Origin of the sequence: Modicisalibacter tunisiensis (assembly GCF_020148005.1) — a bacterium.
Taxonomy (GTDB): Bacteria; Pseudomonadota; Gammaproteobacteria; order Pseudomonadales; family Halomonadaceae; genus Modicisalibacter; species Modicisalibacter tunisiensis.
On record NZ_JAGXFD010000001.1, the window covers coordinates 3148036 to 3203023 of the forward strand.

General features: G+C 69.0%; 56 protein-coding genes, 5 tRNA genes and 1 pseudogene (2 of these 62 running past the window's edge). 42 read left to right on the plus strand and 20 right to left on the minus strand.

Annotated features, from left to right (window positions below; genetic code table 11):
* A protein-coding gene (locus KGQ91_RS14730) for a bifunctional protein-serine/threonine kinase/phosphatase (RefSeq protein ID WP_163649099.1) crosses the window boundary here: on the minus strand, positions 1-602 show its 5' portion. Its footprint begins 1114 nt before the window's first position; only the first 602 of its 1716 coding nucleotides appear in the window; it begins with the start codon at positions 600-602; its stop codon lies beyond the left edge, outside the window.
* 167 nt (positions 603-769) lie between these two features.
* Here KGQ91_RS14730 and ppa point away from each other — a divergent pair, with 167 nt between their 5' ends.
* Positions 770-1300, plus strand: a complete 531-nt coding sequence (gene ppa / locus KGQ91_RS14735; RefSeq protein ID WP_163649100.1) for an inorganic diphosphatase — start codon at positions 770-772, stop codon at positions 1298-1300.
* 87 nt (positions 1301-1387) lie between these two features.
* Here the strand turns inward: ppa and KGQ91_RS14740 are convergent, their stop codons facing one another.
* Positions 1388-2569, minus strand: coding sequence for a DUF2333 family protein (locus tag KGQ91_RS14740; RefSeq protein WP_224421326.1), 1182 nt, complete (start codon positions 2567-2569; stop codon positions 1388-1390).
* A 139-nt stretch (positions 2570-2708) separates the two neighbouring features.
* Here KGQ91_RS14740 and dsbD point away from each other — a divergent pair, with 139 nt between their 5' ends.
* The 8 genes from dsbD (at position 2709) to purH (ending at position 10907) form a co-directional block, all read left to right on the plus strand.
* On the plus strand, positions 2709-4634 hold the full coding sequence (gene dsbD / locus KGQ91_RS14745; protein WP_224421327.1) for a protein-disulfide reductase DsbD: 1926 nt from the start codon (positions 2709-2711) through the stop codon (positions 4632-4634).
* A gap of 156 nt (positions 4635-4790) precedes the next feature.
* Positions 4791-5003: a hypothetical protein gene (locus KGQ91_RS14750; RefSeq protein ID WP_163649102.1), complete on the plus strand. Its 213-nt coding sequence runs from the start codon at positions 4791-4793 to the stop codon at positions 5001-5003.
* Positions 5004-5052: 49 nt separating this feature from the next.
* On the plus strand, positions 5053-5508 hold the full coding sequence (gene accB, locus KGQ91_RS14755) for an acetyl-CoA carboxylase biotin carboxyl carrier protein (RefSeq protein ID WP_163649103.1): 456 nt from the start codon (positions 5053-5055) through the stop codon (positions 5506-5508).
* A 28-nt stretch (positions 5509-5536) separates the two neighbouring features.
* Complete coding sequence (gene accC / locus KGQ91_RS14760; RefSeq protein ID WP_224421328.1) at positions 5537-6877, plus strand: acetyl-CoA carboxylase biotin carboxylase subunit; 1341 nt, start codon at positions 5537-5539, stop codon at positions 6875-6877.
* Between the two features lie 24 nt (positions 6878-6901).
* Positions 6902-7807, plus strand: a complete 906-nt coding sequence (gene prmA, locus KGQ91_RS14765) for a 50S ribosomal protein L11 methyltransferase (protein WP_224421329.1) — start codon at positions 6902-6904, stop codon at positions 7805-7807.
* A 105-nt stretch (positions 7808-7912) separates the two neighbouring features.
* Positions 7913-8935, plus strand: coding sequence for a tRNA dihydrouridine synthase DusB (gene dusB, locus KGQ91_RS14770; protein WP_377172568.1), 1023 nt, complete (start codon positions 7913-7915; stop codon positions 8933-8935).
* Positions 8932-9231, plus strand: coding sequence for a DNA-binding transcriptional regulator Fis (gene fis, locus KGQ91_RS14775; RefSeq protein WP_163649106.1), 300 nt, complete (start codon positions 8932-8934; stop codon positions 9229-9231). Before dusB ends, fis begins: the two co-directional genes overlap by 4 nt.
* 83 nt (positions 9232-9314) lie before the next feature.
* Positions 9315-10907, plus strand: coding sequence for a bifunctional phosphoribosylaminoimidazolecarboxamide formyltransferase/IMP cyclohydrolase (gene purH / locus KGQ91_RS14780; protein ID WP_163649107.1), 1593 nt, complete (start codon positions 9315-9317; stop codon positions 10905-10907).
* A gap of 218 nt (positions 10908-11125) precedes the next feature.
* Here purH and KGQ91_RS14785 read toward each other — a convergent pair whose 3' ends face one another.
* The 4 genes from KGQ91_RS14785 to KGQ91_RS14800 all read right to left on the minus strand — a co-directional run bounded on the left by KGQ91_RS14785 (position 11126) and on the right by KGQ91_RS14800 (position 14957).
* The gene (locus tag KGQ91_RS14785; protein WP_163649108.1) at positions 11126-12583 is read right to left on the minus strand and encodes an NAD-dependent succinate-semialdehyde dehydrogenase; all 1458 of its coding nucleotides are present in this window, start codon (positions 12581-12583) and stop codon (positions 11126-11128) included.
* 10 nt (positions 12584-12593) lie between these two features.
* Complete coding sequence (locus KGQ91_RS14790) at positions 12594-13151, minus strand: DUF4190 domain-containing protein (RefSeq protein WP_163649109.1); 558 nt, start codon at positions 13149-13151, stop codon at positions 12594-12596.
* 82 nt (positions 13152-13233) lie between these two features.
* Positions 13234-14217 (minus strand): serine/threonine protein kinase, encoded by a 984-nt coding sequence (locus KGQ91_RS14795; RefSeq protein ID WP_224421330.1) that lies wholly within the window; start codon positions 14215-14217, stop codon positions 13234-13236.
* 56 nt (positions 14218-14273) lie between these two features.
* Complete coding sequence (locus KGQ91_RS14800) at positions 14274-14957, minus strand: ComF family protein (protein WP_224421331.1); 684 nt, start codon at positions 14955-14957, stop codon at positions 14274-14276.
* Positions 14958-15067: 110 nt separating this feature from the next.
* On the opposite strand from KGQ91_RS14800, the gene bioB reads away from it, so the two are divergent.
* From bioB to KGQ91_RS14835, 7 genes are all read left to right on the plus strand, one after another.
* Complete coding sequence (bioB, locus tag KGQ91_RS14805) at positions 15068-16123, plus strand: biotin synthase BioB (RefSeq protein ID WP_224421332.1); 1056 nt, start codon at positions 15068-15070, stop codon at positions 16121-16123.
* Position 16124: 1 nt separating this feature from the next.
* The gene (locus tag KGQ91_RS14810) at positions 16125-17291 is read left to right on the plus strand and encodes an aminotransferase class I/II-fold pyridoxal phosphate-dependent enzyme (protein WP_224421333.1); all 1167 of its coding nucleotides are present in this window, start codon (positions 16125-16127) and stop codon (positions 17289-17291) included.
* The gene (locus tag KGQ91_RS14815) at positions 17288-18010 is read left to right on the plus strand and encodes an alpha/beta fold hydrolase (protein ID WP_224421334.1); all 723 of its coding nucleotides are present in this window, start codon (positions 17288-17290) and stop codon (positions 18008-18010) included. Before KGQ91_RS14810 ends, KGQ91_RS14815 begins: the two co-directional genes overlap by 4 nt.
* Positions 18007-18819, plus strand: coding sequence for a methyltransferase domain-containing protein (locus KGQ91_RS14820; protein WP_224421335.1), 813 nt, complete (start codon positions 18007-18009; stop codon positions 18817-18819). Before KGQ91_RS14815 ends, KGQ91_RS14820 begins: the two co-directional genes overlap by 4 nt.
* Positions 18816-19505 (plus strand): dethiobiotin synthase, encoded by a 690-nt coding sequence (gene bioD, locus KGQ91_RS14825; RefSeq protein WP_224421336.1) that lies wholly within the window; start codon positions 18816-18818, stop codon positions 19503-19505. Before KGQ91_RS14820 ends, bioD begins: the two co-directional genes overlap by 4 nt.
* A 42-nt stretch (positions 19506-19547) precedes the next feature.
* Positions 19548-19632 (plus strand) — tRNA-Leu (locus KGQ91_RS14830).
* Between the two features lie 661 nt (positions 19633-20293).
* Complete coding sequence (locus KGQ91_RS14835; RefSeq protein ID WP_163649116.1) at positions 20294-21061, plus strand: Crp/Fnr family transcriptional regulator; 768 nt, start codon at positions 20294-20296, stop codon at positions 21059-21061.
* A gap of 1004 nt (positions 21062-22065) precedes the next feature.
* On the opposite strand, the gene KGQ91_RS14840 is transcribed toward KGQ91_RS14835, so the two are convergent.
* Both KGQ91_RS14840 and KGQ91_RS14845 read right to left on the minus strand, forming a co-directional pair.
* Complete coding sequence (locus KGQ91_RS14840; protein WP_163649117.1) at positions 22066-22323, minus strand: hypothetical protein; 258 nt, start codon at positions 22321-22323, stop codon at positions 22066-22068.
* Positions 22324-22558: 235 nt separating this feature from the next.
* Positions 22559-22634 (minus strand) — tRNA-Ala (locus KGQ91_RS14845).
* Positions 22635-22835: 201 nt separating this feature from the next.
* Here KGQ91_RS14845 and uvrY point away from each other — a divergent pair.
* From uvrY to nadB, 8 genes are all read left to right on the plus strand, one after another.
* Positions 22836-23483, plus strand: coding sequence for a UvrY/SirA/GacA family response regulator transcription factor (gene uvrY / locus KGQ91_RS14850; RefSeq protein WP_163649118.1), 648 nt, complete (start codon positions 22836-22838; stop codon positions 23481-23483).
* Between the two features lie 63 nt (positions 23484-23546).
* Complete coding sequence (gene uvrC, locus KGQ91_RS14855) at positions 23547-25361, plus strand: excinuclease ABC subunit UvrC (RefSeq protein WP_224421337.1); 1815 nt, start codon at positions 23547-23549, stop codon at positions 25359-25361.
* A gap of 61 nt (positions 25362-25422) precedes the next feature.
* Positions 25423-25971, plus strand: coding sequence for a CDP-diacylglycerol--glycerol-3-phosphate 3-phosphatidyltransferase (gene pgsA, locus KGQ91_RS14860; protein WP_163649120.1), 549 nt, complete (start codon positions 25423-25425; stop codon positions 25969-25971).
* A 57-nt stretch (positions 25972-26028) separates the two neighbouring features.
* Positions 26029-26103: transfer RNA gene (locus KGQ91_RS14865), tRNA-Gly, on the plus strand.
* 116 nt (positions 26104-26219) lie between these two features.
* Positions 26220-26293 (plus strand) — tRNA-Cys (locus tag KGQ91_RS14870).
* Between the two features lie 42 nt (positions 26294-26335).
* Positions 26336-26422: transfer RNA gene (locus tag KGQ91_RS14875), tRNA-Leu, on the plus strand.
* 125 nt (positions 26423-26547) lie between these two features.
* Positions 26548-27714: an FUSC family protein gene (locus KGQ91_RS14880; RefSeq protein ID WP_224414538.1), complete on the plus strand. Its 1167-nt coding sequence runs from the start codon at positions 26548-26550 to the stop codon at positions 27712-27714.
* Complete coding sequence (gene nadB, locus KGQ91_RS14885; RefSeq protein ID WP_224414537.1) at positions 27701-29278, plus strand: L-aspartate oxidase; 1578 nt, start codon at positions 27701-27703, stop codon at positions 29276-29278. Before KGQ91_RS14880 ends, nadB begins: the two co-directional genes overlap by 14 nt.
* On the opposite strand, the gene KGQ91_RS14890 is transcribed toward nadB, so the two are convergent.
* Positions 29255-29650, minus strand: coding sequence for a hypothetical protein (locus tag KGQ91_RS14890; RefSeq protein ID WP_224414536.1), 396 nt, complete (start codon positions 29648-29650; stop codon positions 29255-29257). The two genes, nadB and KGQ91_RS14890, sit on opposite strands and share 24 nt — an antisense overlap.
* Positions 29610-29837, minus strand: a complete 228-nt coding sequence (locus KGQ91_RS14895) for an FAD assembly factor SdhE (RefSeq protein WP_263479120.1) — start codon at positions 29835-29837, stop codon at positions 29610-29612. The genes KGQ91_RS14890 and KGQ91_RS14895 overlap by 41 nt, the downstream gene beginning before the upstream one ends.
* 230 nt (positions 29838-30067) lie before the next feature.
* Between KGQ91_RS14895 and KGQ91_RS14900 the strand changes: the two genes are divergently transcribed.
* The 3 genes from KGQ91_RS14900 to lapB are packed head-to-tail and all read left to right on the plus strand — an operon-like array spanning position 30068 to position 31907.
* Positions 30068-30379, plus strand: coding sequence for an integration host factor subunit beta (locus tag KGQ91_RS14900; RefSeq protein WP_318010291.1), 312 nt, complete (start codon positions 30068-30070; stop codon positions 30377-30379).
* Between the two features lie 37 nt (positions 30380-30416).
* Positions 30417-30722 (plus strand): lipopolysaccharide assembly protein LapA domain-containing protein, encoded by a 306-nt coding sequence (locus KGQ91_RS14905; protein WP_163649126.1) that lies wholly within the window; start codon positions 30417-30419, stop codon positions 30720-30722.
* Positions 30723-31907: a lipopolysaccharide assembly protein LapB gene (lapB, locus tag KGQ91_RS14910; protein ID WP_224414533.1), complete on the plus strand. Its 1185-nt coding sequence runs from the start codon at positions 30723-30725 to the stop codon at positions 31905-31907. It begins immediately after the preceding gene.
* Positions 31908-31910: 3 nt separating this feature from the next.
* On the opposite strand, the gene pyrF is transcribed toward lapB, so the two are convergent.
* Positions 31911-32615 carry an orotidine-5'-phosphate decarboxylase gene (gene pyrF, locus KGQ91_RS14915; protein ID WP_224414532.1) on the minus strand — a complete coding sequence of 235 codons (705 nt, stop codon included), beginning with the start codon at positions 32613-32615 and terminating at the stop codon, positions 31911-31913.
* Positions 32616-32830: 215 nt separating this feature from the next.
* On the opposite strand from pyrF, the gene KGQ91_RS14920 reads away from it, so the two are divergent.
* On the plus strand, positions 32831-33100 hold the full coding sequence (locus KGQ91_RS14920; RefSeq protein ID WP_224414531.1) for a ComEA family DNA-binding protein: 270 nt from the start codon (positions 32831-32833) through the stop codon (positions 33098-33100).
* A gap of 121 nt (positions 33101-33221) precedes the next feature.
* Here the strand turns inward: KGQ91_RS14920 and KGQ91_RS14925 are convergent, their stop codons facing one another.
* Positions 33222-33983 carry an SDR family oxidoreductase gene (locus KGQ91_RS14925; RefSeq protein WP_224421338.1) on the minus strand — a complete coding sequence of 254 codons (762 nt, stop codon included), beginning with the start codon at positions 33981-33983 and terminating at the stop codon, positions 33222-33224.
* Between the two features lie 171 nt (positions 33984-34154).
* Between KGQ91_RS14925 and KGQ91_RS14930 the strand changes: the two genes are divergently transcribed.
* The 3 genes from KGQ91_RS14930 (at position 34155) to groL (ending at position 36857) form a co-directional block, all read left to right on the plus strand.
* Positions 34155-34670 (plus strand): FxsA family protein, encoded by a 516-nt coding sequence (locus KGQ91_RS14930; protein WP_224421339.1) that lies wholly within the window; start codon positions 34155-34157, stop codon positions 34668-34670.
* Positions 34671-34853: 183 nt separating this feature from the next.
* A complete protein-coding gene (locus KGQ91_RS14935; protein WP_163649132.1) occupies positions 34854-35147 on the plus strand; it encodes a co-chaperone GroES in 294 nt (97 codons plus the stop codon).
* A gap of 69 nt (positions 35148-35216) precedes the next feature.
* Positions 35217-36857: a chaperonin GroEL gene (gene groL / locus KGQ91_RS14940; protein WP_224421340.1), complete on the plus strand. Its 1641-nt coding sequence runs from the start codon at positions 35217-35219 to the stop codon at positions 36855-36857.
* Positions 36858-36990: 133 nt separating this feature from the next.
* Here the strand turns inward: groL and dusA are convergent, their stop codons facing one another.
* The 4 genes from dusA to KGQ91_RS14960 form a co-directional block, all read right to left on the minus strand.
* Entirely contained in the window at positions 36991-38013 is a 1023-nt protein-coding gene (gene dusA / locus KGQ91_RS14945; protein WP_224421341.1) for a tRNA dihydrouridine(20/20a) synthase DusA, read from the minus strand.
* A gap of 88 nt (positions 38014-38101) precedes the next feature.
* Positions 38102-39142, minus strand: a complete 1041-nt coding sequence (locus KGQ91_RS14950; protein WP_224414526.1) for a succinylglutamate desuccinylase/aspartoacylase family protein — start codon at positions 39140-39142, stop codon at positions 38102-38104.
* A gap of 109 nt (positions 39143-39251) precedes the next feature.
* Positions 39252-39866: a YceI family protein gene (locus KGQ91_RS14955; RefSeq protein ID WP_224414525.1), complete on the minus strand. Its 615-nt coding sequence runs from the start codon at positions 39864-39866 to the stop codon at positions 39252-39254.
* A complete protein-coding gene (locus tag KGQ91_RS14960) occupies positions 39866-40636 on the minus strand; it encodes a CDP-alcohol phosphatidyltransferase family protein (protein WP_224414524.1) in 771 nt (256 codons plus the stop codon). The genes KGQ91_RS14955 and KGQ91_RS14960 overlap by 1 nt, the downstream gene beginning before the upstream one ends.
* Before the next feature lie 226 nt (positions 40637-40862).
* On the opposite strand from KGQ91_RS14960, the gene KGQ91_RS14965 reads away from it, so the two are divergent.
* From KGQ91_RS14965 to KGQ91_RS14985, 5 genes and pseudogenes are all read left to right on the plus strand, one after another.
* On the plus strand, positions 40863-41837 hold the full coding sequence (locus KGQ91_RS14965; protein WP_224421342.1) for a zinc-dependent alcohol dehydrogenase: 975 nt from the start codon (positions 40863-40865) through the stop codon (positions 41835-41837).
* A gap of 34 nt (positions 41838-41871) precedes the next feature.
* Positions 41872-42270, plus strand: a complete 399-nt coding sequence (locus tag KGQ91_RS14970; RefSeq protein ID WP_224421343.1) for a 6-pyruvoyl trahydropterin synthase family protein — start codon at positions 41872-41874, stop codon at positions 42268-42270.
* Positions 42267-43331, plus strand: coding sequence for a glycosyltransferase family 4 protein (locus KGQ91_RS14975; protein WP_224421344.1), 1065 nt, complete (start codon positions 42267-42269; stop codon positions 43329-43331). Before KGQ91_RS14970 ends, KGQ91_RS14975 begins: the two co-directional genes overlap by 4 nt.
* 1 nt (position 43332) lies before the next feature.
* Entirely contained in the window at positions 43333-44235 is a 903-nt protein-coding gene (locus KGQ91_RS14980; protein WP_224421345.1) for a hypothetical protein, read from the plus strand.
* Positions 44232-45101: pseudogene (locus tag KGQ91_RS14985) on the plus strand (lysylphosphatidylglycerol synthase transmembrane domain-containing protein); the annotation flags it as partial. The gene KGQ91_RS14980 and the pseudogene KGQ91_RS14985, both read left to right, overlap by 4 nt.
* Here the strand turns inward: KGQ91_RS14985 and KGQ91_RS14990 are convergent.
* Positions 44991-46073 carry a RibD family protein gene (locus tag KGQ91_RS14990; protein WP_318010299.1) on the minus strand — a complete coding sequence of 361 codons (1083 nt, stop codon included), beginning with the start codon at positions 46071-46073 and terminating at the stop codon, positions 44991-44993. The pseudogene KGQ91_RS14985 and the gene KGQ91_RS14990 sit on opposite strands and share 111 nt — an antisense overlap.
* Between KGQ91_RS14990 and KGQ91_RS14995 the strand changes: the two genes are divergently transcribed.
* The gene (locus KGQ91_RS14995; RefSeq protein ID WP_224421346.1) at positions 46068-47183 is read left to right on the plus strand and encodes a GTP cyclohydrolase II; all 1116 of its coding nucleotides are present in this window, start codon (positions 46068-46070) and stop codon (positions 47181-47183) included. The genes KGQ91_RS14990 and KGQ91_RS14995 overlap by 6 nt on opposite strands.
* Here KGQ91_RS14995 and KGQ91_RS15000 read toward each other — a convergent pair.
* The gene (locus tag KGQ91_RS15000) at positions 47159-47974 is read right to left on the minus strand and encodes a creatininase family protein (RefSeq protein WP_224421347.1); all 816 of its coding nucleotides are present in this window, start codon (positions 47972-47974) and stop codon (positions 47159-47161) included. The genes KGQ91_RS14995 and KGQ91_RS15000 overlap by 25 nt on opposite strands.
* Positions 47975-48093: 119 nt before the next feature.
* On the opposite strand from KGQ91_RS15000, the gene KGQ91_RS15005 reads away from it, so the two are divergent.
* The 4 genes from KGQ91_RS15005 (at position 48094) to KGQ91_RS15020 (ending at position 53222) form a co-directional block, all read left to right on the plus strand.
* Positions 48094-49650, plus strand: a complete 1557-nt coding sequence (locus tag KGQ91_RS15005; protein ID WP_224414517.1) for a cation:proton antiporter family protein — start codon at positions 48094-48096, stop codon at positions 49648-49650.
* Positions 49651-49728: 78 nt separating this feature from the next.
* The gene (locus tag KGQ91_RS15010) at positions 49729-50724 is read left to right on the plus strand and encodes an amidoligase family protein (RefSeq protein WP_224421348.1); all 996 of its coding nucleotides are present in this window, start codon (positions 49729-49731) and stop codon (positions 50722-50724) included.
* Positions 50721-51425 carry a gamma-glutamyl-gamma-aminobutyrate hydrolase family protein gene (locus KGQ91_RS15015; protein WP_224421349.1) on the plus strand — a complete coding sequence of 235 codons (705 nt, stop codon included), beginning with the start codon at positions 50721-50723 and terminating at the stop codon, positions 51423-51425. Before KGQ91_RS15010 ends, KGQ91_RS15015 begins: the two co-directional genes overlap by 4 nt.
* Positions 51426-51548: 123 nt before the next feature.
* A complete protein-coding gene (locus tag KGQ91_RS15020) occupies positions 51549-53222 on the plus strand; it encodes a GMC family oxidoreductase (protein ID WP_224421350.1) in 1674 nt (557 codons plus the stop codon).
* Between the two features lie 111 nt (positions 53223-53333).
* Here KGQ91_RS15020 and KGQ91_RS15025 read toward each other — a convergent pair whose 3' ends face one another.
* Positions 53334-53762, minus strand: coding sequence for an OsmC family protein (locus KGQ91_RS15025; RefSeq protein WP_224421351.1), 429 nt, complete (start codon positions 53760-53762; stop codon positions 53334-53336).
* Positions 53763-53854: 92 nt separating this feature from the next.
* Entirely contained in the window at positions 53855-54430 is a 576-nt protein-coding gene (locus tag KGQ91_RS15030; RefSeq protein WP_224421352.1) for a DUF1415 domain-containing protein, read from the minus strand.
* A 101-nt stretch (positions 54431-54531) separates the two neighbouring features.
* Here KGQ91_RS15030 and KGQ91_RS15035 point away from each other — a divergent pair, with 101 nt between their 5' ends.
* Positions 54532-54988, plus strand: the 5' portion of a protein-coding gene (locus KGQ91_RS15035; RefSeq protein ID WP_224421353.1) for an aldo/keto reductase. It continues 434 nt past the right edge of the window; the window shows 457 of its 891 coding nt (coding positions 1-457); it begins with the start codon at positions 54532-54534; the stop codon falls past the right edge of the window.

The window sequence follows — 54988 nt, forward strand, 5'->3', positions numbered from 1 at the left end:
ATCAGCTGCACGTAGTCGGAAGGCATCAGGGTGCCCCGCACCGCGCGGGTGGTGAACAGGAAGAGGTCGCCCTGCTTCAGGGGCAGCCGGTCATAGTCGATGTCCAGGTTGCCGTCGAGCCCCAGCGCGCGGGACGGGTAGCGGTAACCGCCCAGGTCGGTGACGTGGTCGCGCGAGAGCTGCTCGAACTCAGCCCCGCGCAGGCGAAAGACCAGGGTGTCGCCCATGTGGAAGAGGTGCGCCTCCGCGCCACGGAAGACGATGGCCGACATCGAGCTGACGTAGCTGCCTCCCTCGATGTAGCGGCTCTGGCTATGGCTCCAGCTGTTGAGCGCCCGCAGCACCCGCGTGGCCGAGTCCTTGACCTCCCAGTGGGCCGGGGTCGAGTAGTAGTCGGTCAGGAAGCCCCGCACGCTGAGGTCGCCGGCCTGCTTGGCGATCGCGTTGCGCCAGATGGAATCGCTGATCAGCGCACAGACCCCCTTGGCCCCCAGAGCCGCGGCATCCTCGGGCACCAGCACCGACATCGAGCTGCGATGCCGGCGCCGCTCGGGCGCCACGAAGGCCTGGCCATAACTCAAAGACAGCGCTTGTTCCGCCAACCGGGTCTCCTTGCTCGTCACGCGGCGTGACTATCATACACGCTCGCACGGCATCGGCCATGACGGCGACGGCCCCTCGGGCGGCATGGCAATCGCCGGATACAGTTCGTATAATCCGGCCAGTCTTTCTGTCATCCAGCCCAACAGCCCAACGCAAGGATTCGACGATGAGCTTCAACCAGATTCCCGCCGGCAAGGATCTCCCCAACGACGTCTACGTGGCGATCGAGATTCCGGCCAACCATGCGCCGATCAAGTACGAGATCGACAAGGATATGGATGCGCTGGTCGTCGACCGCTTCATGGCCACGCCGATGTTCTACCCGGCCAACTACGGCTTCATCCCCAATACCCTGGCCGACGACGGCGACCCGCTCGACGCCCTGGTGGTGACGCCGCATCCGGTCCAGCCCGGCAGCGTGATCCGCGCCCGTCCGGTCGGCGTGCTGAACATGACCGACGAGGCCGGCGAGGACGCCAAGCTGGTCTGTGTGCCGCACAGCAAGCTCACCTCCCTCTACGACGAGGTCGAGGAGGTCACCGACCTGCCCGAACTGCTGCGCCAGCAGATCGCCCACTTCTTCGAGAACTACAAGGATCTCGAGAAGGGCAAGTGGGTCAAGGTCGAGTCCTGGGACAATGCCGAAGCCGCGCGCAAGGCCATCGAGAAGGCCGTCGCCGCCTACACCAAGCAGTAAGGCCGACTCGCCATCCCTGACGCCGACGGGCCGCATTCAGCGGCCCGTCGGCGTTTTCAGGCTCCGGCAGGGAGCCGGAGCCGGCGGTCAGTGCGCGCCGGTCTTGCCGGTCGCCTCCGGCGTGGCAGCCTCTGGACCGGCAGCGTCCGGGGCGGCGGAGGACGGCGCCGGAGCCTCGCCGTTCTGCGCTTTCGCCGCGTCGGGCGTGTCCGGCCCCTTCACCGCCTGGCCGGCCGCCGGCTGGTCGGTCGTCTGCTGATCGGCCGCCTTGGCAGGGGACGGCTCGGGCCGGGAGACCGTGACATCCTGCACCCGAGCGGCCAGCGAGCGAGCCAGCTCGGCGACGGCCTGGGTATGATTGGCCAGCACCAAGGAGTGATTGGCGAAGAGCCCGAACCCGCTGCCGTTGAGAATCACCGGACTCCAGACACGCCGCTGGGCCAGTTCCAGCTCGGCAATCAGCCGTTCCCAGAGTTCGCCGGCGTCGGCCGAGGCGATGAGGTCGGCATAGTCGCGCCGCGTGGCACGCAGCAGCTGCGTGAACGCCCAGGCCTCGCCGCGGGCCGTGTAGAAGACATTGTCGATGCGGAACCAGGGCGTGGCCTCGGGCAGTTCCGCGTCACTCACGCCCAGCTCGCGCAGGGCGTCGGGATCGTCCACGTTGGCCAGCAGATGCTGGGTCTGGCGCTGGAAGTGGCGGGCCGAAGCGTTCAGCCACGCCGCCAGCGGCTTGCCATCGCCGACGAAGCCGGACACCGTCGACTGGGCCAGGGCATCCTGATAGCCCTGCAGCGCGCCGACCGCCTTGGCATAGCGTCGTTCGGCGCCGGGGTACAGCCAGTCGCCGCGATCGGCGTTCAGTGCGGCCTGGGCGTCCTCCAGCGCGGCCGGCGTCTGGCCGCTCAGGTCGGGCAGTGCCGCCGCCATCACCCGCGCCTGATCCAGCACGCCGCCTTCCCAGCTCGGCATGTTGTCCAGCCAGAGGCCGGGCGGGAAGACGTCATTGCTCAACAGGCCGCCGGGCTTGTCGAGCAGGGTCTCGACCACGCCCTCGAGCGCGGTCACCGTCGCCAGCCCCCGCACCGGCGAGGGAGTATCGGCCGCGTCGGCCGTGACGATGTCGCCGGGGCGCTGGCTCCACCAGATGCCCAGCCCGAGGCAGACCACCAGATAGACGATGACCAGCGTCAGCAGCGGTTTCCAGATCCATCCATACTCGGGGCGCTCGAGTACCTCGGCGCGACGCTTGCGGTTGCGAGATAGAGCCATGTCCACGACGTCCTTGGGCGTGACGAATGAGAATTGGGTCAATGAGAAGGGTATCCTATCATGCGATGCTCGGCGCCCCACGCCGGGCCCTCAACGCCGCACTCGCGGTCGCCGCCGCCCCAACCGAGGACGACTCATCATGCGTCATGCGTCATTCGCCGCCCGGCTGCTGCTGATCGCGGCCCTGTTTTTCCTCCAGTCCGCCCATGCCGGCTGGCTGGCGGACAATCAGGCCGACGGCAGCGACTTCCTGCCGGTTGACGAAGCCTTCCGGGTCAGCGCCTGGCGCGACGCTGACACCCTCTACGTCGGCTTCACGCCGGCCGAGGGCTACTACCTCTACCGACAGCGCTTCGCCGCGACCGGGAACACCCCGGGGGCGTCGCTGGGCGCACCGCAGCTGCCCCCGGGCACCTTCAAGAGCGACCCCTACCTGGGCGACGTGCACGTCTTCCACGACCCGGTGGTGATGCGCGTGCCCATCAAGGGCGACGTGGCGGACGACCAGCCCCTGTCGGCCCGAATCACCTTCCAGGGCTGTGCCGAGGCCGGGCTGTGCTATCCCCCCGAAACGCTCTCGTTGACCGCCCGCCCCGGCTCGCCACCGGAGCGCTTCGCGACGGCCGACGGCCTGGCGGACACGTCATCGAATGCCCCCCGCGCGGCGTCCACGGACTCGGTGGGCGATCCGTCGACCACCCCGGCTCTCCCGGCCTCCGCCAAGGCGTCGATTCCCGCCGCCGACGCCCCGGACAGCGCTTTCAGCGCCCTGCTCGACAACGATGTCCCGGCCTGGCTGGTCCTGACCGGCTTCTTCCTGGCCGGGCTGGGCCTGACGTTCACGCCCTGCGTGCTGCCGATGATGCCGATTCTCGCCGCGATCATCGTCGGCCAGCGCTCCGGCCACCGGCGGGCACTGCTGCTGTCGGGCAGCTACGTCGCCGGCATGGCGGCGACCTATGCCATCGTGGGCGTGCTGATGGGACTGTTCGGCGCCGGGCTCAACCTCCAGGCCCGCCTGCAGTCCCCCTGGGTGCTGATTCCCTTTGCGCTGCTGTTCACGCTGTTCGCCCTGGCGATGCTCGATACCGTCAACCTGAGCCTGCCCTCGCGTCTCGGCCAGCGCGTGTCGGCCTGGCAGACTCGCCTGCAACGCAGCGGACCGGCGGGGCTCGCCCTGGCCGGCGCCCTGTCGGTCGTGGTGGTGTCGCCCTGTGTCTCGGCCCCGCTCGCCGGCGCCCTGGTCTACATCGCGGCGACCGGCGAGGCGCTCTGGGGTGGTGCTGCGCTGCTGGCCCTGGCACTGGGCATGGGCGTGCCGCTGCTGCTGGTGGGGACCTTCGGCGGCGCCCTGCTGCCCCGGGCCGGTGCCTGGATGAACGGTATCAAGAGCGCCTTCGGCGTGCTGATGCTGGGCATCGCCATCTGGCTGGTGGAGCGCCTGCTGCCCGGCCCGGTGACACTGCTGCTGTGGGCCGCGCTGGCCATGGGCACGGCACTGATGCTCGGTGCGCTGTCGCCGGGCCTGGGTGCCGGCTGGCCGCGCCTGCGCCAGACGCTGGGGCTGTTGCTGCTGGGCTGGGGGCTGGCCCTGGTCCTCGGTGCCGCCCAGGGCGGTAATGACCCGCTACGCCCGCTGCGCCTCGGCTCGACGGATGACACCCGCGCCGCGGCGCCCACCTTCACCACCGTGACGACACTCGAAGGCCTGCAGCGCGAGCTCGCCCGGGCCGCACGGCGCGGCCAACCGGCCTTCGTCGACATCAGCGCCGAGTGGTGCATCGCCTGCCGGATCATGGAGCACGAGGTGTTTCCGGCCCCCGCCGTCGCCCGGCGCCTGGCCGACTTCCACCGCATCCGCGCCGATGTCACCGACACCGACGCGACCAGCCGCGCCCTGCTGGATCACTTCGGCCTGTTCGGCCCGCCCGGCCTGCTGTTCTTCGCCGGCAACCGCGAACTGAAGGTGTCCCGGCTGCTGGGCGAGGTCGATGCCGAGACCCTGGCCAGGCACCTTGATGACGTGCTGAACCAGGTCGACGCCGCCCCCGCCACGAGTCGCTGAAAACGCTGTTCGCGGCGCGGCTGGACAAGCCCCCGGTTTTTCGGCAAACTCCGCCAGCACTGCGTTATTGATGTTCAGGGACGGCATCTTGCGGCAACCTGCCGTGATCTGAACGAATCCGGAACAGGTTAACAGCGCCATTTCAAGGACACGGTCATGGTCCGACCCCCCCTACACCACGACCCTTTCGTCGCCCGGACGCCCTTGCGGCCGGCGGCAGTTCCGTCCCGCGCGCTGGCAAGCGGCCACCCACCGCCCGCTTTCTTTCCCGAGCTCGAGCACCCGCTGTCGCTGGTCACCACGCAACGCTTTTCCGCGGCGGCCGCGGGCCCGGCCCGGGCCACCGGCACGTCACGCCCTGCCGGCTGACGCTGCCAGCACGACACGCCCCATTCATCCATTCGAGAGACGCCGACACATGGACATTCGCAAGGTCAAGAAACTCATCGAGCTGCTCGAGGAATCCAACATCAGCGAGATCGAGATTCAGGAAGGTGAAGAGTCGGTTCGCATCAGCCGCCACCCGAACGGCGCCGCGGCGCAGCCCATGGCGCCCGCGCCGCAGTGGAGTCACGCACCCGCCGCGGCACCGAGCGCCGAGCCCGCGGTACCGGCCGATCCGGCCCCGGCCCAGCCCAGCGGTCATGCCGTGACCTCGCCGATGGTGGGCACCTTCTACCGTTCACCGGCCCCGGGCGCCAAGGCGTTCGTCGAAGTCGGCCAGAGCGTCAAGAAGGGCGAGACCGTGTGCATCGTCGAGGCCATGAAGATGATGAACCAGATCGAAGCCGACCAGGACGGCGTGGTCGAGGCGATCCTGGTCGAGGACGGCGAGCCGGTCGAGTTCGACCAGCCGATGCTGATCATCTCCTGATTCACGCGACAACCTGGCGGATCACATCATGTTGGAAAAGGTACTCATCGCCAACCGCGGCGAGATCGCCCTGCGCATACTGCGTGCCTGCAAGGAGCTGGGCATTCGCACCGTCGCGGTGCATTCCAAGGCCGACCGTGACCTGATGCACGTGCGCCTGGCCGACGAGGCGGTCTGCATCGGTCCGGCCTCCTCGGCCCAGTCCTACCTGAACATCCCGGCGCTGATCAGCGCCGCCGAGGTCACCGACGCCGACGCCATCCACCCCGGCTACGGCTTCCTCTCGGAGAATGCCAACTTCGCCGAGCAGGTCGAGCGCTCCGGCTTCGTCTTCGTCGGCCCGCGCGCCGAGACCATTCGCCTGATGGGCGACAAGGTCAGCGCCATCGAGGCCATGAAGCAGGCCGGTGTACCCACCGTGCCCGGCTCCGACGGCCCGCTGCCGGATGACGACGACGCCGTGCTGGCCACCGCCCGGCGCATCGGCTATCCGGTGATCATCAAGGCCGCCGCCGGCGGCGGCGGACGCGGCATGCGCGTGGTGCACACCGAGGCCCACCTGCTCTCCTCGGTCAGCGTGACCAAGACCGAGGCCAGCAGCGCCTTCGGCGACGGCACGGTGTACATGGAGAAGTTCCTCGAGGAGCCGCGCCACGTCGAGGTCCAGGTGCTGGCCGACGGCCAGGGCAACGCCATTCACCTGTACGATCGCGACTGCTCGCTGCAGCGCCGCCACCAGAAGGTGCTCGAGGAGGCGCCCGCGCCGCACATCGATCCCGAGGCCCGCGCCCGGGTGCTCAAGGCCTGTACCGATGCCTGCCTGGAGATCGGCTATCGCGGTGCCGGCACCTTCGAGTTCCTCTACGAGAAGGGCGAGTTCTTCTTCATCGAGATGAACACCCGCGTGCAGGTCGAACACCCGGTCACCGAGATGGTCACCGGCGTCGACATCGTCAAGCAGCAGCTGCTGATCGCCTCCGGCCAGCCGCTGTCGATCCGGCAGGCCGATGTCGAGGTCAAGGGCCACGCCTTCGAGTGCCGGATCAACGCCGAGGACGCGCGCACCTTCATGCCCTCCCCCGGCAAGGTGGACCTCTACCACGCTCCCGGCGGGCTCGGCGTGCGCATGGACTCGCACCTGTACACCGGCTACAGCGTGCCGCCCCATTACGACTCGCTGATCGGCAAGCTGATCACCTGGGGCGCGGATCGCACCAATGCCCTGACGCGCATGCGCAACGCCCTCGACGAGCTGCTGGTGGAAGGCATCAAGACCAACATCGACCTGCAGAAGGATCTGGTCCGCGACGGCGCCTTCCAGCAGGGTGGCGTCAACATCCATTACCTGGAGAAGAAGCTCGGCGAGTGAGCCGGGCTTGCCGAGGAGACCGTCATGCCCTGGCTGCAACTCAAGGCCCGCATCGCGCCGGACCAGGCCGAGACCCTCGAGGACCTGCTGCTCGCCGAGGGCGCCCAGGCCATCACCCTGCAGGACGCCCACGACGACCCGGTCTTCGAGCCGGAGCGCGGCAGCACGCCACTGTGGCAGGAGACCGTGCTGACCGGCCTCTACGATGACCTTGAAGGCGTCGAGGCGATGCTCGAGCGGGTCCGTCAGGGCTGGGCGGCGGCGATGGGCGACGAGCCCTGCCCGGCCATCGAGTACGAGCTGCTCGCCGACCGTGACTGGGAGCGCGAGTGGATGGACGGCTTCGAGCCCCTGCGCATGGGGCAGCGGCTGTGGATCGTGCCCAGCTGGCATGACGCGCCGGATGCCGAGGCCGTCAACCTGCGCCTCGACCCGGGCCTGGCCTTCGGCACCGGCACCCATCCCACCACCGCGCTGTGCCTGGGCTGGCTCGACGGGCTCAGCGTCGATGGCCTCCTCGACGGCCAACGGGTGCTCGACGTCGGCTGCGGTTCCGGCATCCTGGCGCTCGCCGCCCTCAAGCTGGGCGCAAGCGCCGCGACGGGCACCGACATCGACCCCCAGGCGCTGCTGGCGACACGTGACAACGCCGAGCGCAACGCCATCGCCGCGGACCGGCTGCTCCTCCACCAGCCCGAGACGCTGCCCGCGGAACGTTTCGCGGTCGTGCTCGCCAACATCCTCGCCGGGCCGCTCGTCGAACTCGCGCCGACCATCGCCGGCCACGTCGCCCCCGGCGGCCGCCTGGCGCTGTCGGGCATTCTCGCCCACCAGGCCGAGGACGTGCTCGCCGCCTACCGCGATCAGGGACTGGCCATGGACGAGCCGGTCGAGCGTGACGGCTGGGTGCTGCTGACCGGTCGCGCCTGAACGTCCGGCCGCGGTCGTGCCATCAGCGAGCGGGGTCGCGGCCTTCAATCTGGGCGGGCAGGTGAGTATCATAGGCGGCCCCTTGAGCCGAGACCCCCGATGACGATGTCAGCCACTGCCAGCATCGCCCCCCCCGCCATTGGCCCCTACCAGCTGCCCAACCGGGTCATCCTGGCGCCCATGGCCGGTGTCACCGACCGCCCCTTTCGCCAGCTCTGCCGGCGTCTCGGCGCGGGCCTGGTGGTGGGCGAGATGGTCACCTCGGACCCCAGCCTGTGGCACACCCGCAAGTCGCGGCTGCGCATGGATCACAGCGGCGAGCCGGGCCCGCGCAGCGTGCAGATCGCCGGCGGCGATGCCGAGATGCTCGCCGAGGCCGCCCGACTCAATGTCGAGCGCGGCGCCCAGATCATCGACATCAACATGGGCTGCCCGGCCAAGAAGGTCTGCAACAAGGCCGCCGGTTCGGCCCTGCTGCGTGACGAGCGCCTGGTGGCCGAGATCCTCCACGCCGTGGTCGCCGCCGTGGACGTGCCGGTGACCCTGAAGATCCGCACCGGCTGGTGCGAGCGCAGCCGCAACGGCGTGCGCGTGGCGCGCCTCGCCGAGGACGCCGGCATCCGGGCCCTGGCCGTGCACGGCCGGACCCGCGACCAGCGCTACTCGGGCCAGGCCGAATACGACACCATCGCCGCCATCAAGGCCAGCGTGTCGCTGCCGGTCTTCGCCAACGGCGATATCGACTCCCCCGCCAGGGCGGCCGAGGTTCTCGACTATACTGGGGCGGATGCCGTCATGGTCGGTCGCGGCGCCCAGGGCAACCCCTGGATCTTCCGCGAGATCGACCACTTCCTGCGCACCGGAGAGACCCCGAGCGCACCGTCCCGCGCCGAGCAGCACGCCGTCATGCACGACCATCTCGAGGCCCTGCATGCCTTCTACGGCGAGGTCATGGGCGTGCGCATCGCGCGCAAGCACATCGGCTGGTATCTGAGCACGCGGGACGACGCTCCGGCGCAGCGCAAGCGCTTCAACGCGCTCGAGACGCCGGACGCGCAGCAGCGTTTCGTGGATGAACTGTTCTGCCGGACCGGGTGTCCGGCAACCGATGGAATCAGCGCAGCATGACCAGCAGTCAACCCCTATCCCCCGAAGCCGCGACGGAGGAAGAGCCGCTCGCAACGGCCCTGCCCCGCGGACAGACCCTGCGCCAGGCCGTGGATGACGCCATGCGCCGCTACTTCGCCCACCTCGAGGGCGAGACGGTCACCGACCTCTATGCCATGGTCATGGCCGAGGTCGAGGCGCCCCTGCTCGGCGCCGTGCTCGAGTACGCCGGCGGCAATCAGACCCGTGCCGCCGACATGCTGGGGCTGAATCGAGGCACGCTGCGCAAGAAGCTCAAGCAGTACGACCTGATCTGATCCCGGCGGCACCGGCGGTCCAGCCCCCGGTGCCGCCACCGTCGCTGCAATCCCCGTGAAACCGCCACCCCAAGAGTGACACCATGGCCGAACAATCTTCGCAGACCCGTCCCCAGCCCGTACGGCGCGCCCTGATCAGCGTGTCGGACAAGGCCGGCATCGTCGACTTCGCCCGCGCGCTCGCCGAGCGCGGCGTCGAGCTGCTCTCCACCGGCGGCACCTACCGCCTGCTCCAGGAGAACGGTGTCGCCGTCACCGAAGTCTCCGAGCACACCGGCTTTCCCGAGATCATGGACGGCCGGGTCAAGACCCTGCACCCGAAGATCCACGGCGGCATCCTCGGGCGCCGCGGCCAGGACGATGCCGTGATGGCCGACAACGACATCGCGCCCATCGACATGGTGGTGGTCAACCTCTACCCCTTCGCCGCTACCGTCGCCCGGCCCGACTGCACGCTGGATGAGGCCATCGAGAACATCGACATCGGCGGCCCGACCATGGTGCGCGCCTGCGCCAAGAACCACGCCCACACCAGCATCGTCGTCGACAGCGACGACTACGCCCGGGTACTCGATGACATGCAGGCCCACGACGGCGCCGTCAGCGATACCCTGCGCTTCGACCTGGCGGTCAAGGCCTTCGAGCACACCGCCGGCTATGACGCGGCCATCGCCGACTACCTGGGCCAGCGCGTCGAGGGCGGCGAGCCCGGCTTCCCGCGCACCTACAACCTGCAGTTCCACAAGAAGCAGTCGATGCGCTACGGCGAGAACCCGCACCAGAGTGCCGCCTTCTATGTCGAGGCCGATGCCGGCGAGGCCAGCGTGGCCACCGCCGTGCAGCGCCAGGGCAAGGCGCTCTCCTACAACAACGTCGCCGATACCGACGCCGCCTTCGAGTGCGTCAAGGCCTTCACCGACACCGCCTGCGTGATCGTCAAGCACGCCAACCCCTGCGGCGTGGCCCTCGGCGAGACCCTGCTGGCCGCCTATGAAAAGGCCTTCGCCACCGACCCGACCAGCGCCTTCGGCGGCATCATCGCCTTCAACCGGCCGCTGGACGCCGAGACGGCCCGCGCGATCATCGATCGCCAGTTCGTCGAGGTGATCATCGTGCCGGGCGTCAGCGACGAGGCCGCCGCCGTCGTCGCCGAGAAGAAGAACGTGCGCCTGCTCGACGTCGGCGCCCACTGGCCCGGCGAGCGTCGCCCGGCGCACGACCTCAAGCGGGTCACCGGCGGCCTGCTGGTCCAGGATCGCGACCTGGGCATGGTCGGTCGCGACGAACTGCAGGTGGTCACCGAACGTGCGCCCAGCGAGCAGGAGCTTCGCGACCTGGCCTTCGCCTGGAAGGTCGCCAAGTACGTCAAGTCCAACGCCATTGTCTACGCCAAGGGCGGCCAGACCATCGGCGTCGGCGCCGGCCAGATGAGCCGGGTCTACTCGGCGCGGATCGCCGGCATCAAGGCCGCCGACGAAGACCTCTCGGTGCCCGGCTCGGTGATGGCCTCGGATGCCTTCTTCCCCTTCCGCGACGGCATCGACGCCGCCGCCGAGGCGGGCATTACCGCGGTCATCCAGCCCGGCGGCTCGATGCGCGATCAGGAAGTGATCGACGCCGCCAACGAGGCGGGCATCGCCATGGTGTTCACCGGGATGCGCCACTTCCGCCACTAGGGCGCGGAAAACGCCGAGTCTCGGCCATGCGTCGTTGAAAGTCGGCTCAAGATGCTCATTTGCAACAGCAAACTCCGCTCTTTCGCCGACTTTCGCCTAGCCTGGCCGTCGCTCAGCTGTTTTCTTGGGCTTTTTAAACGAAACACCCCGCCAATCGCTCAGCGGGGTGTTTTGCTTCTAGCCTTCAGGAGTACCTGACTCTTCCGGCTTGCGGCGGTTCAGCCCAGGTCGATGCACAGGTACTTGGTCTCCAGGAACTCGTCGAGCCCCTGATGACCGCCCTCGCGACCCAGGCCGGACTCCTTGACCCCGCCGAACGGCGCGGCGGGGTTGGAGATCAGCCCGGTGTTGACGCCGACGATGCCGTATTCCAGCGCCTCGCCGACCCGCCATACCTGACTCAGGTCCCGCGAATAGAAGTAGGCGGCCAGACCGAACGGGGTATCGTTGGCCATGGCCACGGCGTCTTCCTCGTCGTCGAAGGGGAACACCGCCGCCAGCGGACCGAAGGTTTCCTCGGAGGCGACCAGCATGTCGCTGCTGGCCTGATTGACCAGCGTCGGGGTGAAGAAGTTGCCGCCCAGCGGATGGGGATGGCCGCCCAGCAGCAGCTCGGCGCCCTTGTCGACGGCATCACGGATATGCCGGTTGACCTTCTCGACCGCATTCTGGTCGATCAACGGCCCGATGTTGACCCCGTCCTTGGTGCCGTCACCGACATGCAGCTCGCTGTTCATGGCCGCGGCCAGCTTCTCGCAGAAGGCGTTGACCACGCTCGACTGCACCAGGAAGCGGTTGACGCACACGCAGGTCTGGCCGCCGTTGCGGAACTTGGAGGCCATGGCCCCTTCCACGGCGGCGTCCAGGTCGGCGTCCTCGAAGACCAGGAACGGCGCGTTGCCGCCCAGTTCCAGGGAAATCTTCTGGATGTGCTGCGAGGCCTGCGCCATCAGCTTGCGGCCCACTTCGGTGGAACCGGTGAAGGTGATCTTGCGCACCAGCGGCGACTCGGTCAGCGCACCGGCGATCTCGCTGGCCTGACCGGAAACCACGTTGAACACGCCGCGCGGCACGCCCGCGCGCTCGGCCAGCAGCGCCAGCGCGGTGGCCGAGAACGGCGTCTGGCTGGCGGGCTTGACCACCGTGGTACAACCGGCGGCCAGTGCCGCGCCGACCTTGCGGGTAATCATCGCCGCCGGGAAGTTCCAGGGGGTGATGGCGCCCACCACACCCACCGGCTGCTTGGTCACCAGGATGCGCTGATTGGACTTGGCGGCGGGTACCGTCTCCCCGTAGATCCGGCGCGCCTCCTCGGCGAACCAGCGCAGGAAGCTGGCCGCATAGACGATCTCGCCCGCCGCCTCCTTGAGCGGCTTGCCCTGCTCGAGGGTCATGATGGCGGCGAGCTCGTCCTGATGCTCGAGCATCAGGTCGTACCATTTCATCAGAATGTCGGCCCGCTCCTGGGCGGTGTGCGCCCGCCAGCTCGGCAGCGCCGCATCGGCGGCCTCGATGGCGCGCTGCGTCTCGGCGCGCCCCATGCGCGGCATCCTGCCGATGGTCTCGCCCGTCGCCGGATTGTCGACCTCGATCTGTTCGCCGCTGTCGGCGGCGACCCAGCCGCCGTCGATATAGGCGAAGGGACGAAACAGCGAACTGTCCTGCAACGACTCCATGATGCTCTCCTTATCCTTGCGACGACCGGGAAGCGATCGCCGATGACTGCCGCCCGGCCGTGTCGCCGGGCATGACGTTGACATGGGCACTGGCGGGGGGCGCCGGTGCGGTCGCGAGCAGCCCGGAGAGCAGCGTCACCACCGCCGCCAGGCCGATGGCCACCCAGCAGAAGAGCCGCCCCCTGTAGCGCTCGGGGGAGCGACGAATCTGATACAGGCCGAACAGGGCGAACAGGACCGCGACGGCGCCGAACAGCGGCGCCAGCACATCGAAAAACAGGCCCAGCAGGGCCACCACCACGGCGGCGATGGCGGCATTGGCATGACGGGGGGTCTCGGCGCCGGAACGGGCCGCCGGGGGGCACGGCCGGGCTCGGCGCTGGGGTTCGGGACGGTTGAGGACCTGGCGCGCACGCTGGCCCCGGGGATCGAAACGCACGGCAGTGCCCGGGCCGGGAAGTCCGCGTCCGCGCCAGTCCGCCAGGCCGAAGTCATAACGCTGGCCATCCGGCGTCTCGATGGTCCCTTCCTGTGCTGCATCGTCGAACGCGATGATCTCGCCGTCCAAGGCCTTCTCCCTTACGCTGGGGCGTCCTTCATGCTAAGCGCTTTGCCGGCCGGACACCAATAGCCAAAGGTCGCCGCCCGGCTCAGGCCAGCCAGCGCCCGCCCTCCAGGGCCAGACGCTGCTGCTCCAGCGTGCGAATGTGCTGGTCCCAGTAATCCTCGCTGGCCACCCAGGGAAAGGCACGCGGGAAGGCCGGATCCGCCCAGCGCGCCACCAGCCAGGCGCTGTGGCGCATCAGACGCAGGGTGCGCAGCGTTTCGATCCACTCGAGCTCGCGCCGGTCGAAGTCGTGGTATTGCTCGTAGCCCTCGAGCAGTTCCGACAGCTGGGCCCGCCATTCCGGGTCGCTCTGAGCGGTCAGCATCATCCACAGATCCTGCACCGCCGGTGCCATGCCGCAGTCGTCGAAGTCGACCAGGGTGAACTCGGCGTCGCGGCCCAGGATATTGCCCAGATGGCAGTCGCCGTGCACGCGGATCAGCGAGCGGGCCGGCCAGGCGTGCGCGACGAGCAGCGGCTCCAGCGCCTCGCTGATGCGCAGGTAGGCCTGGCGCTGGCGCCGGTTCAACCAGGCGCCGGCCAGCACCTGCTCGCGACTGTGGGCCACGCGCTCGGCCGGGTTCAGCGTCGGCCGCTCGACGAAGGGCCGCCGGCTCGACACCGCATGCAGCCGGCCGATCAACTCGCCCAGCGCGAACAGGTGCTCGGGATTCTCGAGCTCCGGCGCCTGCCCGGCCACCTGCGGAAACAGCGTGAAACGAAAGCCGGCGTGGGTGTGCAGGGTCTCGCCGGCCTCATCCCGCCACGGTGCCGCCACGGGCACCGCCGCCTCCGCCAGTTCCTGCAGGAAGGCATGCTCCTCGCGAATCTGGGCGTCGCTCCAGCGCTGCGGTCGGTAGAACTTGGCCACCCAGCGCCGCCCCTCGTCGTCCCGGAACTGAAACACGCGGTTCTCGTAGCTGTTCAGCGCGAACGGCTCGCCGGGCAGCATCAGGCCCAGCGATTCCACGGCCGAGACGATGCGCTGGGGGGACAGGGTGTCGAAGGGGTGCAGATTGGCAGTCATGTGCGCATCCTTGGCCGTTTGATGAAGGGCATGCTAGCAGACCGCACGCCGCCCCGTTAGCGCCCCGCCGCCAGCGGCGTGCGCGCCGCCGCCCAGGCCTCCACGTGCAGGGCCCCCGCCTCGCGGCAGGCCTCGGCCAGGGCCCCCAGCGAGGCGCCGGTGGTCATCACGTCATCGACCAGCGCCACCCGGACCGGCAGCTCGCGACCGACGACGAAGGCATCGCGCAGGTTGCGCCGCCGCGCGCGGCGATCGAGCCCGCGCTGGGTCGGCGTGTCGCGCCGCCGCTGCGGGACGGTCCACGGCAGGCCCAGGCTCCGGGCCAGGCGCGCGGTCAGCCACGGCCCGGTATCCAACCCCGCCTCGCGGGCCCGCCGCCGGTGCCGCGGCAGGGCAATCAGCAACTCGGGGCGCTCGGCCGCGTCCAGCGACGCCAGCTCCCGGGCCATCAGCGTCACCAGCAGGGTGCCGGCCCGCGGGTCGGCGGCGAACTTGAAGCGCTGCAGCAGGGCGGCGACCTCCGCCTCGTAGCGCAGCCCTACCCGCGCCCCGTCGAAGGCCGGCGGCGAGCTCAGGCAGCGCCCGCACCAGTCCGGCGCAGCGGGCGGCAGCGGCTCGGCACAGCGCCGGCAGGCGGGTCGATTCCACGGCAGCGCCGCCAGGCAGGCCTCGCACCAGGGCGCCTGCGGCGGGCAGGGCCCCAGGCAGAAGGCGCAGCCGCCGGGCAGGGTCGTGCGCAACCCTTGGTCAACCCTTGATGAAACCAAGGTTGACAGTCGCCGCGCTCGCCCTATCATCACAGTCAACTTATTTTCAGAAATCATGTTAACAACAGGAAGCCGAACCTGACATGAGCGTATCGCCCTCCCCGACCCCGCGTCACGACTGGCGGCTCGACGAGATCGAGGCCCTGTTCGCCCGGCCCTTCAACGACCTGCTGTTCCACGCCCAGCAGGTGCACCGGGCCCATTTCGATGCCAACGCCGTGCAGGTCTCGACGCTGCTGTCGATCAAGACCGGCGCCTGCCCCGAGGACTGCAAGTACTGTCCGCAATCCGGCCACTACAACACCGGGCTCGACAAGGAAAGGCTGCTCGAGATCGAGAAGGTGGTGGAGCAGGCCAAGGCCGCCCGCGACGCCGGGGCCAGCCGCTTCTGCATGGGCGCAGCCTGGCGCAGCCCCCGGGAGCGCGACCTGGACGTGGTGCTGGAGATGGTCCGTCAGGTCAAGGCGCTGGGGCTCGAGACCTGCATGACGCTGGGCATGCTCGACGACGCCCAGGCCACCCGGCTGGCCGAGGCCGGGCTCGACTACTACAACCACAACCTCGATACCTCGCCGGACTACTACGGCGAGATCATCACTACCCGCAGCTACGCCGACCGCCTCGACACCCTGGCCCATGTGCGCGACGCCGGCATGAAGATCTGCAGCGGCGGCATCCTCGGCATGGGGGAAGCCGCCCGCGATCGCGCCAGCCTGCTCCAGCAGCTCGCCAACCTCGACCCGCACCCTGAATCGGTGCCCATCAACCAGCTGGTCAAGGTGCCCGGAACGCCGCTGGAAGATGCCGACGACCTGGACCCGTTCGACTTCGTGCGTGCCATCGCGGTCGCGCGCATCCTGATGCCGCAGAGCCATGTGCGGCTGTCCGCGGGCCGCGAGCAGATGGACGATGCCACCCAGGCCCTGGCCTTCCTGGCGGGCGCCAACTCGATCTTCTACGGCGACCGGCTGCTGACCACCGAGAACCCGGAGGCCGACCGCGACCACCGGCTGTTCGAGCGTCTGGGCCTGCACCCGGAAACCCGTGACATCACCGACGATGCCGACCACGGCGCCGTGGCCGCCGCGCGGCCGGTACCGTCCGCGCTCTACTACGACGCGGCGGTCCGGAGCGCCTGAGATGTGGCGCGAGACCCTCGCCCATCGCCTCGAGACGCGGCGCGCCAAGTCGCTGTGGCGCGATCGGGCACTGTACCGCCCCGCGGGTGACGCCGGCCTGATCGGGAGCGGGCGCCGCCTGCACGACTTCGCCGGCAACGACTACCTCGGCCTGGCCCGCGACCCGCGCCTCGCCGAGGCCCAGGCCGAGGGCGCGCACCGCCACGGCAGCGGCGGCCGCGCCTCGCACCTGGTATGCGGCCACCTGTCACCCCATCATGCCCTCGAGGAACGCCTCGCCGCGCTGACCGGCCGCCCCCGGGCGCTGCTGTTCTCGACCGGCTACATGGCCAACCTGGCCGTGCTGCAGGTGCTCGGCGACGGGGCCCGCGTCTTCCAAGACCGCCTCAACCACGCCTCGCTGCTGGACGGCGCGGCCCTCGCCGGAGCGCGCTCGCGGCGCTTCCATCATGCGGACCTCGCCGATCTGGAACGCCTCCTGACGCGCGCACCGGCCGACACCGCCCGTCTGGTCGTCAGCGACGGAGTCTTCAGCATGGACGGCGACGTGGCCGATGTCGGTGGACTCGCCGATGTCGCCCGTCGCCACGCAGCCGCGCTGGTGATCGACGACGCCCATGGCATCGGCGTGCTCGGCGAGCATGGCGACGGCAGCGCGGGTTTCCGACACCCTGTCGATGCGGTGCCGGTGCTGGTCGGCACCCTGGGCAAGGCGCTGGGCAGTGCCGGCGCCTTCGTGGCCGGCGACGACCTGCTGATCGACGCCCTGACCCAGCTCGCCCGCCCCTACATCTATACCACCGCCCAGCCCCCGGGCGTGGCCTGCGCCACCCTGCGGGCCCTGGACATCCTCGCGGCGGAGCCCGAGCGGCGCCGACACCTGCAGGCCCTGATCACTCACTGGCGAACCCGGGGCGCCGCACTCGGCCTGCCGCTGCTGCCCTCGGCCACGCCCATTCAGCCGGTACTGCTCGGCGACAGCACGCGCACCCTGAGCTGGGCCCGGCGACTGCATGAACAGGGCTTTCTGGTCGGCGCGATCCGTCCGCCCACCGTGCCGCGCGGTCGGGCCCGGCTGCGCGTCACCCTCAGCGCCGCCCATGACCGCGCCACCCTGGATGAGCTGCTCGACCGCCTGGCCGCGCTCGCCGCCGAGGAGGCGTCATGAAGCTGGTGCTGCTTTCCGGCTGGGGAATCGATGCGCGCATCTGGCAGCCGCTGGCCCCGTACTGGCCCGACGGGGTCGAGGTCATCACGCCGGACTGGCCCGGCTACCGCGCCAGCCCGGGGCTCGAGCGGGCGAATGACCTCGCGGCGCTGGCCGAGGCGATGCGCGGGACGCGGCCGGCGGAGGCCGTCTGGATCGGCTGGTCGCTCGGCGCCCTGCTCGCCGCCGCCCTGCTCGACCACCTGCCGACCCCGCGCGGGCTGATTCGGCTGGGCATGGCCGAGCGTTTCACCGACGCCCCCGGCTGCCGGGTGTCCTTCGCCGAGCTGCGCGCCTTCCGGCGTGCCTTCCGGCGCGATCCCGAGGCCATCCGGCAACGCTTTCTCGCGCGCCAGCTGGGTGGCGAGGCGCAACCCGACCAGGCGCTCCAGGCCCTGACGCGACTGATCGGCCCCCGCCCCCCGGCGGACACCGCGACCCTCGACGCCGGCCTTGCCTGGCTGGCCACCCTGGAGACGACGGGGCCGCTCGCACGCAGCGGCTGCCCAAACGCTACGCTGATCGGCGAGCACGATCCGCTGTTCGATGCCGCGGCCCTGAGCGAGGCCGAGGTGCTGCCCGGTACCGGCCACTGCCCGCAGCTCGCCATGCCCGAGCGCCTGGCCCGCACGCTCGTCGCCACCGCCCGCGCCCTGCTTGCCACGGGGGCCACCGCATGACCGCCGCACTCACCGACACGCCGAACACCGCGCATGACCGGGACTGGCGGCGACGCGTCGCCCGTGCCTTCGGCCGTGCCGCCCCCCACTATACCCGCCGTGCCCTTGCCCAGGCCCAGCTCGGCGAGCATCTCTGGCAGCGCCTGCCGAGCACAGCCTCGCGCATCGTCGATCTCGGTTGCGGCCCCGGCGACTGGACGCAGCGCCTGACGGCCCGTTACGGCCGCCCGGCACTGGGCATCGACCTGGCCTTCGGCATGCTCGCCGAGGCTCGCCACCGTCATGCCCGCGACGCGCACTGGCTGTGCGCCGATGCCACCCGCCTGCCGCTGGCCGATGGTGCCCTCGACCTGGTGTTCTCCAACCTGGCCATCCAGTGGTGCCGGAACCTCCCGGCCCTGTTCGCCGAGCTGCATCGCGTGCTGGCCCCGGGCGGCGTGGCGCTGATCAACACCCTGGGGCCGGGCACGCTGGCGGAGGTTGCCGATGCCTGGTCGCACCCCGACCGCCGCGCCGCCGTGGAGCCCTTCATTTCCGCCGCCTGCTACCGGGCGCTGATCCGCCGTGCCGGCCTGCACGGTCATCTCACACCCAGGGTGGCGCGCTTTCACTACCCGGACCTGGACGCGGTCATGGCCTCGATCAAGGGCGTCGGCGCCCAGGTGGACCGTCCCGGCGCGCGCCTCGGCCGCGCCGACCTGGTCCGCGCCCGGGCCCGCTTCGAGCGTCACCGCGAGGCCGCCGGGCTGCCGGTGACCTACCACTGCCTCACCCTCGAACTCACCCAGCCGCCACGGAACACCCCATGAGCCTGTATTTCGTCACCGGAACCGACACCGACACCGGCAAGACCCTGGTCAGCGCCGGCCTGCTGGCCCGCGCCCGTGCGCAGGGGCTGACCACCCGCGGCATCAAGCCCGTGGCCTCGGGCAGCGTGCGCACGGCTCAGGGGTTGCGCAATCGCGACGCCCTGTGGCTGCAACGCTACAGCGCACCCGCCGTCGACTACAGCGAGGTCAACCCGATCGCCCTGGAGCCGGCCGTGGCGCCGCACCTGGCCGCCCGCGAGGCGGGCATGACGCTGGAGGCATCCCGCCTGATCGCCCACATCCGGCAATTGCAGGCATCACCGCGCCAGTTCGGCCTGGTCGAGGGCGCCGGCGGCTGGCGGGTGCCGCTCAACCGGCAGGAAGACCTCGGCGAGATCGCCCGAGTGCTCGCGTTGCCGGTGATCCTGGTCGTCGGCCTGCGCCTGGGCTGCATCAACCATGCGCGCCTGAGCGCCGAGGCGATTCGTGCCGACGGCCTGCGCCTGGCCGGCTGGGTGGGCAACCACATCGATCCCGAGTACGCGGAAACCGAGGACACCCTGGCGATGCTCGCCCATCACCTGGACGCCCCCTGCCTGGGGCACGTGCCCTGGATCGACGCCGCCGAGGAGCACGGGCCGGAGGTTGCCGCCCGCTACCTGCGCCTGCCCGGCGAGGCACATTGACTCGACGTCGGACATCCGTACAATACGGGCGTCTTTCCCCCTGCGGATGTGGTGGAATTGGTAGACACGCTAGATTTAGGTTCTAGTGCCGAGAGGCGTGGGAGTTCGAGTCTCCCCATCCGCACCACTGATCTAACTGCAGGCCGCATTCCCAGGCCATTCGCTTCCGCAGATCCTGTAAACTTCAGTCCCCGTCGAGTCCCCGCGTTTTGCTCGAACACGCGAGAATGCTCGCGTGACGCGGACGCATTCACACGATGGGGGGGTCGGTGGTCCCGAGTCCCAGGCCAAACCGAGGCCCCGGGCCCATCCGGCGCCGCTTCAGCGTCTTCCTCGAGCGCATCGTTCTCGAACTACAGGGCATCTCGGCGCCGTGCGCACCGCACGCCGAGGTGGACGGCACGAGGGGATGAACTGCTGGTGACAAAGGCTCGCCAGCCCCTCAGAGAGAAGGCCCGCCCTCTTCCAGGCACGGGCCTTCAATCGCTGCGTTTCCTTGCTAGCTCACCACGAGCTTCCTGCTCGTGCCTCCCTGGCGATTCGGGCTTCCTCTTCCCATTCTTCCCTGTCAGGCATCCATGCCTGAAGCCGCGTTACGCGCCTTTTTCTCCGCGCAAAGACAACATGGGTTATCAGTAGCGGGGAATAGGCAATTTGGGTTGATGGGTTTGCCTTTGACTCATTTGGGGTTCAAGGTAAGGAAACAGTTTCACTACCTGGCATCGCGACTCAAAGCCTCTGCCCCTTCACTATCCCGCACACCGTGGCCCCACGGAATGGAGGCCCACATGGCAACAGCTCCCCAAGAGGTCTGTGTCACAGACAACCTCATGCACTTCCTCGAGCTATCCGAGACCGACAAGCGCCTGCTGGCCACTTTGGAGCAGACACCCCAGCCGGTTGCCAAGGGCCAACAACTCTGGAAAGCCTCGGAGCGACCTGACACCCTGTACACCCTGCGCCGCGGCTGGGCCTACAGCATGCACCGGTCCGAGAGTGGCGAGGAGCAAGTGCTGGATATCTTCCTCCCCGGCGACTTGATGGGGATTCGCGAACTCACCTTCCCAGCACACTCGACCGACGTCGTCATGCTGACCTCTGGTGTCGTCTGCCCCTTCCCCGCCGAGCGCTTGCTCGACATCTACCAGCGCTCCCCTTCACTGACCCTGGCCATCCATGCCGCTGCCGCCCGGCAGCAGGTCATCATCAGCAAACGGCTGGTCAACATTCTCCGCCACGATGCCAGGGCAAAAATCGCTCACTTCGTACTCGAGCTGTACTATCGCCTTAAGCGCGTGGACGAATCTGTTCACAGGAACTTCGCCGTGCCGCTACTTCAGAGTGACTTTGGCAAGCTACTTGGCATGACCAAGGTGCATGTCAGTCGGACCCTGAGCGAAATGGAAAACCAGGGCCTGTTGCGCAAGACCCGAAAGGACATTCAGATCCTGGATCTCGACCGGCTGCTGGAGATCTCCGCCTTCGACCCAATGAAGCTGACCGACCAGCTTAACCCCACCCTGACGGCTGCCCTCCCCAGTCCGGGGCCGTCCTGATCGATCACCGGGCAAAACAAAGCCCGGCCAAGAGGCCGGGCCAATAGTTTACGTTCCTGGACAACTTCCACCAGCACCCTCGCCAGTGCTTCCCCTGGTCAATGCTCCCTGGATGTCCCATCCCTGGATGCCATGCCTAATACAAGACTAGCCGGGAAATGGCACGAGCACATTGACCCGATTTAACGCTCGTTGGGCAAGACTGAGGGAAAGAGCATGCTTGAATGAAAAACCCCCTCCTCAAGGGAGGGGGGATCCCAGCGGGACAAGGGGATGAGCCTCCTCAAGATAGCGGGAGACAAAGCGCATGAGGTTACAAAACGCTTTCCAGCAGTGTTGCTTTGTTACCCATCCCTTCAGCCCCTCCACTACGCAGCTTCAACGGCGACACGTCGTCATCGACAGGGCCCCATGGCCCAGGTGGCATCAGTCGGGCTGCAAGTAGACAAAGCCCCACGGAGGACGTGGGGCGAAAAAAGGAGAAACGGGCTGGAATAACCACATCGTTCAGGTTGACCCTTGGACGGGCAGGGCAAAGTAGCCGTGACGATGTCCATCATGTAAATGCTCACCAACATAAGCATTAGCGTCTTACGCCGGATTGATCAGTCCTTCGCCCTCGTTCTTCGGCGAACCGACGCGCTTGCTCACCGCCCAACTGGTCAATGCATCGACGGGCAGGTGATGGACGATATGACGGATCGACTCGCGGTCGGGTCAGCTCGCGCTCGCTCAGCGGCACACCGAGACCCCGGGCGAGCCTGGAAGGGGAGCTGTAGAGCGCGAAGCGACCGCACATGAGAGCAGGCCTCAACCGTCGTCAATGGCACGGGGGCGTTCCTATCCCCAATATCGTGCGCCTTGCGCATGAATACCAAGTCCATGTCACCCCGGGCGGCAGCCCGCGAGGGTGACATGGCGGTCGGCTTTCGTTCGATGCGAAGGCGAGGCCGCCACGCCCCTCCCGACAGCGGCGCCGGAAAGGCCGTGGCCGGCCAGATCGATCAGGCGCTCAGGCGCCGTTCGGGCTCGGTGAGCACTTCCTTGAGATGAGCAAGATCCTCCGCCGTGCTGGCTTCGGTGAACCGGGCCAGCACACGTTCCGCCTCCTGATGGATGGCGTCACGGATATAGTCGTCGTAGAGGGTGACGAAACCGTCACAGCCGCGACAGTACAATTCGTCCGTCGGGCCGGGATTCCCCTTCCAGAAATTGGTTTCACTGCAATGGGGACATGTGACTTGGCGACTGCGATTGAACATATGGCCTCCTGCCAGATGACACCTTCGGCCCCGTCGAGGGCTGAAGGGCGAATGACGATCGATTCCGTTGATCGTCTACTCTCACAGGATAGTGATTTTTCGCTCTCATACAAGAGTGGTACAAGGGGCAACCGGCCCGCTTCCCGACCGGCCCGGCTGCGCCAAGCAGAGGGAGGGCCTAGACAGAAAAGCCGCCCGCTCCAGGCAAGGATCGGGCGGCTTTTCGTAAATTCGTTGGTGGAGCCTAGCGGGATCGAACCGCTGACCTCAACACTGCCAGTGTTGCGCTCTCCCAGCTGAGCTAAGGCCCCATCGTTGTTGCGCTTCGGGTGCTTCAACCTGCACCGCCAGTGCGACAACGAGGCGTATCTTACGAACATCGAGCGATGCCGTCAAGCGATTTCACGGACTCGAATCGCTAGCATCCAAACATTAGTTCCCAGTAAACTGAGAGCCACGCAATGGCGACGCCAAGCTCGCCCCGTCCTTGCCGAGGGATGTCAGGAGCACACTTGATCAGGGTTCTAGTTGCAGACGACCATCACCTGGTTCGCACCAGTATCGCCCACATGCTCGATGCCGAAGACGGCCTGAGTGTCATCGGCGAAGCCGCGGATGGCGAGGACGCCATCAGCCAGGCGCGCCGGCTGCGCCCGGACATCGTGCTGATGGACATCCGCATGCCGGGCATCGGCGGCCTGGAGGCCACCCGGAAGATCGCCCGCGGCATGTCCGACATCAAGGTGATCGTGTTGACCGCCTACCTCGAGGACACCTTCGCCCAGCGACTGCTGGAGGCCGGCGCCAGCGGCTTCATCAGCAAGGGCACGGAACTCGAGGAAATGGTGCGCGCGATTCACGGCGTGCAGGCCGGGCAGCGTTACATCAGTTCGGAAATCGCCCAGCGCCTGGTGCTCGCCCGGCTCGACAATCAGGAGAACCCCTTCGACCAGCTGTCGAGCCGCGAGCTGCAGGTGGCCATGATGATCGTCAACTGCCACAAGGTCAGCGACATTTCCGACAGCCTCTTCCTGAGCCCCAAGACGGTCAACACCTACCGCTATCGGATCTTCGAGAAGCTCGGCGTGCACTCCGATGTGGAGCTGACCCACCTGGGCCTGCGCTTCGGCCTGATCGACGGTTACCAGCTGCCCGACTGATCCTCCGGCTCGGGCCGAGTCTGTTATCCTCGAGGCTTTCCGTCATCGGTGAAGCGAGCCGGCATGAGTTTCGACGCCAAGCACTTTCTGAAGACCGTCAGTGAATCGCCGGGGATCTACCGCATGCTCGACGCGGAGCGCAACGTGCTCTACGTCGGCAAGGCCAAGCGGCTCAAGGCGCGTCTAGCGAGCTACTTTCGCGGCGCACTCAACGCCAAGACCCAGGCCCTGGTGGCACGCATCGCCGACATTCAGGTCACCATCACCCGCAGCGAGACCGAGGCCCTGCTGCTCGAGCAGACGCTGATCAAGGAGCTGCGCCCGCCCTACAACATCCTGCTGCGCGACGACAAGTCCTACCCCTACGTCTTCGCCAGCGATCGCCACCCCTTCCCGGCGCTGGAGTTCAAGCGGGCACGCCAGAAGCGCAACGATGGCCGCTACCTGGGGCCCTTCCCCAGCTCGACGGCGGTGCGCGAGAGCCTGGCGCTGATGCAGAAGATCTTCCGCATCCGCAACTGCGAGGACAGCGTCTTCGCCCACCGCGACCGCCCCTGCCTGCAGTACCAGATTCATCGCTGCAGTGCGCCCTGCGTCGACTACATCAGCGAAAGCGGCTATCGCCGCGACCTGGAAAACGCCATCCTGTGCCTCGAGGGCAAGAGCGAGCAGGTCACGCAGCAGCTGACCCAGGACATGGAAGACGCCAGCCGCGCGCTGGACTTCGAGGAAGCGGCCCGCCTGCGCGACCAGATCCAGCAGCTGCGACGCCTGCAGGAACGCCAGATCGTCGACACCGGCAGCGGCGACGCCGATATCTTCGCCCTCGCCCAGCGCCCGGGGGGACTGTGCATCAGCGTCCTCACGGTGCGCCAGGGGCGGGTGCTCGGCGCCCGCCACCATGCGCCGGACAACGGCCTGGATCTCGCCGAGGAAGCCCTGCTCGGCGAATTCGTCAGCCAGTACTATCTCGGCCAGGGCCGCGACCTGCCACGGGAGGTGCTCACCAGCCACCCGCTGCCGGATGCCGAACTGCTGCAGTCGGCGCTCGCCCGGCAGGCCGGCCGGCAGGTCCGCCTCGCCCATCAGGTCCGCGGCCATCGCGCCCAGTGGCTGCAGCTGGCCCGCACCAATGCCGAACAGCACCTGGCCACCGAACTGGCCAACCGCACCCAGCTCACCCGTCGCTTCGAGTCCCTGCAGGACGCCCTGGCGATGGATGCCCTCCCCGAGCGCATCGAGTGCTTCGACATCAGCCACAGCCACGGCGAGGCCACCGTGGCGTCCTGCGTGGTGTTCGATCGCGACGGCCCGGTCAAGTCGGATTACCGGCGCTTCAACATCGAGGGCGTGGCCGCCGGCGACGATTACGCGGCCATGCGCCAGGCGCTGGAGCGCCGCTTCAAGCGGCTGCGCAAGGGAGAAGGCAAGTCACCCGACATCCTGCTGGTGGATGGCGGCAAGGGGCAGCTCAACATGGCTCGCGAGGTGTTCGAGACCCTCGGAGTAGTCGGGGTACGCCTGATCGGCGTCGCCAAGGGCACCACCCGCAAGCCGGGGCTCGAGACCCTGTTCCTGGAAACCGTCGATCACACCCTGACACTGGAAGGCAACGCCCCGGCGCTGCATCTGATCCAGCACGTCCGCGACGAGGCGCACCGCTTCGCCATCACCGGCCACCGCCAGCGTCGCGACAAGGCGCGCCGCACCTCGACCCTGCAGGACATTCCCGGCGTCGGCCCCAAGCGCCGCCGTGAACTGCTGCGCTTCTTCGGCGGCCTGCAGGGGGTGCGCCAGGCGACCCGCGAGGAGCTCGCCCGGGTCCCGGGCATCAGCGCGCAGCTGGCCACGGCGATTCATCAGGCGCTGCATGGATGAAGCCACGGCCGACGGTTACAATGAAGCCCTCCAGTTACCGGCAAGGGATCTCGGCGTAGCGATGAACATACCCAATCTTCTCACCCTGGCGCGAATCGTGTTCATCCCCCTGCTGGTGATCCTGTTCTACCTGCCCTTCGCCTGGAGCTACACGGTCACCGCCGCGCTCTTCGCCCTGGCGGCGGTGACCGACTGGCTGGACGGTTTTCTCGCCCGGCGCTGGGACCAGAGCACGCCGTTCGGCGCCTTCCTGGACCCGGTGGCGGACAAGGTCATGGTGGCCGTGGCCCTGGCGCTGCTGATCGAGCGCTTCGACAGCGTCCTGCTGACCCTGCCCGCCCTGGTGATCATCGGCCGCGAGATCGTCATCTCCGCGCTGCGGGAATGGATGGCCGAGATGGGCAAGCGGGCCAGCGTGGCCGTCTCCTGGATCGGCAAGATCAAGACCACCCTGCAGATGGTCGCGCTGCTGCTGCTGCTGGCCACGCCTCCCGGCACCGGGATCGCCGATATCGGCACGGTCACGCTGTACCTGGCCGCCCTGCTCACGCTGTGGTCGATGCTGCAATACCTGCGCGCCGCCTGGCCGGAACTCACTCGTTCACTGTAGCGGGCAATAATCGTTTGACAGTCACGCACTTATCCGTATAATTCGCTCTCGAGTCAAGCGGGAATAGCTCAGTGGTAGAGCATCGCCTTGCCAAGGCGAGGGTCGCGAGTTCGAATCTCGTTTCCCGCTCCAGATTCCCACCCCGGTGGGAGAGTGGAATGACGCAGGTCGCGAGCCGGAACGCCGGCCCGATCGATCTCGTTTCCCGCTCCATTTCTTGCTTCGGCAAGAGACGACACGACTCATGAGGCTGGATGGCAGAGTGGTTATGCAGCGGACTGCAACTCCGTGTACGCCGGTTCGATTCCGACTCCAGCCTCCATTTCCCCCTTCCCATCACCGGCAATTCGAATCCGCTTGTCACGCCCGGATGGCGAAATTGGTAGACGCAAGGGACTTAAAATCCCTCGGTGGCAACACCGTGCCGGTTCGAGCCCGGCTCCGGGCACCAGGCCTGTCAGTGACCGACTTGCCCGAGGCGCCCCGCTCCTGCAAGCCGTCGATCTCCGGCTCGACCTCAGACCTGTCCCGCATCGCCCTTGGCCCGTCGAGCACGCTTCACCCAGGGAGTGAGCCATGATGGCGCTGCGCCTTCGCGACCCCTACTTCAACTATCATCATCGCCATCGCCTGCACGTGCTGCGCACCAGCCTGGCGCTGGTCGTCACCTATGCGCTCATCGAGGGCCTGCAACTGCCCCACGGCAGCTGGGCGCTGGTCAGCGCCCTGATGGTCATGGGCAACCTGCCGCATATCGGCGGCGTGCTGGACAAGGGATTGCAGCGCCTGCTCGGCACCCTGCTCGGCGCCGTCTGGGGCATCACGCTCATCCTGATCCCCGACCCGCCGCCGGGCGTGATTCCCGCCTGGACCCTGATCGGCATCGCCATCGCCACCCACGCCACCTTCGCCACCCGCTACGGCTACAGCGCCCTGATGTTCGGCATCACCCTGCTGCTGGTGGTCGGCAACGGCGAGCACGAGCTGAGCGTGGGCCTGTGGCGGGCGGCCAATGTCCTGCTGGGCACGCTGATCGGCATCGGCGTCACCCTGACGGTACTGCCTCAGAAGGCCACCGACGTCTTCCGCTTCCTGCTGGCCGACAACCTCGACAAGCTGGCACGCCTCTACCATGCCCACACCGCCAGCGCCGCCGCCATCGATGTCGACACCCGCGAGCTGCTCAAGACCACCACGGCACAACTGGTCAAGCAGCGCGGCCTGGTCGATGCCATTCATCGCGAAGGCCGGTTGCGCCGCGACGCCCTGGAGGCGATTCTGGCGCTGGAGCGCCGCGTGCTCTCCACGGCCGAGCTGCTGCTGGAAACCCACTGGACCACGCGGGAAGGGCACGAGCGTATCGACGCCATGCACGGACTGCGCGAGGAACAGCACCACCTGGCCCGCACGATGGGCACCCTGGCCTTCCAGATCCGTACCGGGCAGCCCATCGAGCTGCAGGTGCCCCGCTTCGACCTGGATCGCTACGCCCCCCAGGCGATCGCCGCGCGCGGCGTCGACGGGCGCATGCTCTTCAGCCCCAGCGGCTACCTGTGGCTCAATCGCGAGCTGGCCCGGCTCACGCAGGAACTCAGCCATCACCTCGCCGGCCTGCCGCGGCTGCCCAGCCAGCGTCTGCGGCGTCGCGCCAGTCATCACACCCTGATCAGCGATGCACGCCGCCTGGCCACCGGCTCGGATCTCGACACTGGAAAAAGGAAGGAGCCCCATGACGCGCAGTGAGCATGACGTCCTCGTCATCGGCGGTGGCGCCGCCGGCCTGACCCTGGCCCTCGAACTGGCCGGCCACCGGCACGTCACGCTGCTGCGCCCGGCCGGCGACGACATCGGCGCCAGCCGCTGGGCCCAGGGCGGCATCGCCGCCGTGCTCGACCCCCGCGACGCCGTGGACGACCATGTCCGCGACACCCTGATCGCCGGTGACGGCCTGTGCGACGAGCGCGCCGTGCGCTTCACGGTGACCCACAGCACGGCGGCCATCGAGTGGCTGGTGGCGATGGGCGTGCCCTTCACGCCGGACACCTCGCCGCAGGCCCCCTACCCCTTCCACCTGACCCGCGAGGGCGGGCACGGCACACGACGCATCATCCATGCCGCCGATGCCACCGGCCGGGCACTGGTGCAGACACTGCTGGCGCGAGTCACCGACGACCCGCGCATTCGCCTGCTCGACGACCGTCAGGCCCTGGAACTGGTCGCCGACGACCGCGGGGCCTGCCGGGGCGCCCTGTGCCTGACCGCCGAGGGTGGCCACGAGCTGCTCGTCGCCCGCGACGTCGTGCTGGCCACCGGCGGCGCCAGCGGCCTGTTCCGGCATACCACCAGCCCGACGCCGACCTGCGGCGAAGGCATGGCCATGGCCGCCCGGCTCGGCGCGACCCTCGCCAACCTGGAATTCCAGCAGTTCCACCCCACCTGCCTGTACGACCCCGAGGGCGAGGCCTTCCTGATCAGCGAGGCGGTACGCGGCGAGGGCGGACGCCTGCGCGACATCCACGGCCGAGCCTTCATGGCGGACTACGACGCACGCGCCGAACTCGCGCCCCGCGATATCGTCGCCCGGGCCATCCACGCGGAGATGCAGCGCACCCGCGCCACGCATGTGCTGCTCGATATCACCCACCTGCCCGCGGAACGCATCGCCCACCATTTCCCGACGATCCTGGCACACTGTCGCGCCCGGGGGCTGGACATCACCCGCGAGCCGATTCCCGTGGTGCCAGCCGCCCATTACAGCTGCGGCGGGATCGCCACCGATCTCGACGGCGCCAGCGACGTACCCCACCTCTACGCGATCGGCGAGGTCGCCTGCACCGGGCTGCATGGCGCCAACCGCATGGCCAGCAACTCGCTGCTGGAGTGCCTGGTCTTCGCCCGCGCGACCGCCGCCGCCCTGCGCCGGACCGACGACACGGCGCGACGGGAGCCGCTCGTGCCGAGCTGGCAGGACACCTCGCCCATGCCGGACCAGCAGGCCGACAAGGGGCTCATGGCCCTGCGCGAGATCATGAGCGAGGCCGCCGGCATCGTGCGCAGCGACGCCGGGCTTGCAGCGGGCAGCGCCGCTGTCGCCGCGCTGGAAGAGACCTACGCGCCACTGCGGCAGGACCGCCCACCCAGCGTCGCCGCCACCCGGCTGCAGCAGGCCCTGAGCCTCGCCGCGCTGATGCTGGAGGCGGCCCGCCAGCGGCGCGAATCCCGCGGGCTGCACTTCAACCGGGACTGTCCGGCACACCTGCCGGGGCCGGCCCGGCCCTCCCGCTCACGCCTGATCCGGCGCCCATAGCAGCAGGCGCCGCAGCTGCCAGCGCTGGCGCGCGTCGGTACTGTCGGGCCAGACCCAGCAGCGGCGCCCGCCGACGCGCACCCCCAGCAGCCAGGGCCCGAGATAGAAGCTCGTCACCCGCACGGTTTCCCAGCGTCCGGCCCGGTATTGCTGCCAGCCACGCCCCGGGCCCGGCACCCAGCGCAACTGCCAGGTGTCCGCCCGGCGCCACTCGCGCCACAGACCCGCAGCCAGGGCCGGTGTCGCCAGCAGCGCCAGCCAGAGCGGCCCGTAGCGGGCCGCCAGCGCCACCACACCGCCGGCCAGCACGGCCGCCAGCAGTCGCGACAGTCTAGAGGGTGCGATACTGATCGTTACCGGTTGTTTCCGCATACTCGACGATCATCTTGACGACCCGCCGCAGTGCCGGCTCCTCGGGCCATTCCCGTCGCATCAGCCACACGAACAGGTCCTGGTCCTCGCACTCGATCAGGGCCTGGTAGGCCTGCTGGTCCGCCGCCTCCAGCGCGGGGTAGCGATGCTCGAGAAACGGCAGCAGCAGCAGGTCCAGCTCCCACATGCCGCGCCGTGAATGCCAGTAGAGACGTTTCAGCGTGGACGCTTCACTCACCGGGAAAACCTCGCTTTGACTGGGTGGAATGTCCGGGCAGTATACCCGAGGCGGTGTACGGACGACATGCGCCGGGGCCGCCGGCACGGTGCGGTCTGACATGGCTAGTGCGTTGTTTTCTCACGACTTGCCGAGTATGCTGACAAAAACAAAAAGACACGCCCGCAGGCGGGTCAGCCGTGTGGAGACGACCGATGACCAAATCAGAATTGATCGAGCAGATCGCCATGCGACAGCCGGAGCTGTCGATCAAGGAAGTCGAAGCCGCCGTACGGATCATCCTCGACGACATCACCAATGCCCTGGCCGATGGCGGACGGGTCGAGATCCGCGGCTTCGGCAGCTTCTCGCTTCACTACCGTGAACCCCGCATCGGCCGCAATCCCAAGACCGGCGACCCGGTCGATTTGGATGGCAAGTTCGTGCCACACTTCAAGCCGGGCAAGGAGCTGCGCGAGCAGGTCGACGCCAGTCGAGCCCTGGGCTACTAGCCGCTCTGCCCGAGAGATCGTCACAAAGGAAACCACTATGCGTTGGCTAAAAGGCCTGCTGCTCGCAATCATACTGCTGGTCGTTCTGCTTCTCGGCATCCTCTTCGCCGTCAACAACCAACAGGCGGTCCCCCTGAACCTCATCTGGGTCGAACTCCCGGCCGCGTCCCTCTCGCTGTGGCTGCTGGTCGCCCTGGCCTGCGGCGTGATTCTCGGCATGCTGGCCATGACCGGCGTCTACCTGCGCCTGCGCACCCTGCTGACGCGTGCCCAGCGCCACAACCAGCAACAACGCAAGGAACTCGATCGCCTGCGCATCCAGGAGTTCAAGGAAATTCCCTAAATGCCCGATCTGATGCTGCTGGCCTTGTTGTTGGCGGCAATTGCCATCGGCTGGTGGCTGGGACGTCGCGAGCAGGGACGCTCGACATCCGCCTCGCCTCCGACGAATCGCCTGTCGCGGGACTATTTCGTGGGGCTCAACTACCTGCTCAACGAGCAGCCCGATCAGGCCATCGAAACCTTCGTCCAGGCGCTGGAAGTCAACAGCGACACCATCGAGACGCATATCGCCCTCGGCAACCTGTTTCGCCTGCGCGGGGAAGCCGACCGGGCGGTCAAGATCCATCAGAATCTGCTGGCCCGCCCCGCCCTGACGGCCGGACAGAGCGATCAGGTGCAGCTCGAGCTGGCCCGTGACTTCCTCCACCTGGGCGTGCTCGATCGCGCCGAGCGGCTGCTGCAGCCCCTGGCGCGGGAATGTCCCGACGAGACTCGCCGCCAGACCGCCAAGCGCCTGCTGGTCGACCTCTACGAACGCGAGCGGGAATGGCACAAGGCCCTGGAGACCGCTCACCCCCAGCTGACCCGCCAGGACGCGGCAACGCGCCGGGCCGCCGCCCACTGGCTGTGCGAACTGGCCGAGCTGGACATGCACTCCGCCAGCCCGGCGCTGGCGCGCAAGAAGCTGCGCCAGGCCCTGAGCATCGACGACCACTGCGTGCGCGCCAACTGGCTGCTGGCCACCCTGGAGCGCGACACCGGCCACTACAAGCAGCAGATCCGCCTGCTGCAGCGGCTCGCCGAACAGGATCGCGACTTCATCCCCATCATTCTCGAACCGGCGCGCGATGCCTACCTGAAGCTGGAGGACGAGGACGGCCTGGAGCGCTGCCTGACGCAGTGGATCGAGCGGGCACCGCACATCAGCACCATCATCATGCTGGCCCGCCAGATCGAGCAGCATGACGGCCTCGAGGCCGCCGCGCGCTACGTCAGCGAACAGCTGGCACGGACCCCCAGCCTGCGGGGGCTGGACTACCTGATGAGTCTCTACCTCGACACCCCCGATCCCGACCAGCGTCAGCCCGTCACCCTGCTCAAGCAGCACACCGCCAAGCTGCTCGAGGCCCGGCCGCGCTTTCGCTGCCACCGCTGCGGCTTCGCCGGCGGCCAGCTGCACTGGCAGTGTCCGCGCTGCCGCCAGTGGGGCACCACCAAGCCGATCACCGGCCTGGAGGGCGAGTGACGCTCAGCTGCCGGCCAGCTCGTCCTCGATAGCCGCCAACGCCTCCATCGGCTCATGCGCCTGAGTGACCGGACGTCCTACCACCAGATGCGTGCTGCCCGACGCCATGGCCCGAGCCGGAGTCAGCACGCGCCGCTGATCGTCGGCGGCCGAGGAGGCCGGGCGGATGCCGGGGGTCACCTTCAGGAACTCCGCGCCGCAACTCGCGCTGATCGCCGCCGCCTCCCGGGCCGAGCAGACCACGCCGTCCATGCCGCTGTCCCGGGACAGCCGGGCCAGGCGCTCGACCTGCTCCGCCGGCTCGCTATCGACCCCCACCTCGGCCAGATCCTGGCGCTCCATGCTGGTCAGCACCGTTACCGCGATCAGATGGGTCGACAGGCCATGCGCATCGAGACGTTCGCGGGCCGCCGTCATCATCCGCCGCCCGCCCGAGGCATGCAGGTTGACCATCCAGACGCCCTGCTCGGCCGCGGCCTGCACGGCACCGGCCACGGTATTGGGAATGTCGTGGAACTTGAGATCCAGAAACACCTCGAACCCCCGGCCATGCAACGCCTCCACCACGGCCGGACCGCTGCGCGTGAACAACTCCTTGCCCACCTTGAGCCGGCAGCGACGGGGGTCGAGCTGATCGGCCATGCACAGGGCCGCATCCAGCGAGGCGTAATCCAGGGCGATGATCAACGGAGAATGAGTGGCGGCCATGATGACTCCAGCGAGGATGGGGGAAATGTCGCGCAGTATACCAGTCCGGTCGCACCGATCGGACCCTCGCCGAGTCGGCATGCGCTGACGCTTATATAAGCGATAGCTTACAAAAAAGGCAGCGATATCGACTGACGCCGCCGCCGGCTTTTCCTTAGCGTTGAAACGACGGGTACGCACCATGCCCGCTTACCCGCCGACCACAAGGAGGCCCCATGAAACGCTACCTGACACCCCTGCTGCTCGCCCTTGCCTTGGGCATCGGTGCCGGCGCATCCCAGGCCCAGGAACCCGCCAGGATCGATATCAACAGTGCCACGGCCGAGCAGCTGGCCACCCTGCCCGGTATCGGTGAGATCCGCGCCCGGGCCATCATCGAGGATCGCAAGGCCCACGGCGACTACACGTCCGCCCAGGACCTGACGCGTATCGACGGCATCGGCGAGGCCACGGCCGAGGGCCTCAAGGATCGCCTCGCCTTCTGATGAGCCAGCCGAGCGCCCTGCACCTGCATACATAAAGAGGGCGTGGCCCGGCGGCCACGCCCTCTTTTCCCTGCCTCGTCGAGCGCCCCTCCCGCCGGTTCGGCGGAAGGGGTACGGCAACTTACAGCCGCAGGGCGCCATCGCACTCCAGAACACGCCCGCTGAAGTAGGCGTTCTCGAAGATGTAGCGCACGCTGTCGGCGATATCCTCCGGCTGCCCCAGATGCCCCAGCGGCACACCCTTGGTGATCTTCTCGAGCATGTCCGGGCGCATCGAGGCGGTCATTTCGGTCTCGATGAAGCCCGGGGCCACGGCGCCGACGCGAATACCGTGCCGGGCCAGCTCCTTCGCCCAGGTCACGGTCAGCGCCGCCACCCCGGCCTTGGTCGCGGCATAGTTGCTCTGGCCCATGTTGCCGGCCCGCGAGATGCTCGAGATATTGACGATGACGCCCTTGTGGCCAGCCTCGATCATCTGGCTGGCCGCCTCGCGCCCACACAGGAAAACCCCGGTCAGGTTGACATCGAGGACCTGCTGCCACTGCGCCAGCGACATGGTCTTCTCGACCTTGCCCTCCTTGGCCTTGACCAGCAGCCCATCCCGCGTGATGCCCGCATTGTTGACCAGCCCCGAGACCGGTCCCAGGCGTTCGGCGATGGCGGCGAACGTCTCGGTCACCGAGCCTTCGTCGGCGACGTCGGTCACGAAGGGCTCGGCATGAATCCCGCTTTCCTTCAGGCCATCGACGGCCGACTGCAGCGACTCCGCCTCCCGGTCCAGCAGGGCCAGGCGGGCGCCGTGCGCCCCCAGCATCCTCGCCATGGCCAGACCCAGGCCCCGCGCCCCGCCGGTGATGGCAATAGTGGCACCGTCCAGTTGCATGTTGACTCCTCCCTACTCCAGCCAGTTTTGTGCACTGCAATATAACCCCAAGATAGCATGGCGGCACGTCAAGGACCATGACACCATGGCCGGAGCCCACCGCGCCGAACGCGCACTTGCAATCGGCGCCGATGCCTCCATCTTAACGGCATCCATTGTTCTGGAGCGCTTATGCCGGTTCTGCTCTTCTTTACTCTGTTCGCCCTGCTCGACTTCGTCATCCTGTTCAGCGTCGGTGCCAAGATCGGCCTGCTGACCACCCTGCTGCTGGTGCTGGGCACCGGTTTCCTGGGCCTGCACCTGATCAAGCGTGAAGGCGTCGCGACCCTGCGCCGCGCCCAGGAGCGCTTCGCCCGGGGCGAGATTCCCTCGGAGGAGCTGATGACCGGCGCCGCCCTGATCTTCGGCGGCGCCCTGCTCATGGCCCCGGGCTTTCTCTCGGACACGCTGGGCTTTCTCTGCCTGCTGCCCGGCACGCGCCGCTGGCTGGGGCATCTACTGCAGCGCCTGCCCGCGCACATGCGCGGCTTCAGCGTCTATACCTACCGCCGCGGCGACGCCGGCTGGCAGGAAAGTTCCCGCCACGAGGCCAATGCCGGGGCCGACGCCGAGCGCCGCCATGCCCAGCATGGCGAGGACGAACCCCTGGAAGGCGACTTCATTGCCAAGGACGAGCCCCGGCAGTGAATTTTTTTCATTTCGGCCCCTTGAAAGCCCTCCGGGCGGCCCCATCAAGGGAACAGCCAACGAGCTTCGGCCTTCGTCAGTCGCGCAGGCCTTTGACACCGGGGGGCTTTTGCCCTCCGCCCGTGAGCCTTGCTCAACAGGGAAATGCATTCTAGTCATGCAACCATCAGGAGAACGTGAGCAATGAACATCCGTCCCTTGCACGATCGCGTCGTCGTCCGTCGCGTCGAAGAAGAACAGAAAACCGCTGGCGGAATCGTGCTTCCGGGCAACGCCCAGGAAAAGCCGACTCGTGGCGAGATCCTCGCCGTCGGTAATGGCCGGATTCTCGACAGCGGCGAAGTGCGCCCGCTGGACGTCAAGGTGGGCGACACCGTGATCTTCAAGGAAGGCTTCGGCGTCGAAAAGCAGAAGATCGACGGTGAAGAAGTCCTGATCATGAGTGAGTCGGACATCCTGGCCGTCGTCGAAGGGTAAGTCGCGGGTTTCTCCGCTCTCTTTTCACGTCAATCTCGTTCATCGCACTGACAGCAGGAAGTAACGAAAATGGCAGCGAAACAGATCAAGTTCTCAGACGACGCTCGCAAGCGCATGGCGCGTGGTGTCAACGTTCTCGCCGACGCCGTCAAGGCCACCCTGGGGCCGAAGGGCCGCAACGTGGTGCTGGAAAAGTCCTTCGGCGCGCCCACCGTCACCAAGGACGGGGTTTCCGTCGCCAAGGAAATCGAACTCAAGGACAAGTTCGAGAACATGGGCGCGCAGATGGTCAAGGAAGTCGCTTCCAAGACCTCCGACGTGGCCGGTGACGGCACCACCACCGCCACCGTGCTGGCCCAGTCCATCGTCAACGAAGGCCTGAAGGGCGTGACCGCGGGCATGAACCCGATGGACCTCAAGCGCGGCATCGACCATGCCGTCACCGCCGCCGTCAAGGAAATCGAGCAGCTGGCCGTGCCCTGCACCGATTCCAAGGCCATCGCCCAGGTCGGCACCATCTCCGCCAACGGCGACTCCCGCATCGGCCAGATCATCGCCGAGGCGATGGAGAAGGTCGGCAAGGAAGGCGTCATCACCGTCGATGAAGGCCGTGGCTTCGAGGACGAGCTGGAAGTCGTCGAGGGCATGCAGTTCGATCGCGGCTACCTGTCGCCCTACTTCGTGACCAACCAGGAGACCATGGCGGTCGAGCTGGAAGACCCGCTCCTGCTGCTGGTCGACAAGAAGATCTCCAACATCCGCGAGCTGCTGCCGGTGCTGGAGAGCGTCGCCAAGGCCGGCAAGCCGCTGGTGATCATCGCCGAGGACATCGAAGGCGAAGCGCTGGCGACCCTGGTCGTCAACAACATGCGCGGCATCGTCAAGGTCGCCGCCGCCAAGGCGCCCGGCTTCGGTGACCGTCGCAAGGCCATGCTGCAGGACATCGCCATCCTCACCGGCGGTACCGTGATCTCCGAGGAAGTCGGTCTGACCCTCGAGCAGGCCAACCTGGATCACCTGGGCAGCGCCAAGCGCGTCACCATGTCCAAGGAAAACACCACCATCATCGATGGCTCGGGCTCCGAGGGTGACATCGAGGCGCGCGTCAGCCAGATCCGCGCCCAGATCGAGGAGACCTCCTCCGATTACGACCGCGAGAAGCTCCAGGAGCGTGTCGCCAAGCTGGCCGGCGGTGTCGCCGTGATCCGCGTCGGTGCCGCCACCGAAGTGGAGATGAAGGAGAAGAAGGCCCGCGTCGAGGACGCCCTGCACTCCACGCGCGCCGCCGTCGAGGAAGGCGTCGTCCCCGGGGGCGGTACCGCCCTGGTGCGCATCCTGACCAAGATCGCCGGCCTCAAGGGTGACAACGAGGACCAGACCCACGGTGTCGCCATCGCCGTTCGCGCCATGGAAGCACCGCTGCGCCAGATCGTCACCAACGCCGGCGAAGAAGCTTCCGTCATCCTCAACCGCGTCAAGGACGGCGAAGGCAACTTCGGCTACAACGCCCAGACCGGTGAGTACGGCGACCTGTTCGAGATGGGTGTTCTCGATCCGGCCAAGGTCACGCGCTCTGCCCTGCAGTCCGCGGCGTCCGTGGCCGGCCTGATGATCACCACCGAAGCGATGATCGCCGACGACCCGGAAGAGAAGGATGCCGGCGGTGCCCCCGACATGGGCGGCATGGGTGGCATGGGCGGCATGATGTAAGCCGACCGGCCCCGGCCTGACTGCCCGTCCCGCGTGGACGGGCGGCATCGAAAAGCCCCACCTCACGGTGGGGCTTTTTTCGTGTGCCTGGTTTCGTGTGCCTGAGCGGCTGGCGGTGGCGCTACGGGATCATTCAGGCAATCGCCGGCTCGCGGGATGTCTCGGGGACCAGGCCCAGCGCATCGTCGAAGACCGCGATGCCCGCCCCCTCGCGGTGGGCATGCTCGGACAGATGCCGGCGGAAACGCCGCCCGCCCGGGCACCCCTGGAACAGCCCCAGCAGGTGGCGGGTGACGTGATTGAGCTTCGCCCCCTCCGCCAGGCGCCGGACGATATAGGGGCGCAGCGCCCGCGCCGCCTCGTGCCGGGTGGCCGCCGGGCCGGGCTCGCCGTAGAGGGCCTCGTCCACCCCGGCCAGCAGCCAGGGATTCTGGTAGGCCTCGCGGCCGACCATCACGCTGTCGACGTGCTCGAGATGCGAGCGGCACTCATCGAGCGTCTTGATCCCGCCGTTGATGCCGACATGCAGCCGCGGATTGTCGCGCTTGAGGCGATGCACCCGCGGGTAGTTGAGCGGCGGCACGTCGCGGTTTTCCTTGGGCGAGAGCCCCTCAAGCCAGGCCTTGCGCGCATGGATGATGAAGGTCTCGCAGCCCGCATCGGCCACCTGCGCGACGAAGCGCGCCAGGTCGGCGTCCTCGTCCTGATCATCGATGCCGATGCGGCACTTGACGGTCACCGGGATCGAGACCGCCGCCTGCATGGCCGTCACGGCCGCGGCCACCTTGTCCGGATAGCCCATCAGGCAGGCGCCGATCAGGTTGTTCTGCACCCGGTCGCTGGGGCAGCCGACATTCAGATTGACCTCGTCGTAGCCCCATGCCTCGGCGATGGCCGCGCATTCGGCCAGCTCGCCGGCGTCGCTGCCGCCCAGCTGCAGGGCCAGCGGATGCTCGACATCGTCATGACCCAGAAAACGCTCGCGCGGCGAGCCGTGCAGGATGGCGCCGCTGGTGACCATCTCGGTATAGAGCAGCGCATGGCGACTCAGGGTCCGTGCAAACGCCCGGTAGTCGCGCGTGGTCCAGTCCATCATGGGGGCCACGGAAAAGCGGCGCGCACGCGCCAGGGGGTCATGACCTGTCGGTTGCATCATCGATGGCCTCCGGGATCGTTCGGTCGGGCGGTTGCCGGAAAGCGCGCATTGTACGCAACAAGGCCACTGGCGCCCAGTGCGTGGAGCGTCACGGGCGCTCGGGGTCCGGCAGGCCTTCGTAGTAATCCGACTGGAACGACTCGACGGCGCTCTCGGCCTCCTCGATCGCCTCGAAGCGCGCCACGTGGAACAGCGCCTCGCCCTCGTTGGCCAGCGGCAGGTTGCTGATGCCGATGACGATGCCGTCGGCATTGGCACGCACTTCGCCCTCGGCGTTGCCGAAGGGGTCGGCGACCCGTCCCAGCACCTGCCCCCTGGCGACCCGTGCCCCCAGGCGCACCTGGGGGCGCAGGATGCCGTCGATCGGTGCCCGCGCCCAGCTCGAGCCATTGGCGACCTCCGCCGCGGGCGGTTCGCGACGCCGGCGATGATCGACCGCCAGCATCCCCAGATGACGCATCACCCGCAGCACACCGCGCACTCCCGGAGCGATCGCCCACTCGTCGAAGCGCAGCGCCTCGCCGGCCTCGTAGGTCAGCACGGGCGCGCCCCGGCTCTGGGCATAATGGCGCAGGCTGCCCTCGCGCAGTTCGGCATTGAGGATCACCGGCGCACCGAAGGCCTCGGCCATGGCCGCCGTCTCGGTGCCGATGTTGAGCTGCGAGCGCACCTGCGGCAGGTTGGTGCGGTGAATGGCGCCGGTGTGCAGGTCGATGATGTGCGAGGCCTGATCGACGATCTCCTCGCGGAACAGGGCCGCGATCCGCGAGCCCAGCGAGCCGGTGCCGCTGCCGGGAAAGCAGCGATTGAGATCGCGCCGATCCGGCAGGTAGCGGGTGTGCTGCACGAAGCCGAAGACATTGACGATCGGCACGGCAATCAGCGTGCCCCGCAGGCGCCGGATCGCCGCCGAGCGCAGCAGTCGGCGCACGATCTCGACGCCGTTGATCTCGTCGCCGTGGATCGCCCCGCACACCAGCAGTACCGGCCCGGGCTGGCGGCCGTGCACCACCTCCACGGGGATGTGCAACGGCGCGTGGGTATACAGCTTGGCGACCGGCACGTCGATCTGGGCGCGGGAGCCCGGGGCGACGCGCACGCCGGCCAGTTCAAAGGGAGCTCGAGCCATGGTGCTGCACAGTCCTCTGGTGGATCATGACCCCCTTATACTCACCGAAGCCCGCGTTGACGACCCCTTCCGACGCCCATCGGTCCACGCTGCCCACGCAGCGCAGCCCTTACTGGCGGATCGCCTCGAACTCGAGCAGCACCTCGACCTCGTCCCCCACCAGGCCATCGGCCACCCCATAGGTCATCCCCCAGCGGCTGCGCGACAGGGTGGTCCGCGCCGACACCCCCAGGGTGTAGGCCTGGTGACCGAACGGGTACACGGCCGCCTTGTTGAGGGTCACATTCAGGGTCACGGGATGCGTCTGCCCGCGCAGGGTCAGGTCCCCGGTCAGCGTGCCGTGGCGGCCGTCCTCGGTGACCAGCCGCGTCGGCTCGAAGACGATCGTCGGGTGCCTGCCGGCGGCGAGGAAATCCCCGCCCCGCACGTGGCTGTCGCGCGCGTCGTGATTGGTGAAGACGCTGTCCGCGGCGATCTCGATACGCCCCTGCCCCAGGGTACGGGTGGCCTCGTCATAGACGAACTCGCCCTCGCCCTCGAGAAACTGCCCCAGCAACCGCTCGTAGCCGATGTGCGAGACGAGAAAGCCGATCGAGAAATGCTCGGCATCGATGCGATACGTGGCCGGCGCCGCCCGCGCCATGCCCGCGATCGACGACAGACCCAGCAGCAGCGTCAGGGCGATGGCCCGGGTGGCCGGCAGCGGCACGCCACGCGCGATCATCACACTCCTCCATGGGGCGAACGCACCCCGAACGGCGGCTGGTGGCGTCGCCGCCACAGCCAGCGGATATCCAGCGCGAACGACAGCACCAGCAGGGCCAGCGCCACGCCGGCCAGCGCCGCGACAAGCCATGCCGGCATGAACGGCAGCAGACCCGCCAGCAGCGTCACCACCTGCCAGACGCAGATCGCCTTGCGCCGCCGACGCTCCGGCAACGGCCGTCGCAGCCAGGCCGCGTACCAGCCGGCCGCCACGAACCCGTAGCGCAGGGCGCCGATGGCCAGCACCCAGACGCCGGCCTTGCCCAGCGCCACCAGCGCGGCGCACAGCACCAGGATGAAGAAGGCGTCGAGCTCCATGTCGAAGCGGGCCCCGAAGCGCGACACCGAATGGGTCAGCCGCGCCACCCAGCCATCCACGCCATCGAGCGCCAGCGCCGCCAGCGCCAGCCCGGCCATGGCACCGCCCCGGCTGGCCATGAACTCGGGGAACACCACCGCCCCGGCAATCGCCGCCACCAGCATGCCCCGCACCAGCGTCACCCGGTTGGCCCAGCCCAGCGACTGCCGCGATGCCGCCAGCCGCCACAGCACCACCGCCAGCATCCCGGTGAAGATGGCCCCGGCACTCAATCGCCAGGCGGCCGGTCCGGACAGCCACAGCAACAGCAGCTCCGTGAGCAGAACGAACGTCACCAGGCCCAGCAGCCCCTCGACGAGACCCGGCCACACCGGACGTCGTCCGCTCTGCCTTCCCGACGATTCCGTCATCCGACACCTCCTTGACCGGCGGCAGGCATCGCGGCTTGACGCCGGAGGCCACACCGGGACAACTTGTTTCACTATGGCAGGCGATGCACGCCACCGCCGTCACCTTCTGCAGGACCCCGTGACAAGGACGCCATTCTGTACAACAATTATACAACAGTTTTACAAGGTAGGCGCTCCCCGTCTTGGATGCCAACGGGAACGCCTCGCTGATGACAAGGACGCTGCCATGCCCACCTCCACTGCCACGGCCTTCTGGACGCTCACGCCCGGCCACGGTGCCCTGCGCGAGGAGTCGCTCCCTGCCCCGGGCGAGGATGAGGTGCGGGTTCGCGCCCGCTACAGCGGCATCAGCCGGGGCACCGAGGCGCTGGTGTTCAATGGCGAGGTCCCTCCTTCCGAACATCAGCGCATGCGCGCGCCCTTTCAGGCGGGCGACTTCCCGGGGCCGGTGAAGTACGGCTATGCCAGCGTCGGGGTGGTGGAGGACGGCCCGTCGGCCCTGCGGGGTCGCGAGGTGTTCTGTCTGCACCCGCACCAGGATCGCTACGTGGTGCCGGCCGAGGCCGTCGTGCCGCTGCCCGAGGCCCTGCCCACCGAACGCGCGGTGCTGGCCGCCAACATGGAAACCGCCCTCAACGGCGTGTGGGACGCGGCACCGCGCCCCGGCGATCGCATCGCGGTGGTCGGCGCCGGGGTAGTCGGCGCGCTCGTCGCCTACCTCTGCGCGAGCCTGCCCGGCACGCGAGTGGAACTGATCGACATCGACCCCGGGCGTGCCGCCCTCGCCCGCGCGCTGGGCATGGCCTTCCGATCCCCCGACGCGGCCAGCGGCGACGCCGACCTGGTGTTTCACGTCAGCGGCGCATCGCAAGGCCTGGAACACGCCCTGACCCTGGCGGGGTTCGAGGCGACGCTGGTCGAGATGAGCTGGTACGGCCGGCAGCGCGTCTGCCTGCCGCTGGGCGAGGCCTTCCACGCCCGACGCCTGACGCTGCTCTCCAGCCAGGTCGGCTCGGTGGCCCCGGCACGCCGGGCGCGCTGGTCGCATCGGCGTCGCCTGGGCCTGGCCCTGGAGCTGCTTGCCGACCCGTGTCTGGACGCCCTGATCGAGGCCGAGAGCCCGTTCGCCGATCTGCCCGAACTGATGCCGCGGCTGGCCCGGGTCCGGGGCGCCCTCTGTCACCGCCTACGCTACGCATGAATGCTCGCCATCGCGAGCCAAGGAGCCCGACACGATGTTCAGCCTGACCGTCCGCGACCAGATGATGATCGCCCACAGCTTTCGGGGCGAGGTCTTCGGTCCGGCACAACGCCGCCATGGCGCGACCTACGTGGTCGACGTGACCTTCCAGCGCCCCGAGCTCGACGAGCATGACCTGGTCGTCGACATCGGCCTGGCCAGCGATACCCTCAAGACCGTGCTGGCGGAATTCCATCTTACCGACCTCGACGAGCAGGATGCCTTCCGGGGCCGCAACACCACCACCGAGTTCATGGCGCAGGCGGTCTTCGAGCGCCTGGCCCGGCGGATTCGCGACGGCGAACTGGGTGAAGGCGCCAAGGCGCTGACCCACATCAAGGTGACGCTGCACGAGTCGCACGTCGCCTGGGCCGGCTACGAGGGGGCACTGTGACGGACCTGACCTTCATCGTCGCCGGTGACCCCGGCCAGCTCACCGGCGGCTACGTCTATGACGCCCGCATCGTCGATGCCCTGCGTCACCAGGGCTGGCAGGTCGAGGTCGTGGGTCTGGAAGGGCGCTTCCCCGAGCCCGACGCCACCGCCGGTCAGGCGCTGGACAGGGCACTGGCCGACTGCCCCAACGGCGCGCAGGTGGTGATCGACGGCCTGGCCATGGGCGGGCTGCCGGAGATCGTCGCCCAGCATGCCCCGCGCCTGGATCTCACGGCGCTGGTCCACCACCCGCTGGCCGACGAGACCGGTCTCGACGATGCCCAGCGCACCCGCTTCCAGATCAGCGAGACACGCGCGCTGGCCGCGGTGAACCGGGTCATCGTGACCAGTCCCTTCACCGCCCGCCGGCTCGCCGACTTCCAGGTGGGCGCCGACCGCCTCCACGTCATCGAGCCCGGTGTCGAACGCCCGTCGATGCCTTCCCGGCGTGCCGCGCGCCACGACGGTCCCGCGCGGCTGCTGTGCGTGGCCACGATCACCCCGCGCAAGGGCCACGACATCCTGGCCGAGGCCCTGGCCGGGCTGGCCGACCGGGACTGGCAGTGCGACTGCATCGGCGGTCTCGATCGCGATCTCGACCACGTCGAGCACGTCCGCGAACGCCTCGCCGCCCACGGGCTGAGCGACCGCGTCCACCTGCTCGGCGAGCGTGCTCCCCGGGCCCTGGCCGAGGCCTACGCGGCGGCGGACCTGTTCGTGCTGCCCTCGCACTACGAGGGCTACGGCATGGTGGTCAGCGAGGCCCTGGCCCACGGGCTTCCCGTGCTCACCACCACCGGCGGCGCCCTGGCCCATACGCTGCCCGACGGCGCCGGCCTGCAGGTGCCGCCCGGCGATTCCACGGCACTGGCCGAGGCCCTGAGGCGCTGGCTGGATGACGCCGCCCTGCGCGAGCACCTGCTCGAGGGGGCCCGCGAGGCCGGTCGGGCACTGGCCGACTGGGACACGGCCGGCCGCGCCTTCGCCGCCGCCCTCGTGACTACCCCGGAGACTCGCTGACATGACCCTGGCACCGGCAAGCCGCACGCCAATACCGCCGGGCGGCCGTTTCGAGGGCCGCTGGCTGGCCCTGCGTGAACCCGCCGATCACCGGGCACGCGATGCCTCGCTGACGGCTGCGGCCCGCCACTGGCTGGAAGGGTGTCGCCACGATGACCGTCCGCTGCAACTGATCGACCTGGCCAGCGGCAGCGCCAGCAACGTGGCCCACCTGGCCACGCGCCTGCCCGGCCCCCAGCACTGGCGGCTGATCGACCAGGACGCCGCGCTGCTCGCACAGGCCGACGAGCGTCTGCAGGCACTGCGCGATGAGGCGGGCCGCCCCCTGACATGGCGCACCGAGTCACGCTCGCTGACGCCCTTCGACCCGACCCTGCTCGACGGAGCCGACCTGGTCTGCGCCTCGGCGCTGTTCGACCTGGTCTCCCGCGACTGGCTCGCCGGGGTCGTGCAGGCCATGGCCGAACGGCGCCTGCCCGGCCTGTTCACGCTCAGCATCACCGGCGGCTGGTGCTTCATCGACGCCGACGGCCACGACCGGGAGGACGCCGACGATCGCTGGGTACGCCGCATCCTCGATACGCACCAGCATCGGGACAAGGGCTTCGGCACCGCTCTGGGCGGCGCGGCCACCGACACCCTCGCCGAACGCTTCGCCGCCCACGGCTACGACCTGAGGCGTGCCGCGAGCCCCTGGATACTGCCGCCTGCCGACGCCGATGCACGTCCGCTGGCACTGGCCCTGCTCGACGGCTGGGCGGAGGCCGCCCTCGAACAGCGCCCCGATTCGGCCGCGCGCCTGCATGGCTGGCACGTCCACCGCCGTGCCCGACTGGAGGCGGGGGACTGGGGAGTTCGCGTCGAGCACGACGACCTCTTCGTCCACCCGCGTCACGCGCCATGACACGCCTACCGCCGGGCACCCTGGCGCGCCTGGCCTTCAGCCTGGCGCTGCTGGCCGGGCTGCTGGCCTGGCTCGAGCCGGCGACGATTGCCGCCGAACTCGACGAGCTGGCACTCGGCTGGGTCATGCTCGGCCTGCTGACCAGCCTGCCCCAGGTGATCGTCTCGGCCTGGCGATGGCGGCTCACCGCCCGCCTGCTGGATGTGCCGCTGTCCCGCGCGGCGGCCTTTCGCGAATACTACCTGGCGACCTTCCTCAATCAGCTGCTGCCCGGCGGCGTCATGGGCGACGTCGCCCGCGCCTGGCGGCATGCCGGCGCCAGCGGTGCGCGGCGCGCGGCGGTTCGGGCCGTGGTCATCGAGCGCACCTCGGGCCAGCTGGTGCTGTGGGGGGTCACCGCCCTCGCCCTGCTCACCCCGGTCTGGCAGGCCCCGCTGGCTCTCGCCGGCCATCATCTCGCCGCCCTGCCGGGCATCGCGCACGCCGCGGCGGTGCTGGGCCTGTCGGGCTTGATCGCAGGGCTGGCCGTGCTCTATCGCCGGCCGCCGCGGGCGCTGGCCGGACTGGGCGGCGACCTGGCCCGCACCCTGCTCGCCACGGCCGCCTGGCCGCGCCAGCTGCTCGGCTCGCTGGCCGTGGTCGCCAGCTACCTCGCGGTCTACCTGTGCGCGGCCAGGGCCGTGGGGGCCGAACTGCCGACGCTGACCCTGGTGGCGCTGATCCCGCCGGTGCTGATGGCCATGGCCCTGCCGCTGTCAGTCGCCGGCTGGGGGCTGCGCGAAGGCGCCGCCGCACTGGTCTGGAGCCTGGTCGGCCTGCCCGCCGCCCAGGGCGTGGCGATCTCCATGACCTATGGCCTGCTGGTGCTGCTGGCCAGCCTGCCCGGTGCCCTCTGTCTGCTGCACCGGTGGCGCGGCGTCGGCGAGCGCCAGGTCGAGCAGCAGGTCCTCGCCGCAGACGAAGTGGCGCATCGGCGGGCGGCGCGCCCGGTCGAGGGTATCGATGGCGGGCAGGGTCAGGCCGGGGCGCCCGGAGCCGATGAGCAACGGCGCCATCAGGACGTGCAGACGGTGCAGCACGTCGGCATCGAGAAAGCGCGAGACGGTGATGCCGCCGCCCTCGATCAGCACCCGAGGCAGCCCCTCGGCAGCCAGCGCCGCGAGAATCGTGGCGGGGGCGATGTCGCCGGGCGGGACATCCAGCTCGAGATGCCGGACATGCGCGCCGGCCCCGGCCAGGGGCGGCACGCCGCGGCCCACCAGGTGCCAGGTCGCGGCCAGTCCGTCCTGGAAGACGACCCGCGAGGCGGGCAGGCGGCCGCGCGGGTCGAGGATCACCCGACAGGGGTGGCGGCCCTCGACGTGACGCACGGTCAGCTGCGGGTCGTCGGCGGCCACGGTGCCGGCCCCGACCAGCACGGCATCGACCAGGGCCCGCAGGCGATGCAGGTGGACCCGGCTGGCCAGGCCGTTGATGTAGTGCGAGGCGCCGGTTTCGGTGGCGATGCGCCCGTCGAGGCTCTGTCCCAGCTGGGCGATGGCCAGCGCCCCGGGGCACGCCACCAGCGGCAGCAGGCAGTCGAGGAGGTCACATACCGCCTCGTCGAGGTCGCTATCGCTGCGCCAGGCGCCACCACGGCACACCTCGAGGGTCATCCACTCGGCCGCGAAACGGGCGACGGAGATACGTGACCAGTCATGTTCACGGGCCTGACGGACCAGCCGCCAGGCCGCTGAAAGAAGCGAGTCGTGCATGTCCCCTCCGGGAAGGCGTGACGGCTCATCATGCGCAGCCCGGCTGCGCCGGGGCAACCCCAACGCAAGGAGACGCTCATGCATCAGGTCGAACGCGCCCTCTTCGATATCCGTCGCGGCTTGCCGGTGCTGCTGCGTGACGGCGACGACACCCGCCTCGTGCACCCGCTGGAAAGTCTCGACGCCGCCGGGCTCGCCGCCCTGGCCGAGCGGCCGGACGCCCCGCACCTGGTACTCAGCCGCCACCGTCTGGCACGCCTGGGCCACCGCATCGATGCCGACGGCGCCCGCCTGCCGCTGACGCCCGCCCTGTGCCGGGATATCCGGCAGCTCAACGCCCTGGCGTTCGGCCTGGACCCCGCCGGCGCCCTGCCCGAGCTGCACCCGGCCGGACAGGCCGATCGGGCGGCCCTGGCGCTGATGCGCCGCGCCCTGCTGATTCCCGCGGCCCTGACGACCCGCGTGTCCCGCGATGAACGGGCCGGCGTCGAGGCGCGCCTGGCCAGCGGCGAGCTGCTGGCCGTCGAGGCCGCACAGGCGTCACGCCTGTTCGACACCGCCCGCGGCATGCTGCGCCGGGTCAGCGAGGCACGGATCCCGCTGGCCGAGGCCGCCGAGAGCCGCTTCATCCTGTTCCGCGAGCCCGACGGCCTGCGCGAGCATGTGGCGATCGTGATCGGCGAGGCCGGGCACTGGCCGTCCGCGGTGCCGCTGCGCCTGCATTCGGCCTGCCTGACCGGCGACCTGTTCGGCAGCCTGCGCTGCGACTGTGGCGAGCAACTGCGCAATGCCGTGGCCGAGATCGCCGCGCTGGGCGGCGGCGTGCTGCTCTACCTGGCCCAGGAAGGACGCGGCATCGGACTGGCCAACAAGCTGCGCGCCTACACCCTGCAGGACACGGGGCTGGATACCGTGGATGCCGACCAGGCCCTGGGCTTCGGCGAGGACGAGCGGCAGTACGGGGTGGCCGTGGACATGCTGGCCGCACTGGACATCCGACGGGTGCAGCTGCTCACCAACAATCCGGTCAAGATCACCGCGCTGACCGACGGCGGCATCGAGGTCGCCGAGCGTCAGGCCCTCTATGGCCGGCTCACCGAGCACAACGCGCGCTACCTGCATGCCAAGGCCCACCGCGCCGGGCATCTGCTCGACGAGGTGCTCGGCGATCACCGCGAGTCCGGCCGGGCCTGAAAGTCGTCGATGGCCATGGCGCGGGTGTCGCCGAGGACAGCGGCCAGCCGCGCCGCATAGTGGGCCACCAGTCGTTCGCCGAGCTCGGGGCTGGCCAGCCGGGCGTTGCCGACCACGCCGCCGGGATGCAGGTCCTCGGCCAGCCAGGCGAACGCCGCCTCGCCCTCGGGCCCCAGCCGGCCGCCGTCGGCAGCCATCGTCTCGCCCCGTGACTCGGGATGCGCGAGGCACTCCCGGCGCACCGATGCCGGAGCCAGTGCCAGCATCAGTGAGGTCTCCAGGGCGCCGCCGTGCAGGCCATGTCGCCACTCCGCGTCGGGCAGCAGCCCCTCGGGCGGTGCGAAGCGCATGTAGTGGGCCTTGACCACCAGCATGCCCCAGCGCCGTCGCAGCCGCAGCGCGGCAATCTCCATCACGCCCTTGTTGCCGCCGTGGGCGTTGAACAGCACCAGGCGTCGCACGCCGGCTCGGGCGAGCGCATCGCCGTGGGCCTCGATCACCGCGATGGCCACCTCCGCCGGCAGGCTCAGGGTGCCGGGAAAGCTCAGATGCTCGTCGCTGGCCCCCACCGCCATGGCCGGCAGCACCAGCAGCGGAAAGTCGTCCGCCAGTCGCCTGCGCGCCGCCGCCGCCAGCCCCGCGGCGATGTCGTGGTCGGTGGACAACGGCAGGTGGCCGCCGTGCTGCTCGATCGCCCCCATCGGCAGCAGCGCCACCGTGTCCGAAGTCACACGCTCGCGCAGCTCGATGCTGGTCAATGCCTGCCAGTCCCGTCCCGGCTGTCGTGTCATGGGTCAACCCTCGATCGTCGCGAATACGGCACCATCGTCATCGACATTACGTCAGGATACGCTAGGATGCAGCCGCTTCGATCGCCCCATCACCCCCTTCGTCTGCCAGGGAGCCTGCCATGCTGGAAGTCATCTGTCTCACCGTCGCCTTCATGCTCGGGCTGCTGGCCTGGCGGTGCGGCCTTCCGGCACTCATCGGCTTCCTCGCCGCCGGCTTTCTCATCAACCCCTTCGCCGAGCATCTTGCGCTGCCCGCGAGCACGCCGGCCATCCTCGACCATGTCTCGCACCTGGGGGTGCTGCTGCTGCTGTTCACGGTCGGCCTGAAGCTCAAGCTGCGCAGCCTCGGCCAGCCCGAGGTGCTCGGCGGCGGCCTGATCCACTTCATCGCCACCCTGGCGGTCTTCGCCCCCGGCCTGCACTGGCTGGGCGGCATCCCCTGGCCCACGGCGGAACTGCTGGCGGTGGCACTGGCCTTCTCGAGCACCGTGCTCTCGGCGAAGAGCCTGGAGGCCCGCCGCGAATTGCGCGCCTTCCACGGCCGGGTGGCGATCGGCATCCTGATCATCCAGGACCTGATTGCCCTGGTGGTGCTGGCCTTCTCCACCGGCCAGGTCCCCTCGCCATGGGCGCTGTGCCTGCTCGGCCTGCCGCTGCTGCGTCCGCTGTTCTACCGGCTGATCGACTGGAGCGGCCACGACGAACTGCTGCTGCTGATGGGGCTGGTGCTGGCGGTGGTGATCGGCGGAGCCGGCTTCACGGCACTGGGCCTGTCCGGCGAGGTCGGTGCACTGCTGCTCGGCGCCCTGGTGGCCGGCCATCCCCGCGCCCAGGAACTGGGCAAGTCGCTGTGGGCGCTCAAGGAGCTGTTCCTCGTCGGCTTCTTCCTCAAGATCGGCATGTCCGGGCTGCCCGACTGGCAGTCGCTGGGCTTTGCCCTGGCCTTCACCGCCCTGCTGCCGCTCAAGGCCGCGCTGTTCTTCTTCCTGCTGATCCTTTTCCGGCTGCGTGCGCGCAACGCCTTCCAGGCCGCCATCAGTCTCACCAGCTACAGCGAGTTCGGGCTGATCGTCGCCGCCGCGCTGGTGCCCGACGCCCTGGTCAGCCTGGCGCTGGCGGTGGCGCTGTCGTTTCTCGTCGCCGCCCCCCTGCAACGCAACGCGCACGCCCTGTTCGCCCGCTTCGAGCCCTTCCTGCGGCGCTTCGAGAAGGATCACTGGCACCCCGACGAACAGCCCGCCTCGCTGGGCGAGGCCCGGGTGATGATCGTCGGCATGGGGCGCACCGGCACCGCCGCCTACGACCGGCTGCATGCCGACCACACGTACCTGATCGGCCTGGATGCCGACCCCAGCCGGGTCGAGAGCCATGTCCGTGACGGCCGACACGTGGTCTACGCCGACGTCGAGGACGTGGGCTTCTGGAACAGCGTCGAGCTGCGCCACGTCGAGGTCGTGGTGCTGTCGCTGCCGGACGCCGAGACCAAGATCTTCGCCACGCGTCAGCTGCGCGCGCACGGCTTCACCGGGGCCATCGTCGCCCACAGCCTCTACGAGGACGAGGCCGAGGCGATTCGCCAGGCCGGCGCCAACCAGACCTACCTGACCATGCACGAGGCCGGCCTGGGGCTGGCCGAACACGTCCGTCAGGGACTGCATGTCGCCGCGACACGGTAGACGGCGGCAAACAAGGCTTGCAAGGGCCGGCCTCAACCGTTGCAATGGGTGCCAGACCACTTTTCCCCGGAGGGCCGCATGACACCCGCAGCGCCCCCCTCGCCATGCACTCCGGACGGCGACTTCCGCCGGGTGGGCGTGGAGATCGAGTTCGCCGCCATCGCTCCGCAGGCCGCCGCAGAACTCGTGCAGTCGCATTTCGGCGGGCAGATCGAACGCCTGGGCCCGCACCGGCTCAAGGTCGTCGGCACGCCCCGCGGCGAGTTCACCATCGAGCTCGACGCCAAGTACGCGCACCCGGATGATGCCCTGGTACAGAAGGCCCGCGAGCGCGGCGACGACGAGTGGCTGCACTGGCGACTGGTCCTGCACAACCGCACCCGCGAGCTGATCGGTGACGCCGTGGCCGGCGTGGTGCCCACCGAGATCATCTGCCCGCCGCTGCCCTGGCCGGCTCTCGGCGAGCTCGACGCGCTGTTCGCCGCCCTGCGCGTGCAGGGTGCACGCGACACCCGCGACAGCCTGCTCTACGGCTTCGGCCTGCACCTCAATCCCGAAGTGCCCGCTACCGACGCCGCCACGCTGCTCTCCCACCTGCGCGCCTATCTGATTCTCGCCGACTGGCTGCGCGAGCAGATCGACATCGACATCACCCGTGCGATGCTGCCCCATGCCAATCCCTTTCCACGGGACTATGCCATGCAGGTGCTGGATCCGGACTACCGGCCGGATCTCGATACCCTGATCGATGACTACCTGGCCGCCAACCCGACCCGCAACCGCGAGCTGGACCTGTGCCCGCTGTTCGCCCACCTGCGCCCCGACAGCCCGCACGCCCTGCTGCACGAGGAACTCGTCAAGCCCCGGCCGACCTTCCATTACCGCCTGCCCAACGCCCAGCTGTCGCAGCCGGGCTCGGCCACCGCGGAGTGGAATCGCTGGGTCGAGGTGGAGCGGCTGGCCGCCGATGCCGACCTGCTGGCCCAACGCAGCGCGGATTATCTGGCTCATCACCGGCGCCCCTCGGTATCGCGCTGGCTGGATCGACTCAGGGAGTGGATGAAGGAGGCATGAGACGTCCGCGCATCGGCATCACGACCTCGGATCACAAGAGCCGTCTCGCCTGGTGGTGCGACTGGCTGGCCGTGTGGCGCGCCGGCGGGCTGCCGGTCCGCCTGTCCCCGTCGCGCGGCAGCGACGTGCCTCTCGACGGCCTGATCGTCGGCGGCGGCGACGACATCGGCGCCCAGCTCTACGGCGGCGAGATGCAGCTCGACGTGCGTGTCGACCCGCAGCGCGACACCCTGGAACTGGCGCTGCTGGAACGCGTGCTGCCGACGAATTGCCCGGTACTGGGCATCTGTCGCGGCGCCCAGATCATCAACGTGTTCCTCGGCGGCTCGCTGATCACCGACATCCACGCCACCTTCGAGCACATCCGCCCGCGACGTACCGTGCTGCCGCGCAAGACCGTCCGGGTGACGCCGGGCAGCCGCCTGCACCAGCTGCTGGGCGTCGACAGCTGCCACGTCAACAGCCTCCACCACCAGGCCATCGATCGTACCGGCCACAATGTCCGCGTCGTCGCCCGCGACCGCGACGACCTGGTACAGGGCATCGAGAGCACCGATCATGACTTCGTCATCGGCGTGCAATGGCATCCGGAGTTCCTGGTCTTCAATCGTCCCCAGCAGCGCCTGATCCGTGCCCTGGTCGAGCGCGCCGCCGCCCGCGAGGCACCCCGCCCGCTGTCCCGCTCCGACGAGGTGCTCTGACCCGGTGCTCTGACACCGACCGTGGTCTCGCCGCCCCGCTTCGACCATGGTCGGGCTCTGCGTCGCCACCCCGGCTGGCCTAGGCTGGGGAGCAGCCAACAACGACAAGAGAGCCACGCCGCCATGACTCACGCCCGCGCCTACGCGGCCGCCGACACCCTGATCGTCGGCGCCGGCCCCGCCGGCTGCCTGCTCGCCAAGCGCCTCTCGGAGGACCCGCACCACCGGGTCACCCTGGTCGAGGCCGGGGGACGCGACAACTACCCGTGGATTCACATCCCGGTCGGCTACCTGTACTGCATCGGCAACCCGCGCACCGACTGGTGCTACCGCACCGAGGAGGAGGGCGGCCTCAACGGGCGCTCGCTAGGCTATCCCCGCGGCCGGGTACTGGGCGGCAGCTCGTCGATCAACGGCATGATCTACATGCGCGGCCAGGCCCGCGACTACGACCACTGGGCCGCGCTCGGCAACGCCGGCTGGGACTGGCAGAGCGTGCTGCCCTACTTCCGACGCAGCGAGGACCACTATGCCGGCGCCAGCGACGCCCACGGCACCGGCGGCGAGTGGCGCGTCGAACGTCAGCGGCATCGCTGGGAGATCCTCGAGGCCTTCCGGGCCGCCTGCGCCGAGCAGGACATCCCGCCGATCGACGATTTCAACCTGGGCGACAACGAGGGCAGCAGCTACTTCCAGGTCAACCAGCGTCGCGGCGTGCGCTGGAACGCCTCCAAGGCGTTTCTGAAGGGACTCGAGGCGCGCGAGAACTTCACCCTGATCACCGACGCCGAGGTCGACCGCGTGCTGTTCGACACCGGCGGCGAGAAGCCCCGGGCCTGCGGCATCCGCGTGTGCCTCGACGGCGCCTTCCAGACACTGGCCGCCGACCAGGTGATTCTCTGTGCCGGCGCCATCGGCTCGCCGTCGATCCTCCAGCGTTCCGGGGTCGGCCCCCGGGCGCTGCTCGATGCCCTGGCCATCCCGCGGGTGCACGAGCTGCCGGGCGTCGGCGCCAACCTGCAGGATCACCTGCAGCTGCGCATGATCTATCGCATCCAGGGCGCCCGCACCCTCAACGAGATCGCCGGCTCCTGGCGGGGCAAGCTGGGCATGGCCTGGCAGTACCTGCTGAAGCGCAGCGGGCCCCTGACCATGGCGCCCAGCCAGCTCGGCGCCTTCGCCCGCTCCGACCCCGACCAGCCCAGCGCCAACCTGGAGTATCACGTTCAGCCGCTGTCGCTGCCCGCCTTCGGCGAGCCGCTGCACGACTTCCCCGCCTTCACCGCCTCGGTGTGCAACCTGCGGCCGGCCAGCCGCGGCCACGTGACGATTCGCTCCCGGGACATGCGCCAGCCGCCGCGCATCGCCCCCAACTACCTGAGCGAGGCCGAGGACCGGCGCGTCGCGGTGGACGCGATTCGCCTCACGCGGCGCATCGCCGGCGCCCCGGCACTGGCCCCCTACCGCCCCGAGGAGATCAAGCCCGGCCCGGACTACCAGAGCGACGCGGCGCTGGCCGAGGCGGCGGGCGACATCGGCACCACCATCTTCCACCCGGTGGGCACCTGCAAGATGGGTCAGAACCCGCAGGCGGTGGTGGACGACCGGCTGCGCGTGCACGGCCTGGATGGCCTGCGGGTGGTCGACGCCTCGATCATGCCCACCATCGTCTCCGGCAATACCTGCTCGCCGACCCTGATGATCGCCGAGAAGGCCGCGGCGATGATGCTCGAGGAGCGTCAGTGGCAGGCCATCGGTCGCGAGACGCCGGCCGCCGCCGAGGCGAATGTTTCCTGAGAGGCTGTCATCCTCTGCGGGGAGCACACGGCACGAGGACGCAGGAAAGAAAGGACAGAAAGGAAAAACGGCCCGCAGGGCGCGGGCCGCACAGCGAGAAACGGCGAGCCGTCAGTCAAGACGCGCCTCCAGGGTGATCTCGGCGTTGAACAGCTTGGACACCGGACACCCCGCCTTGGCCTTGTCGGCGCAACGCTGGAAGACGTCCGCATCGGCACCGGGGATCCGGGCCCGGGTTTCCAGATGGATGGCCGGGATGCTGAAGCCCTCGTCATCCTGCACCAGCGACACGGTCGCCCGGGTATCGATGGCTTCAGGCTCCAGACCTTCCTCGCCGAGGATCATCGACAGCGCCATCGAGAAGCAGCTGGCATGGGCGGCGCCGATGAGCTCCTCGGGGTTGGTCCCGGCCTGCCCCTCGAAGCGCGTGTTGAAACCGTAGGGGTTGGCCTCGAGCGCCCCGCTCTCGGTGGACACCTGACCCTTGCCCCTTTTCAGGCTGCCCTGCCACTGGGCCGACCCCTGCTTCTTGATCGTCATGTACTGCCTCCTTTCCGTGATGACGTGGCGGCGCGTCGGCGCCGCTTCGCTCACTGTAGTGCATGCCGACGAGTCCGGCGCACTTCAAGGGCTCAGCTGTCCGACGCCTTCGCATCCTCCCGGCAGGCGGCCAGTGCAGCGGCCACCTCGGCCTGCCCCAGGCCGCGCAGTCGCGCCATGTTGCGTTCGGGGATGCTCTCGGGGTCCGGGTAGTCCTCGAGCGCCCGACTCAGGCTCGCCTCGCGCAGCAGGTGCAGCATCGGCCAGGGCGAGCGATTGGTGGCGTTGGCCGGGTCGTCGGGCTCGGCATCCGCGAAGCAGTAGTCCGGATGAAAGCTCGCCAGCTGGTAGCGCCCGGTGTAGCCCTCGAGGTCGAGCAGGCGTTCCGCCAGGTCCAGCAGATCCAGGTAGTCGTCGAAGGCCGCCACCGCCCCGGTCAGGATCAGCAGCGTCGTCTCCACCGTCTCGTCGGCATCGAGGCGGCGGCACTCCTCGATCAGGGCCTGCAGCACGGCCTCGGTGTTTCTCGACGCCACGGTGATGTAGCGCACCCGCTCGCGACGCACTTCGGGCGCGGCAAAGGGGCACAGGTTGTGGGCGATCACGAAACGCGTCACCCAGGCACGGGTGGCGGCGATCGCGGCCGTCTCGACGGTCGAGGAAGACATGGCACGCTCTCATGGCAGAAGGCCGTGCAGTATAGCCCTTGCAGCACTGCGGCGCCTGGCCCACCATGAGTGGAAATCATTACCACATAGTGGAGGCCATCGTGCCCGACACCCGCACCACCGTCACCCTGCCGGCCACCGCCACGGCCTCGGCCGTCACCCTGCCCGCGCTCGGCCAGGGCACCTGGTACATGGGCGAGGGACGCGCCCCGCGCGACGCCGAGGTTCGTGCCCTGCAGCAGGGGCTCGACCTGGGACTGACCCTGATCGACACCGCCGAGATGTACGCCGACGGCGGCGCCGAGGAGGTCGTCGGCGACGCCCTGCGCGGGCGGCGCGACGAGGCCTTCCTGGTGTCCAAGGTCTATCCCTGGAACGCCGGGCGCGACAGTGCCATCGCCGCCTGCGAGCGCAGCCTCGCGCGGCTGGGCACCGACCATCTCGACCTCTACCTGCTGCACTGGCCGGGCAACATCCCCCTCGACGAGACCCTGGAGGCCTTCGAGCGCCTGCTCGAGCAGGGCAAGATCCGCCGCTTCGGCGTCTCCAACTTCGACC

Coding starts and splice junctions, on each gene's coding strand:
- nadB (WP_224414537.1), top strand. CDS start 27,701: ATGACGCGCAGTGAGCATGACGTCCTCGTCATCGGCGGTGGCGCCGCC.
- accC (WP_224421328.1), top strand. CDS start 5,537: ATGTTGGAAAAGGTACTCATCGCCAACCGCGGCGAGATCGCCCTGCGC.
- KGQ91_RS14920 (WP_224414531.1), top strand. CDS start 32,831: ATGAAACGCTACCTGACACCCCTGCTGCTCGCCCTTGCCTTGGGCATC.
- KGQ91_RS14740 (WP_224421326.1), bottom strand. CDS start 2,569: ATGGCTCTATCTCGCAACCGCAAGCGTCGCGCCGAGGTACTCGAGCGC.
- KGQ91_RS15015 (WP_224421349.1), top strand. CDS start 50,721: ATGAGACGTCCGCGCATCGGCATCACGACCTCGGATCACAAGAGCCGT.
- KGQ91_RS14820 (WP_224421335.1), top strand. CDS start 18,007: ATGACCGCCGCACTCACCGACACGCCGAACACCGCGCATGACCGGGAC.
- KGQ91_RS14750 (WP_163649102.1), top strand. CDS start 4,791: ATGGTCCGACCCCCCCTACACCACGACCCTTTCGTCGCCCGGACGCCC.
- KGQ91_RS15025 (WP_224421351.1), bottom strand. CDS start 53,762: ATGACGATCAAGAAGCAGGGGTCGGCCCAGTGGCAGGGCAGCCTGAAA.
- KGQ91_RS14795 (WP_224421330.1), bottom strand. CDS start 14,217: ATGACTGCCAATCTGCACCCCTTCGACACCCTGTCCCCCCAGCGCATC.
- KGQ91_RS14970 (WP_224421343.1), top strand. CDS start 41,872: ATGTTCAGCCTGACCGTCCGCGACCAGATGATGATCGCCCACAGCTTT.
- KGQ91_RS15010 (WP_224421348.1), top strand. CDS start 49,729: ATGACACCCGCAGCGCCCCCCTCGCCATGCACTCCGGACGGCGACTTC.
- purH (WP_163649107.1), top strand. CDS start 9,315: ATGGCCGAACAATCTTCGCAGACCCGTCCCCAGCCCGTACGGCGCGCC.
- accB (WP_163649103.1), top strand. CDS start 5,053: ATGGACATTCGCAAGGTCAAGAAACTCATCGAGCTGCTCGAGGAATCC.
- KGQ91_RS14950 (WP_224414526.1), bottom strand. CDS start 39,142: ATGGCTCGAGCTCCCTTTGAACTGGCCGGCGTGCGCGTCGCCCCGGGC.
- KGQ91_RS14965 (WP_224421342.1), top strand. CDS start 40,863: ATGCCCACCTCCACTGCCACGGCCTTCTGGACGCTCACGCCCGGCCAC.
- KGQ91_RS14955 (WP_224414525.1), bottom strand. CDS start 39,866: ATGATCGCGCGTGGCGTGCCGCTGCCGGCCACCCGGGCCATCGCCCTG.
- KGQ91_RS14895 (WP_263479120.1), bottom strand. CDS start 29,837: ATGTGGGAGCTGGACCTGCTGCTGCTGCCGTTTCTCGAGCATCGCTAC.
- lapB (WP_224414533.1), top strand. CDS start 30,723: ATGCCCGATCTGATGCTGCTGGCCTTGTTGTTGGCGGCAATTGCCATC.
- fis (WP_163649106.1), top strand. CDS start 8,932: ATGACCAGCAGTCAACCCCTATCCCCCGAAGCCGCGACGGAGGAAGAG.
- KGQ91_RS15005 (WP_224414517.1), top strand. CDS start 48,094: ATGCTGGAAGTCATCTGTCTCACCGTCGCCTTCATGCTCGGGCTGCTG.
- KGQ91_RS14990 (WP_318010299.1), bottom strand. CDS start 46,073: ATGCATGAGCGTCTCCTTGCGTTGGGGTTGCCCCGGCGCAGCCGGGCT.
- KGQ91_RS14890 (WP_224414536.1), bottom strand. CDS start 29,650: ATGCGGAAACAACCGGTAACGATCAGTATCGCACCCTCTAGACTGTCG.
- ppa (WP_163649100.1), top strand. CDS start 770: ATGAGCTTCAACCAGATTCCCGCCGGCAAGGATCTCCCCAACGACGTC.
- KGQ91_RS14815 (WP_224421334.1), top strand. CDS start 17,288: ATGAAGCTGGTGCTGCTTTCCGGCTGGGGAATCGATGCGCGCATCTGG.
- pgsA (WP_163649120.1), top strand. CDS start 25,423: ATGAACATACCCAATCTTCTCACCCTGGCGCGAATCGTGTTCATCCCC.
- KGQ91_RS14980 (WP_224421345.1), top strand. CDS start 43,333: ATGACCCTGGCACCGGCAAGCCGCACGCCAATACCGCCGGGCGGCCGT.
- dsbD (WP_224421327.1), top strand. CDS start 2,709: ATGCGTCATGCGTCATTCGCCGCCCGGCTGCTGCTGATCGCGGCCCTG.
- KGQ91_RS14995 (WP_224421346.1), top strand. CDS start 46,068: ATGCATCAGGTCGAACGCGCCCTCTTCGATATCCGTCGCGGCTTGCCG.
- prmA (WP_224421329.1), top strand. CDS start 6,902: ATGCCCTGGCTGCAACTCAAGGCCCGCATCGCGCCGGACCAGGCCGAG.
- KGQ91_RS14880 (WP_224414538.1), top strand. CDS start 26,548: ATGATGGCGCTGCGCCTTCGCGACCCCTACTTCAACTATCATCATCGC.
- KGQ91_RS14835 (WP_163649116.1), top strand. CDS start 20,294: ATGGCAACAGCTCCCCAAGAGGTCTGTGTCACAGACAACCTCATGCAC.
- groL (WP_224421340.1), top strand. CDS start 35,217: ATGGCAGCGAAACAGATCAAGTTCTCAGACGACGCTCGCAAGCGCATG.
- KGQ91_RS14840 (WP_163649117.1), bottom strand. CDS start 22,323: ATGTTCAATCGCAGTCGCCAAGTCACATGTCCCCATTGCAGTGAAACC.
- KGQ91_RS14930 (WP_224421339.1), top strand. CDS start 34,155: ATGCCGGTTCTGCTCTTCTTTACTCTGTTCGCCCTGCTCGACTTCGTC.
- KGQ91_RS15030 (WP_224421352.1), bottom strand. CDS start 54,430: ATGTCTTCCTCGACCGTCGAGACGGCCGCGATCGCCGCCACCCGTGCC.
- uvrC (WP_224421337.1), top strand. CDS start 23,547: ATGAGTTTCGACGCCAAGCACTTTCTGAAGACCGTCAGTGAATCGCCG.
- KGQ91_RS14810 (WP_224421333.1), top strand. CDS start 16,125: ATGTGGCGCGAGACCCTCGCCCATCGCCTCGAGACGCGGCGCGCCAAG.
- KGQ91_RS14905 (WP_163649126.1), top strand. CDS start 30,417: ATGCGTTGGCTAAAAGGCCTGCTGCTCGCAATCATACTGCTGGTCGTT.
- pyrF (WP_224414532.1), bottom strand. CDS start 32,615: ATGGCCGCCACTCATTCTCCGTTGATCATCGCCCTGGATTACGCCTCG.
- bioD (WP_224421336.1), top strand. CDS start 18,816: ATGAGCCTGTATTTCGTCACCGGAACCGACACCGACACCGGCAAGACC.
- KGQ91_RS15000 (WP_224421347.1), bottom strand. CDS start 47,974: ATGACACGACAGCCGGGACGGGACTGGCAGGCATTGACCAGCATCGAG.
- dusB (WP_377172568.1), top strand. CDS start 7,913: ATGTCAGCCACTGCCAGCATCGCCCCCCCCGCCATTGGCCCCTACCAG.
- KGQ91_RS15020 (WP_224421350.1), top strand. CDS start 51,549: ATGACTCACGCCCGCGCCTACGCGGCCGCCGACACCCTGATCGTCGGC.
- KGQ91_RS14925 (WP_224421338.1), bottom strand. CDS start 33,983: ATGCAACTGGACGGTGCCACTATTGCCATCACCGGCGGGGCGCGGGGC.
- KGQ91_RS14935 (WP_163649132.1), top strand. CDS start 34,854: ATGAACATCCGTCCCTTGCACGATCGCGTCGTCGTCCGTCGCGTCGAA.
- KGQ91_RS14785 (WP_163649108.1), bottom strand. CDS start 12,583: ATGGAGTCGTTGCAGGACAGTTCGCTGTTTCGTCCCTTCGCCTATATC.
- bioB (WP_224421332.1), top strand. CDS start 15,068: ATGAGCGTATCGCCCTCCCCGACCCCGCGTCACGACTGGCGGCTCGAC.
- KGQ91_RS14960 (WP_224414524.1), bottom strand. CDS start 40,636: ATGACGGAATCGTCGGGAAGGCAGAGCGGACGACGTCCGGTGTGGCCG.
- dusA (WP_224421341.1), bottom strand. CDS start 38,013: ATGATGCAACCGACAGGTCATGACCCCCTGGCGCGTGCGCGCCGCTTT.